The organism is Micromonospora sp. NPDC047762, from assembly GCF_043204655.1.
Lineage (GTDB): Bacteria > Actinomycetota > Actinomycetes > Mycobacteriales > Micromonosporaceae > Micromonospora.
Genome location: NZ_JBIDCQ010000001.1, coordinates 56,490 through 113,543, shown reverse-complemented (window position 1 = coordinate 113,543; position 57,054 = coordinate 56,490). Strand labels below are relative to the sequence as shown.

Below are 57,054 nucleotides of genomic sequence, written 5' to 3'. Positions count from 1 at the left end.
CCGCAGTCCGGCTCGCCGGACAAGGAGCCGGCGAGCGAGGCGCAGGCCGCGCAGAACGCGCTCGGCAACACCGAACGCGCCGAGGTGGCCACCGAGCCGGACCGCTCGGTGAAGCCGGGCCCGGAGCCGAAGCCGAGCCTGGGCCGGTTGTTCCTGGACAACCTCTGGGCGGCGAACACCTTCACGGTGACCCTGTTGTCGCTGGTGCTGGCGATCGTGGTCGGCGCGGTGCTGATGATCATCTCTGATCCCGACGTGCTCGCCACCTACTCGTACATCACCTCCCGCCCGTCCGACGCGATCAACTCCAGCTGGACGCTCGTCAGCGAGGCGTACGCGAACCTGTTCAAGGGCTCGATCTTCGACCCCGAGGCGTTCTCCGGCTGGTTGGACGGCGCCAACGGCTGGCAGGCGGTGCTCGCGCCGATCTCGGAGACGTTGACCTACGCGGCGCCGCTGGTCTTCACCGGCCTGTCGGTGGCACTGGCCTTCCGGGGCGGCCTGTTCAACATCGGCGCCCAGGGCCAGGCCACCATCGGTGTGATCATGGCGGCGCTGGCCGGCTTCCTGCTGCCGCTGCCGCCCGGCCTGCACCTGCTGGTGGCGGTGCTCGCCGGCGCGCTGGGTGGAGCGATCTGGGGCTTCATCCCCGGCATCCTCAAGGCCCGCGCCGGCGCGCACGAGGTGATCAACACGATCATGCTCAACTACGTCGCCACGTACTTCCTCACCTGGTTGATCGTGCAGAACGGCGTGCAGGACCCGAACCGTACCGACGCGATCAGCAAGGCCGTGGACACCTCCGCCCAGCTGCCCCGTCTGCTCGGCGACAACCTGCGGGTGCACGCCGGCATCCTGCTCGCCGTGCTGGCCACCTGGGCCGTCGCCTGGCTGCTCAACCGCTCGACGCTCGGTTTCGAGCTGCGCGCGGTCGGCGCCAACCCGGACGCCGCCCGGACCGCGGGCATCAGCGTCACCCGGACGTACATCCTGATCATGGTCTTCGCCGGAATCCTGGCCGGCCTCGGCGGCTCGAACATGGTGCTCGGCTCGACCGCCAGCGCGTTGACCCCGCTGGTGGTCGCGCAGATCGGGTTCGACGGCATCCTGGTGGCACTGCTCGGGCGGGTGAAGCCCTGGGGGGTGCTGCTGGCCGCGCTGCTGTTCGGCGCGCTTCAGGCCGGTGGTAACCGGATGCAGTCGTACTCCGGGATCTCGCTGGAGCTGGTGACAGTGCTCCAGGCGCTGATCGTCATCTTCATCGCCGCACCGGCCCTGGTGAAGGCGATCTTCCAGCTCCGGGCCGCGCGCGCCGCCCGGTTGCAGACGAGCCTGGCGAAGGGCTGGTAACTCATGTCCACCATGGCTGTCCCCGACATCGCGGTCGCCCCGGTCGACGAGGGCTTCTGGACCCGCAGCCGGAAGGTCGGTCTCACGCTGCTGGCGCTCGGCCTGCTGGCTGCCGTGCTCTTCGGCGCGCTCGCCACCGACCAACAGGCCCGGTTCACCCTCAGCGACGACGCGGCCGGTGCCGCACTGGAGATCAACGGCACGATCGGGGCGATCCTGTTCGGGATCATCACGATCGCCGCCGGCGCGGCGCTGCTCGCCGGGGTGCCGAAGCGGTGGTTCCTTCCCGTGCTCGGCGTCGGGCTGGTCGCCTTCGTGCTGTCGTTCCTCTGCTGGCAGGTCAGCGCCGCGCCGGCCGGGCAGAACTTCATGCCGCTGGTCAACATCATCCGGGGTACGTTCATCCTGGCCCTGCCGCTGATCTTCGGCGCGCTCGCCGGGGTGCTCTGTGAGCGGTCCGGCGTGGTCAACGTGGCCATCGAGGGCCAGCTGCTGATGGGCGCCTTCAGCGGGGCCCTGTTCGGCAGCATCTCCGGCAGCGTGTGGGTGGGCCTGGTCGCCGCAGCCATCGGCGGCGCGTTCATCTCGCTGCTGCTGGCCGTCTTCGCCATCCGCTACCTGGTCGACCAGGTTGTCATGGGCATCGTGCTGAACCTGCTGGCCGTCGGCGTCACCGGCTTCCTCTACGAGCGGCTGATGCAGACCGACGCCGCGAAGTACAACAGCGCGCCCCGCTTCAGCAACTGGGAGATCCCGCTGCTGAAGGACATCCCGGTGCTCGGTCCGGCGTTGTTCCGCGGCAACATCTTCCTCTACGTCGGGCTGCTCCTGGTGCTGGTGATCCACATCGGGCTGTTCCGTACCCGGTGGGGGCTGCGGACCCGTTCGGTCGGCGAGCACCCGATCGCCGCCGACACGCTCGGCGTCAAGGTGCTGCGGGTGCGCTACCGCAACGTGCTGCTGGCCGGTGTGGTCGCCGGCATCGGCGGCGCGTCCTACACCCTGGCGCTCTACTCGTTCACCAAGAACATGATCGGCGGTAAGGGCTTCATCGCCCTGGCTGCGCTGATCTTCGGCCGCTGGAACCCGACCGGCGCGCTGCTCGCCGCGCTGTTCTTCGGATTCGCCGACCAGCTCGCCACGTACCTGGGCGCGATCAGCAGCTCGATCCCCAGCCAGTTCCTGGCCATGCTGCCCTACCTGGCGACGATCCTGGCGGTCGCCGGGCTGGTCGGTCGGGTCCGGGCACCGGCCGCCGACGGCAAGCCCTACATCAAGGGCTGACCTCCGGGGCGGGCCCGTTCCCACGTGATCAAGTCATGAAAAGTAGATGCCGGGACCGTTCCTGGCCTACTTCTCATCACTTGATCACGGCGGGCGGCCGCCCCTGCCCGCTCCTGACCTGGGCAGCTTGGGCAGAATGGCGGCATGACCGACATTGACTGGGCACGGTTGCGCGCTGCCGCCATCGAGGCGATGCGGCACGCGTACGCGCCGTACTCGACGTTCCCGGTTGGCGCGGCCGCACTTGTTGACGACGGCCGGGTGGTGGTCGGCTGCAACGTGGAGAACGCCGCGTACGGGGTGACGCTGTGCGCCGAGTGCGGGGTCGTGTCCAGCCTGCACGCCACCGGTGGCGGCCGTCTCGTCGCGCTCTCCTGCGTCGACGCGACAGGCGAGCCGTTGATGCCGTGTGGCCGCTGCCGGCAGCTGCTCTGGGAGCACGGCGGGCCGGAGTGCCTGATCGAGAGCAGGACCCGGCCACTGCGGATGGCCGAGCTGCTGCCGCACGCCTTCGGCGTGGAGGACCTGGAGGCCGTCACCGGGGAGACGCCGGTGCCGGTGGTCCCGGAGCGGCTCGCCGCCTGGCGCGGGCGCGGCACCGTCTTCGTGCACCCGGACATGTCCGCCGGTCAGCAGGTCTGGACGGCGTACTGGGAGCGGTCGGCAGGCGACGACGCCGGCGCCGAGACCGGGGTGCTGGAGGAGGCGCCGAGCTGGGACGACCCGGCCGAGGCGATCACCTGGGGCCTGGCCCGGACGCCCCGGGTGGTCGTGGTGGACGCCACCGGCACCATCTTCTGGGCGGGCGAGGGTGAGCCGCCGCTGGAGATCCCGGTTCGCTGGGGTTGAGCTCGGGGATTGGGCCGACCGTGCCCGGCTCCGGGCGGTCAGGCTTGATCCCTCCGCCGGGCACGGTCGGCCCAATCCCTCGGTGCTCGCTGTCCGTGGGTCGGGATCTGCACACGACTAAGAAAGATCATTTGATGAGTGCTTTTGCTGCTGTTGACGTTATTCGGGTCAAGCGGGACGGCGGTGTGCTGTCGGACGCGCAGATCGACTGGGTGGTCGACGCGTACACCCGGGGGGTTGTCGCCGACGAGCAGATGTCGGCGCTGGCGATGGCGATCCTGCTCAACGGCATGACCGGGCCGGAGATCGCTCGGTGGACCGCCGCGATGATCGCCAGTGGTGAGCGGTTGGACCTGTCGGCGGTACGCCGGCCGACTGTCGACAAGCACTCCACCGGCGGCGTCGGCGACAAGATCACTCTGCCGCTCACCCCGCTGGTGGCGGCGTGCGGCGCGGCCGTTCCGCAGCTGAGCGGCCGGGGTCTCGGGCACACCGGCGGAACGCTGGACAAGTTGGAGTCCATCCCGGGCTGGCGGGCCACTGTGAGCAACGACGAGTTCATCGCCCAGCTGGACGAGGTCGGTGCGGTGATCTGCGCGGCCGGTGCCGGGCTCGCCCCCGCCGACCGCAAGCTGTACGCGTTGCGGGACGTGACCGGCACCGTGGAGGCGATCCCGCTGATCGCCAGCTCGATCATGAGCAAGAAGATCGCCGAGGGCACCGGGGCGCTGGTCCTCGACGTCAAGGTCGGCTCGGGCGCCTTCATGAAGTCCGTCGACCAGGCCCGCGAGTTGGCGCGCACCATGGTTGAGCTGGGCGGCGCGCACGGGGTGCGGACGGTCGCCCTGCTCACCGACATGTCCACCCCGCTCGGCCTGGCGATCGGCAACGCGGTCGAGGTGACCGAGTCGGTCGAGGTGCTGGCCGGTGGGGGACCGGCGGACGTGGTGGAGCTGACCCTCGCACTGGCCCGGGAGATGCTCGACGCCGCCGGTCTGCCGGAGGCCGATCCGGCCGCGGCGCTGCGCGACGGCCGGGCCATGGACTCCTGGCGGGCGATGATCCGGGCGCAGGGCGGCGATCCGGACGCGCCGATGCCGGCGGCGGCCGAGGTGGAGGTGGTCCGCGCGGAGCGGGACGGGTACGTCGCGGCCATCGACGCGTACGCGATGGGGGTTGCGGCGTGGCGGCTCGGCGCGGGCCGGGCGCGCAAGGAGGACCCGGTCAGCGTGCCGGCGGGTGTTGTCTTGCACAAGCGGCCGGGTGACGAGGTGCGGGCCGGTGACCCGCTCTACGAGCTGCGTGCCGACGACGCGACGCGGATTCCGGCCGCGCTGACCGAGGCCGCGAACGCGGTGCGGATCGCGTCGACGGCCCCGGCGGCGACGTCGTTGATCATCGAACGCGTCGGCTGATCGATCCGGCGTCGCCCTGGCGTGGTGCCGGTCACGTGGGAGCGCTATTGTCGCAGGCCAAGGGGGGACAACCGGCCTTGCGCCGGCGCGAGCAGACAGGAAGATCCGCCGTGAGCGTTGCTGCCCCCGACCCCCGTGAGGTGCGCGAGGCGAGCCTGGACGAGCTGTCCCGGCTCGGCCTGCCGTTGCCGCCGGCCCAGTTTCCCCTCGTCTGGGAGCCGGGTGATCAGATCGACCTGCGCCCGACCGTGGAGATCGAGGCGCGGATCGCGGTGCTGCACCTGATCCTGGCCCGCTGTTTCGGGATGCCCCCGCAGGCCGCGATGAGCTGGCTGCTCGGCTCGCACCTGGTCGACATGGTCACCCCGCCGGAGTGGCAGTTCGTGATGGGCGGCAAGGGCGACCACCGGTCGTTCGTGCTGCACCACGACGCGCTCTTCGCGCTGGCCTGGGTGCTCGGGCTGAGCAAGCAGCTCGACCCGACGCTGGCCGTCGACGAGCGGCTGGTCGAGCGGCTGCCGCACATCGTCGACGGGGAGACCTTTTCGCACTGGCGCTCCCGGATCCTCACGGCGCCACAGCATCCGGCCGACGCGGCAGCCCTGCTCGACCTGCACTACTGCCTGGACTGGGCGTACCTGGAGACCGAGCGCGGCGGCCGGCGGGCGCCGGGCCTGGTCGACGCGAACGCGATCGGGCAGCGGCGTTGGGCGCTGGAGTGGGCGGTGATCCTGCGCGGGCCGTACCACGACGAGCCGCCCGGCTGGGAAGAGGTCGACCTCTCCACCTGAGGTCAGCGAGGTCGCAGGACGTCGAGCCGGACCGCCACCGTGACCCGGACCGGTTCGGGTAGCGCGGCCAGTCGGGTGGTGAGCGCGGCTGCGTCGGTGTGCCAGGCGCTGGGGCCCATGCCGACCACCGTGGCGACCTCTTGCCGGGTCAGTGCCAACCCGGCCCGGTGCACTGCGGAGCTGACCAGCGTGAAGTGCCCGCCCAGGCTGGCAGCCACCCGGTCGGCCTTGTCCGGGTCCACCCGCAGCAAGTTGAGGGTGTCCACCAACTCGGCGAGGTGGTCGGTGTCGGGCGTGACCACCAGCAACGTGCCGGCCGGGTCGAGCACCCGGTGGAACTCCGGGCCGTTGCGCGGGGCGAACACATTCAGCAGCACGGTGGTCGAGGCGTCCGCGAGCGGCAGTCGCTGCCAGGTGTCGGCGAGCGCGGCGGCGGCCCGGGGATGCGCGCGGGCCGCGCGGCGCAGCGCCGGCTTGGACACGTCCAGGGCCAGACCCACGGCGTCCGGCAGCGCCGCCAGCACCGCGCCGAGGTACCGGCCGGTGCCGGCGCCGGCGTCCACCACGAGGGGGTACGCCCCGAAGTCGGGCGCCGGCGGCTCGACGTCGGGCGGCGGCGGCTCGACGTCGGGCGGCGGCGGCTCGACGTCGGGCGGCGGCGGCTCGACGTCGGGCGGCGGCGGCTCGCCCCGTACCTGCGGTGTCGGGTCCTTTGCTCTGCACCCGCCGAGGCGACGGCTCGGCGGGGAGACCGTCGCTTCGGCGGGTGCAGAGCAAAGGGTGGGTGGAGCGGGTGCTGGGTACGGGGCGTCCGTCGCGCCGAGACGGCTGACAGCGTCCGTCGCGGCCGCGGCGAGCGCGGCCGAGATGACGTCGTAGTGCCCGGCGGCCTGGAAGTCCGCGCGGGCCGCCACCATGTCGAAGGTGTCGCCGACGTGCGGGGCGCGACCGGTGAGCAGGTTGACGTAGCCCTGGCGCGCTATGTCGAAGCTGTGCCGGCGTGGGCAGCGCAACGCCCTGGCGGTGCCGGCTGTCGCCTCGGCCAGTGCCTCGCCGCAGACCGGGCAACGCAGCCGGTCGAGGATGCGGGGGTCCACCTCAGGCCTCCCGGTCGTGCCGTGCGGCCGGCGCCCGCCCGCCGAGGTGGTCGACCACCCGGTGAGTGAGCGCGCCGAGCGCGTCGATCTCCGCCGGCGTGAGCAGGTCGATCAGGTGCCGGCGGACGGCGGCCACGTGGCCGGGGGCGGCGGACTCGATGGCCTGCCGCCCGGCGGCAGTGAGGACGACGACCGAGCCTCGGGCGTCGTCGGCGCACTCCTCGCGGGTCACCAGGCCGCGCTGCTGCATCCGGGTCAGGTGGTGGGAGAGCCGGCTGCGCGACCAGAGCATGCGGTCCGCCAGCTCCCGCAGGCGCAGCCGCCCCTGAGGTGTCTCGGAGAGGTCGGAGAGCACGTCGTAGTCGGCCTCAGAGAGGCCGGCGTCCTGGGTCAACTCCCGGGCCAGCTCCAGGTCGAGCAGCCGACGCATTCGGCGGTAGCCGCGCCAGGCGCGGTCCTCCCGTTCGTCCAACCACCGGGGTGCGTCCATCCGTCGAGTCTAACGCTTTCGTTGACATGTCATCGATATGCCCCTAGATTCGATGACATGTCAACGAGTTCTCCCCAGCGGCCTGGCGCGCCGACCGCCGCCGCTGGTGAACGGCTGTGGGAGCTGTTCGGTCAACGGGGGCGCGGAGTGCTGGTCACAGTGCGCCGGGACGGGCGGCCCCAGCTGTCCAACCTCGACTACCTGGCCGAGCCGGGGTTGCTCCGCTGCTCCACCACCGGCGACCGGGCGAAGGTCCGCAACCTGCGCCGCGATCCCCGCGCCAGCTTCCACGTCACCACCCCGGACGGCGGCGCGTACGCGGTCGCGGAGGGGGCCGTGACGCTCAGCGAGCCGGCCATGGCCACCACCGACGAGACGGTCGACGAACTGGTCGAGGTCTACCGCCGGATTCGCGGTGACCACCCGGACTGGGCGGACTACCGGGCCGCCATGGTCGCCGACGGGCGGTTGGTGATCCGCCTCGACGTGCACCGGGTGTACGGCTGGCGGCCGTGACGCCCGGCCGGTCCCGTACCCGTCCTCCAAGGCCGCTGACTAGGGTCTGAGCATGGTCGCAACTATCCGGTACGAGGACATCGTCAAGGTCCCGAAGGCGCTGCTGCACGACCACCTCGACGGTGGGCTGAGGCCGGCGACGATCGTCGACCTGGCCGCCGAGGTGGGCCACGAACTGCCCACCACCGACCCGGAGGCGCTCGGACGCTGGTTCGCGGACGCGGCGGACTCCGGCTCCCTGGAGCGCTACCTCGAAACGTTCGCGCACACCGTGGCCGTCATGCAGACCGCGCCCGCGCTGCGTCGGGTGGCCCGCGAGTGCGCCCTGGACCTGGCCGCCGACGGCGTGGTCTACGCCGAGGTGCGTTTCGCCCCGGAGCAGCACCTGGAACGGGACCTCAGCCTGGACGAGGTGGTCGAGGCGGTGCTGGCCGGGTTCGCCGAGGGCACCGCCCAGGCGGTCGAGGCGGGCCTCACCATCCGGGTGGGCACCCTGCTCACCGCGATGCGGCACGCCGCCCGTTCCCAGGAGATCGCCGAACTGGCCGTGCGGCACCGGGATGCCGGGGTGGTCGGCTTCGACATCGCCGGCGCCGAGGCGGGTTTCCCGCCCACCCGGCACCTGGACGCCTTCGAATACCTGCAACGGGAAAATTTCCACTTCACCATCCACGCCGGCGAGGCGTTCGGTCTGCCGTCGATCTGGCAGGCGATCCAGTGGTGCGGGGCCGACCGGCTCGGCCACGGGGTGCGGATCGTCGACGACATCGCCCCCGACGGCTCACTCGGCCGGCTGGCCGCGTACGTCCGGGACAAGCGGATCCCCCTGGAGCTGTGCCCCTCGTCGAACGTGCAGACCGGCGCGGTGGCCTCGATCGCGGACCACCCGATCGGCCTGCTGCGGGACCTGCGCTTCCGGGCCACCGTCAACACCGACAACCGGTTGATGAGCGGCACCTCGATGTCGCGGGAGATGTCGCTGCTGGTGGAGACGTTCGGCTACGGCTGGAAGGAGTTGCAGTGGTTCACCATCAACGCGATGAAGAGCGCCTTCATCCCGTTCGACGAGCGGCTGCGGATCATCGATGACGTGATCAAGCCGGCGTACGCGAAGTTGCTGCCCTGAGCTCAGCCGTGTGGGTGGCCGGCGAGCAGCCCGGCCACCCGGCGCAGCACCTCCCGGGCCCGGGCCGCCTCCGCGCCGAGGCCCATCTGCCGGCGCAGCACGGCCGGCTCGGCCCGTAGCAGCGTCACCCCGCGCCGAATCAGCACCCGGGGCGCCTTGCGCTGCTCGGACAGGTCACGGGCGAGTCGGCGCAGGAAGGTGGCCCCGCGCGGGCGTCGCAGCGCGTACGCCCCGGCGAGCAGGCCGCGGCGACGGCACTCCTCGACGATCTCGGCGGCGAAGATCCCTTCGGCCACGAAAAGTGGCGATCCGGCGACATCAAATGGCCGGGTGGCCACCCGCCGATCAGCGCCGATCGCATAAACCGGCACATCGGCTCGGCCCTCACGGGCAAGTTGGGCAATGATTTCCACCGCACTGAGGGCGTCCCAGGAGTGCGGCGATTCCCAATCCACCTGGCCGTTTCGTCTCGGCAACGTAGGGTCATCGCCGTCTTTGTAGAAGTCGTCCAAGCAAAGCACCGGCAAGCCGGTTTGCTGCGCTATGTACGACTTTCCGGACCCCGATGGGCCGGCCAGTAGGACAACTCGGTGCGGATGTTCCATTACCTTCAGTTACTCCGGCCAGACAGACTGCTATCAAATCGCATCAACATCTCATCACACCTTCGGTCTGGGACAACCTGGGCTTTCTTCTTGTCGACCGGCGTGATGGAATCTCGGGGGTCCGACCCGCCGGGTCGGTCGCTGGGCGTTGCCCGGGGCAACGCGTTCAAGCTGTAATCGCGAGGGCGGTGACGTGAGCAAACGGCCAAAGACGGCGGGCTCCTTCCTGTCGCGGCTGCGCCGGCCGGCCAGCCGGCTCCGGGACATGCCGATCTGGTCCAAGCTCGGTCTCATCATGATCGTGCCGACCATCGCCACGGTCGTGGTGGGCACCAGTGGTCTCATCGACCACGTGGAGACGCTCAACAATGCCAACCGAGCTGGCGACCTGGCGAATCTGTCGAGCTATTCAGGTGATCTGGTCGACACCCTCCAGGACGAGCGGACCGCCGCCGTGCTGCTGCTGGGTGCGGACGGAACGCAGCCGACGGCGCAGTACCAGGAGGCCTACAACCGGGTGAACTCCCGGGTGGACCAGGCAGCGGCCCCCTACCGGCAGCAGCGGGCCGAGGTCGAGGACCTGCCGGGCAGCCTGGAAGGTCTGCTCGACAGCATCGACCAGAACCTTCAGGACCTGTCGGGCGTCCGCAGCCAGGTGTTCAACGGCAAGCTCGCGCTCACCGAGACCGTGCAGGCGTACGAGGGCCTGATCAGTGACCTGCTCGCCATCCGCGACTCGTCCACGCAGCTCGCCGGTGACAACCAGCTGAGCGACCGGATGCGCGCCGCCGCGGCGGTCGCCCGGGAGAAGGAGTTCCTCGCCGTACGCCGGGTCGTGGTGCACCGCGCGCTGGGTGTGAAGGGCGGTCAGCGCCTGACCCCCGCACTGCGTCGGGACTACGTCGCCAGTGACACCGGCCAGCAGCAGGCCCTGCAGAGCTTCAAGGCCGTCGCCACCCCGGACGACGCCAAGTTCCACGACCAGACGGTCGCGGGCGGCGACCGTCGGCAGGCACAGAACTACACCGGCTGGATCGACGGCAACACCACCGGCAACATGCGCGGTGCGCCGTTCGGCCCGGACCAGTGGGAAGCCGCCATGACGGCCAACGCCAAGCTGATCCGCACCGTCGAGGTGAAGCTCGACAGCGAAGTGGTCGACCAGGCCGACGCGCTCCGCTCGGACGTCCAGCGCCAGGTCTTCCTGGAGACCGGCCTGCTGCTCAGCATGCTGCTGCTGGCCATCCTCTTCGCCTACCTGGTGGCCCGCTCGATGGCCCGCTCACTGCGTGAGCTGCGGCAGGGTGCGCTCTCCGTGGCCCAGTACGGCCTGCCACAGGCGGTGGCCCGTCTGCGCGACCCGCAGGTCGTCGGGCAGCTCTCACCGGTGCAGCTGGCCAACCAGATCGCCGAACCGCTGCCGGTGCGCAGCAAGGACGAGTTCGGCCAGGTGACCGAGGCGTTCAACGCCGTCCACCTGGAAGCCGTCCGCACGGCCGCCGAGCAGGCGGCACTGCGTGCCTCCGTCGCGACCATGTTCGTCAACCTGGCCCGTCGTTCCCAGATCCTGGTCGACCGCCTCATCGGGCACCTCGACCGGCTGGAGCGCGGCGAGGAGGACCCGGACCGGCTGGCCGAGCTGTTCCAGCTCGACCACCTGGCCACCCGGATGCGCCGTAACGACGAGAACCTGCTGGTGCTCGCCGGTGCCGACTCCACCCGTGTGCAGCGTGAGCCGGCCGCTCTCATCGACGTGCTGCGCGCCGCGCAGTCCGAGGTCGAGCACTACACCCGGATCGAGTTCGGTGTCATCGACCGTGACATCGAGGTGGCCGCGCACGCGGTCAACGACCTGGTGCACCTCGTCGCGGAGCTGTTCGACAACGCCACCGCGTTCTCCCCGCCCGACTCGCAGGTGATGGTCGAGGCTCGCCGGGTCGGCGACCGCTCCTCGCTGTACGTCGAGGACCGTGGCATCGGCATCAGCGCCGAGCAGCTGCACGACCTCAACGAGCGGCTCGCGACGCCGCCCCAGGTGGACGTGGCCGTGTCCCGGATGATGGGCCTGGTCGTGGTCGCCCGGCTGGCGTCGCGGCACGGTGTCCGGGTCGAGCTGCGCCCCGGCAGCGATCGCGGCACTGTCGCCGAAGTGAGCCTGCCCACCTCGGTGCTGGTGCCCCGGGCGCTCTCCGGTCGGGTGCAGCAGCCCCCGGCGCTGCCGGCGGCCGGTACTCACCAGTTCGGTGGCCCGCAGTCCGGTGCTCCCCAGTTCGGTGGTCCGCAGTCCGGTGGGCCCGCGCCGGTCTTCGGCGCGCTGCCCGCGCTGGGCAACGGTCCTCGCCCGAGCGAGTCCGGCAACCAGGTCACCCTGGGCGGTCGCCCGTTCGACCCCGCGACGCGCAACGGTGCCGGCACCTCCGCCAACGGCGGCGGGTACCGGTCGATGCCGGCCTGGTCCGACCTGACCGGCGCGGCCGGGACGAACGGCGTCAACGGCGGCGACGGGTTCACCCCCCGGTCGGCCAACGGCCACGGCATCGACCCGCTGCCGCAGCGCCGGGGCGGGGACGAGACCCCGACCACCGACCAGCAGCCGACCATTCCGCGTCAGCTGCCGAGCAGCCCCGAGGCGCATCCGTACTCGGCGCCGCCGGTCTCGGCGCAGCCCTACTCCGGTGCCCCGGTCTCCGCCTCGCCGGCCTCCGGCCAGCCGTACTCCGGGCAGCCCTACTCGGGTGCTCCGTACGGCGGCGCGCCGGTGTCCGCCGCTCCGGCCTCCGGGCAGCCGTACGCCGGTCCGCCGGTGTCCGCGTCGCCGGTCTCGGCCTCGCCGGCGTCCGGTCAGCCGTACGCCAACCAGCCGTACTCGGCGCCGCCGGCCTCCAGCCAGTCGTTCAGCGGCTTCGCGCCCCGGTCCGCCCCGCCCGCGCAGGCACCCAACGCCCCGGCGCCGCCGGCCTGGCCGCCAGTGCCGGGCAGCGACCGGGACACGGCCACCCCGCCGGTGCCCGAGCGGCTCGCCGCCGCGCTGGACATGACGACGGAGCTACCGCGGGTGCCGCGACCCGGCGAGCAGCCGGCCGCAGCCCAGCCTCCGGCTCCTGCGCCGACCCCGGCAGCAGCGTCGGCGCCGGCTCCGGCTCCGCAGACCCGGCCGACGCCGCAGCAGCCGCAGGCGCAGAACCGTCAGCGGTACGCGGATGAGACGATGGAGCTGCCGATCTTCAGGGAGCTCGAGTCGGCCTGGTTCCGTACCCGTCGCCCGGGCTCCGAGGAGACCGCGGCCGGCGCTCAGCCAGCGACGAACGGCGACTCCGCGACCCAGCAGTTCGCCACGGTCGAGGCCACCGGTCGGGCAGTCCACAAGACACCACCCGGGACGACAGGTAACACACCGATGGCAGACACTCCGACGGTCGGAGGAGCGCCGCGGGACAACGGCTCCACAGCGAACGAGGGCACCCGCCCCAGCCTCGCCGAGAGCCTGCCGAACCGCCGGCCCCAATCGCAGAGCAACGGCTGGCAGACCGCCGCTGACGACGGCTGGCGTGCTGCCTCCGCGGCGGCCGGCGCGGCGCCGGTGAGCGAGACCACCACGACCGGTCTGCCGAAGCGCAAGCCGATGGCGCAGCTGGTACCTGGTGCGGTGGAGAAGCCCACCACCTCGGTCCAGCGGCGCTCCCCGGAGGCGGTTCGTGGCCTGCTCTCCGCCTACCACCGGGGCGTGCAGCGAGGGCGTAGCACCTCGGACAACCCGACCAGCCCGGAGGCGACTCCGGGAGGGCAATCCTCGCAGTCTGGCTCAGGCCCGGTGGCCGGGAGCGGGCAGAAGGAGCAAGAAGGATGACAACTACGCAGGATCTTGGTTGGCTGCTGGCCAACTTCGCCGACCGGGTGCCCGGCGTCGCGCATGCGGTCGCCGTATCGGCGGACGGCCTACTCCTCGCGTCGTCACGGGATCTGCCGCGCGACCGGGCAGACCAGCTCGCCGCGATCTCATCGGGTCTGGTCAGCCTGACCCAGGGGGCAGCACGCTGCTTCGAGGGAGGCGCGGTGTTGCAGACCGTCGTGGAGATGGACAATGGCTTCCTGTTCCTGATGTCCATCTCCGACGGCTCGTCCTTCGCCGTGCTGGCAGCCCGCAGCTCCGACGTGGGCCAGGTTGGCTACGAGATGGCGCTGCTGGTCGACCGGGTGGGCGACGCGCTGACCCCGCAGCCGCGTGCGGCTGCGGGCATGCTGGGCTGACGTCTCGCCGATCGTGAGGTCGGCACGACTTCAACAACGACAACGACGGGTTTCACCGGTGGGAGCCGGTAACGGGTGCGAAGGAGGTGAGCGGCGAGATGGCCGATCGTGACGAACCAACCGGAGCGTTGGTCCGTCCATACGCCGTGACCCGTGGTCGCACCCGTCCCCGGCTCGACATCGCGCTGGAGGCGCTCGTCGAGACGACGGTGCGCGGCCGTACCGCTGCCAATGGCAACGGTGGTGGCCGCGAACACCAGTACATCGCCGCGCTGTGTGACGGTCGCGTGCAATCGCTCGCGGAGATCGCGGCGCGGATGCAGCTCCCGCTCGGTGTGGCCCGGGTGCTCATCGCCGACATGGCGACGGACGGCCTGGTCGCGGTCCACGAGCCGACCATTTTGGACGACTCCGACGACGCGGTGGGCACTGAACTGCTGGAGAGGGTGCTGAGTGGACTTCGCAGGCTCTGACATGTCGCACCGCCCGCCGAACCCGAGCGGCCGCGTGACGTCGGCGAAGATCGTTATCGCCGGTGGATTCGGCGTCGGTAAGACGACGCTGGTCGGCTCGGTCTCGGAGATCACGCCGCTGACCACCGAGGCCATCATGACCTCCGCTGGCGTGGGCGTCGACGACACCCGGCAGGTGCCGGGCAAGACGACGACCACGGTGGCCATGGACTTCGGCCGGATCTCGATCGACCGTGACCTGATCCTGTACCTGTTCGGTACGCCGGGTCAGACCCGTTTCTGGTTCATGTGGGACGAACTGGTGCGGGGTGCGATCGGTGCGGTCGTGCTGGTGGACACTCGCCGGCTGGCCGACTGCTTCGCGGCGATCGACTTCTTCGAGCACCGACGCCTGCCGTACCTGGTGGCGATCAACTGCTTCGACGGGATGCAGTACCACGACCCGCAGGACGTCCGGGACGCCTTGGCGATCTCGAGCGACGTGCCGGTGGTGGCCTGCGACGCCCGTAACCGGGAGTCGACGAAGCACGTGCTGATCTCGCTGGTCGAGTACGTGCTGACCATGCGCCGTACGCGCGCCGTCGCCCCGGCCTGATCCGGGACGCTGCACGCCCCGGTGGTGGCTCCGGCCGCCATCGGGCGCTGCCAGCCGCCCGGGTGAGTGCCCCCGCGCTGGCTCGTCGCACGGACGAGCCAGCGTGCCGCTGAGCCGCCTCCTGACGATCCTGGAAGCCGTCAGCCCCGTTCCGGGGCACCGGCCACCCACCGTCCTCACGAGGCGGCTTCTGCGTGCCCGGGGAGATCGCCCCGCGCAGACGTAAGCGCCCCCAGCCAGCCGGCTGGGGGCGCTTACGCGTGTGCGAAGGGGTCAGGACTGGTAGCCCGCCGAGCGGTACTCGTACTCCCGGTCGTCGTCGCGGTCCCCGTGGTCGCGGCTGAAGTCCCAACCGCCGGCCGCCTCGCGACCGGGTCGACCACCCACTGCGAAACCGCCGATCTCCTGGCCGCGACGCCAGCCCCGGAAGTAGCCGGTGGTGTTCTCCGCGAGGCTTGCCGCATCACGCACTATGCGCAATGGGCGCTCCTCGCGCAGCGGCGAACCCGGCACCAGGTTGGCCTGCGGCACGCGCTTCGGCAGCCCGGCGTTGGTCTCGGCGCCCACCGCCGGACGGGCGGCCTGCTCCGCGGCCTGCCAGCCGGTGTCGGCGGTGGTCGACCAGTCCAGGTCGGACTCCTCGGCCTGCCCGACGAACCAGGCCGACTTGGCCTGCGCGAAGATCAGAAGATCGCCGTCGCCCTCGTCGGCGACCGGCGGCGGCCGGTGCTCCATGGGCGGTGGCCGGTGCTCGACCGGTGGCGACGGCCGGTGCTCGGCGGCGCGCTCGGTGCGGGCGGCCGCCCGGCCGTTGCGAGCGGCCTGCTCGCGGTCGACCAGGCGCAGCGGCGGCGTCTCCAGGTGCTGGTCCGCGGGAGGGTTGAGCCCTTCGCGCAGCGCACGGTCGGCCAGCGGCGGCGGCTCCACCAGCCGCAGCATCGGCGGCTCCGGCGGCAGGTCGTCCGCCAACCACGGCGGGGTGACCCGACCGTCGGCCCGACCCGGATCGGTCGGGGCTTCGACACCGCGGCTGCCGCCGTACGAGTAGGCCACCGGGTTGTTCGGTGAGCTGTCGGACGGGTCCTCCGGGTTGTTGACCAGCGGCCAGTTCGCACGGGAGCCGGGCGGTGCGGCCTCCTGCCCCGGTCGAGGGGTCGGCACCGGAATGCTGAGATCGGTGGCGCTGAACCCGCCGGTGGGTGGCTCGTCGACCGGGCGTTGCAGGTGGCTCGGCCGGGGCTCACCGTTGGTCTTGGGGCGGGGCGGAATGACCGTCCGCTGCCGCTCGGCCCGCGCGTTGTTGATGGCGGCAGTGGTCAGCGTCGGCCGGAACGGCTCACCGGCCTCGGCCGGCGGCACCATGCCCCGCTGCGTCGGCGCGATCGGGGTGATCCCGGGCGGCGGAGGCGGCGGCGCGGAGACGGGCCGGTTGGTCGGGCCGTCGATCCGGCTCGGAAGCGGCTCGCTGCGACTGGGCAGCGTGGACGGCGGCGGACCAGCCATCGCCGCCGGAGTCATCGGCGCGGGTGCGACCGGCGGCGGCGTGACCGGCGCGGGTGCGACCGGCGGCGGCCCGAGCGGGCGGGGCGACGCCAACGGCGCGTTACCGGGGATCGGTTCTGGACGGCTGCGCCGCCCGACAGCGGGTGCCGGGTCGGCGGCGGGCGGGGTGGGCCGGACCGACCGCAACCCGGCGTTGGTGCCGGCGAGGCCCGTCAACCCGGCGTTGGTGCCGGCCAGGCCCGTCAACTCGCCGACGGACTCGCCGCGGCGGGCCGCAGCCCGGCGGCCGGGGGCCTGGACCGGCGTGCTGACCCGCGAGCTGAGCGCGCTTACCAGCGCCTCACACCCGGCGTCGCAGGCGCGTACGGAGGCGACGGCCTGGCGGACCGTCTCGGCCACCGCGGACGTGAGCGCCCGATTGACCGCGGCCCGTCGGGGTGTCTCGGAGATGGCGACCCGAAGGGCGGTGACCGCCTCGTTGATCTCCTCGGCATCGGCGACCCCGTCCGCGGCGAGGTGCGCGGCGATGGCATCCGCAGCGACCGACACCTCGCGGCCCCGGGCCACGGTGCCGCCGAGCATGCCCGGCTCGGGCAGCGCGTCCAGCACTGCCAGAGAGACCGGCTCGGCCGGGTCCGGGTAGGCGCGCAGGGCCGCCGGGTAGAGCTCACGCAGAACCTCGCGCAGCGCCACGGCGGCGGAGTGCCGGCCACTGGCCAGCGCGGCGTGCGCGGAGAGCACCTGCTTGTATCCGGCGAGGTCCCGGGGCGCCGGCAGGGTGACGGCGGAGAGCGCCCCAGCCTGCAACGCGCGGGCGAGGCCGACCGCCCGCCGTTCGGCCGGAGGCGACTGCATCTCCTCAAGAGAGTCGTCGTCGGCGAAGCGCTCGGCGAAGTCGTCCACCGAGTCGTCGTCAGCGATCGCCAGGGGTCGCCCCGCCGCGCTCAGCAGCGACGTGACCGTGTGGTCGTCGCTGTCGGCGGCGATGGCCGCACCGCTCGGCCCGCCCGACCGCTCCACGAGCAGCGCGACGAGCTGGGCGTAGCCAGCGGCGTCATCGCTGATCTCGCAGACATGCAGCAGACGGCCTGCGTCGTCGACCACAGCGGACGTCAGCGTCGAACCGGCGGAGGCCGGTCGGTCAGCCGGATCCGCCGAGGCCAGACCGCAGTAAACGCGCACGAGCGCCACGGCGTCGTCCTCCTCCCGGGACAGGTCTTTCCTCTGCCAGCAACTGATGCTCCCCGGTACGGGTCAGTCGCGCCAGTCCACCACCGCAGAGATCTTGCCGACAATGGTGCGCCAACCCAAACTTGCGGTCTGCGCCCCGATCTTCTTCAGCCGTCGCCGAGCCATGAACGCGCCGATCCCGCCGTTGGCGGTGCCACGCAGAGCCTCGTCCAGGTCGTCGAGGCTGGAGCCGGCCGAGAGCATGTCGAGTACCGCAGGCAGCCGCAATGCGTACGAGAGGTCACGCGCGGCCTCGCCCGCCTCGATCAGCAGGGTCGAATCCCACGTGTCGTGCCCGCCGCGCAGGTTCTCCACGACCAGGTCGAGCTCGTAGGTGTCCTCGTCCAGCGGAGCGATATCTGCCGGCTCCACCCGTTCGGACAATTCATTCCAGCTGTCCAGTTGGGACAGATCGTTGGGCGCACCGGATCGGATGAAACTGACAAGCGACTCGGGGGTCTTGAACAGCAGCAGCTTGCCCCGGTTGCTGAGGAAGACCGGCACCTCCTCGTCGTCCGCCTCGTCCGCGACTGCCTCGTCCGACTCGTCGCCGGTCCCGGTGTCGGTGGCGGCGCCGTCCCGGCGGCGCGTCGACTCGTCGTCCTCGTCGGCGAACTCCTGAGCCAGCTCCTCGTCGAGGATGACGACGGTCTCGTCGTCCTCGTCCTCCTCCTCGATCGCCTGGCGGCGGGCGAGGAACGGGTCGTCCTGGTCGCGCTCGGTCACGTCGGTCGGAGTCAGCGAGCTGGCCGGTCGGTACGCCCGGAGCGTGAAGCCGGTACCGGCGGGCAGGGCGATCTCCACTGGGTCGATGCGCAGCTCGTCCCAGAGTGAACGGTCGATCGACGCCGACGGGCGGTCGGTCTCGACCTCGTCTGGCTCGGCCGCGCCGGTGGTGTCGTCGAGCTCGGGCTCGTCGGCGTCGGGCCGTTGGGGCGACTGGCGGGCCACGCTGACCTCCGTGTGCTTCGGGTTGCCCACCCACCGGGGTCTCTGACCGGCGAGTGACTCTGGGCACATACCCTAGTCGGCGGCCCTGGGTGACCGGTGCCCGCACCCCGGTGGCCGGTTGGCGCACGGGTCCGACCTGCTGGTCGTGGTCGCTGGCGAAGTGACGGTTCGACAAGTAGCGTAGCTACGCATGAAGGCCCAGGCGCTGCACGGCCATCTCGACGCTCTGCTGCTTGCCGTGCTCGAACAGGGCGCGCTGCACGGCTACGCGATCATCGAGGCGCTGCGCGCCCGCAGTGACGGCAGTCTGGATCTGCCCACCGGCACCATCTATCCGGCGCTCCGTCGCCTGGAGCGCGCCGGTCACGTGGCGAGCACCTGGAGCACTGTCAGCGGCCGGGAACGACGGACGTACCAGCTCACCGACTCCGGCCGGCGGGCGCTGGCCGGGGAGCGGGCCGGTTGGCGCGAGTTCCAACTGACCGTCGGCCGGTTCCTTGATTCCGGCAGCCCGCCCACCCCGGCCTGACGCGCCCACGGCTGACGCGCGCCCACTCCGGGCTGGCCCGTTCGCGCCGGCCGGTGATCAGCGGGTGGTGGCCAGCAGCCAGCCCCGCGCCGCGCGGGTGAGCGAGAAGTAGGCGCCTCCCACCAACACGGCTCCGATGATCATCGGGGGCCAGTGCAGCGCCGCCTCCCAGAGGTTCAACGACCAGGTGAAGAGGGCACCGCCGGCCACCATGCCGAGGATCAGGACGCCGGTCAGGCCGGTGCCCACGGCACGCTGGGCCAGAGCCAGGCCCGGCCGGGGTGCCCGTGCGCTCGCCCGGACCACCAGCAGGCCGGCCACCGAGAGCAGCAGCGTGCTCATCCAGATCCAGTCGACCGAGTTGGAGAGCAACAGGTAGCCGGCGGGTGGGCGGGGGCCGTCGCTCCAGCTCGCCCCGCGCCAGGTCAGATCGCCGGCGGCCACCCCCACCCCGGCGACCGCCAGCATCCGCAGGGAGAGTCCACGCAGGGCGCCCACCGCCAGCTCGGCCTGCCAGGACGGCAGCACCTGCGCCGGTGAGCCGAACTCGGCCACCGCCCTGCGCTGCGCCTCGGTGGGTGGCACCCCGCTCTCGCGGTACGCCTCCACGGCGTCCAGCAACCCGTGCCGGGCCTCGGTCAGCAGGTCGGACTTGAGTCGCGCCGGCCCCCGCAACCGGGCGGCCAGCTCCCGCAGGTGCTCGTCGACCATCACGTCCTCACCGCGCCACATGGCACCACCCTGCCACGGACCCCGGCCGGTCGACGTCCGGGAGAACCCTGGTCCGCCCCGGAGCCGGGTCAGGGGGCGAGCGCCAGGTAACCCCGTTCGGCCGCGGCCTGGAGCAGCCACTGGTCCCGGTACCAGCCCGGGGCCGCCACCAACTCGGCGTGCCGACCGCGCTGGATCACCCGACCGCCGTCCAGGACCACTATCTCGTCCAGCTCGGCCAGCCCGCTGAGCCGGTGGCTGATCAGCAGCACCGAGTGCCCGGCGGGGGTGGCGGCGAGGGCGGACGCGAGCACCGCGTCCGCGGCGGCCGGGTCCAGACCTTCGGTGGGCTCGTCGAGCACCAGCACCGGTGGCGCGGCGAGCAGTGCCCGGGCGAGCGCCAACCGCTGCCGCTGCCCACCGGAGAGCTGCCCGCCCTCCTCGCCGACCAGCGTGTCCCAGCCCGTTGGCTGGGCACGGATCCAGTCCAGCAGGCCGGCGGCGGCGGTGGCCCCGGTCAGCTCCTCCTCGCCCGCTGCGGGCCGCCCGAGCAGCAGGTTCTCCCGCACCGTGGCATGAAAGACGTACGCCTCGGCCAGCAGCCCGCCGACAGCGCGCGGCAGCGCCTCCTCGGCGTACGCCGAGAGGTCCTGACCGTTCAGGGTGACCCGGCCGGACGCGGGCCGGACGGTGCCGGTCAGCACGGCGGCCAGTGTGCTCTTGCCGGCGCCGCTCGGGCCGACGACCGCGATCCGGCGTCCCGCCGGCAGGTCCAGGCTGACCCCGTCCAGGGCGGGTGCCGCGCCGGCCCGGTACCGCACTGTCACGTCGACGAAGCGCAGGTCGTGCGGCCCGGTCAGGTCCGTTGGACCGGTCGCCGTCGCCGTCGCCGTCGCCGTCGCCGTCGGAGCGGTCGGCGGATCGGTGTCGAGCAGGTCCGCCACCCGGGTCAGGCCGGGCCGCAGTTGGGTCCACTGCCGGGCCGCCGCTACCAACGCCAGCGTCACCTCGACGGCGGCCAGGGTGCCGACGGCCAGGACGCCCACCAGCACCCCCCGCACGTCGGCGGCGAGCGCGACCAGCACCACCGCCGCGGCGGTCACGCCGGCGGCCAGTACGCCGGCCGCGTCCACGGCGAACCCGGTGGCGGCCAGCCGACGTTCCAGCCGGGCCAGCCGGTGGGCGCGCTGCTCGGCGGCGCGCAGCGTGATGTCGGTCGCCCCGAACGCGGCCAGGTCGGCGGCACCGTGGGTGAGGTCGATCGCGTCGGTGGCCAGCGCGCCCCGCAGGGGGGCCACCTCGGCCGCGCTGCGGCGGGTGACCGCGGTGGCCAACGCGGGCAGCGCCACCCCGGCGACCAGCAGCCCGACGGCGAGCGCCCCGGCGGCCGGTGGTGAGATCAGCGCCGCCACGGCGACCGCCGTCACACCGACCACTGCCGCCGCCGAGGCGGGCACCAGCACCCGCAGCAGCAGGTCCTGGACGGCCTCCACGTCGGAGACCAGGCGGCTCAGCACGTCCCCCGAGCGGTGCGCCGTGCCACGGCGGGCCGCCAGGGTGGCGAAGACCCGGGCCCGGACGTCGGTGATCATGCGGAGCACCGCGTCGTGCCCGGCGAGTCGTTCGGTGTAGCGGAACACGCCACGGCTGATCGCCAGCGCCCGGACCGCGACGATCGCCACTGTGAGGCGGTCCAGCGGAGGCTGACCGGCGGCGCTCATCAGCAGCCAGGTGGCGGTGGCCATCAGGGCCAGGCCGGCGAACTCGGTGGCGGCCGCCAGCAGCCCGGCGCCGACCAGGCGGCCCAGGTACGGCCGGGCCAGTCGCAGCACCGCCCGCTCGGCGGCGGCCCGCCCGGCCGGTGCCGACCCCTTCTGCCCGGTCATCGGGCGGCCTTCCCGGTCGGTTCGGGCGTCAACTCGGTGACCCGACCGTCCTCGATGCGCAGGATCCGGTCGGCGTCGGCCAGCAACGCCGGTCGGTGTGCGACGAGCAGCGCCGTCCGCCCGGCGACCAGGCGACGGGTGGCGTCGAGCACCACCGCCTCGGCCGCCGTGTCGAGTCGGGCGGTGGGTTCGTCGAGCAGCACCACCGGGGCGGAGCGCAGGAACGCCCGGGCCAGTGCCACCCGCTGCCGCTGCCCACTGGACAGCCCGTGGCCGCGCTCACCGAGCAGGGTGTCCAGGCCGTCGGGCAGCCCGGCCACCACGTCGTCCAGGGCGGCGTCGTGCACCGCGGCGGTGAGTACGTCGGCCGGGGTGTCCGGTGCGCCGAGGCGGATGTTGTCGGCCAGCGAGGCGGCGAAGAGGTGCGCCCGCTGCGGCACCCAGGCGAGCTGCCGGCGCCAGGCGTCCGGGTCGGCGGTGGCGAGGTCGACCCCGTCCACCGTGATCCGGCCGCTGGTCGGCGTCACGAAACCCAGCAGCAGGCCGAGCAGTGTGCTCTTGCCGGCGCCACTGGGCCCGATGATGGCGATCCGCTCGCCGGGTCGGATGGTCACTGTCACGTCGCGCAGCGCTGTGGTCCGCTCGTACGCCACCGTCACCCCCTCGAACCGGATCTCGGCCCGCGCGTCGGGGACGGAGGCGCCCTCGGCGGCCCGGGGCGCGGTGGGTGCGGCGGAGACGGTCAACGCCTCGTCCAGCGCGGCCAGCCCTTCCATGCTGGCGTGGAAGCGACTGCCGGCGGCCCGCAACGGCAGGTACGCCTCCGGGGTCAGGAGCAGCACCAGCAGCGCGGTCTGCAGGGCCAGCCCGCCACCGAGCAACCGGATGCCGACCGGTACCGCGACCAGCGCCACCGAGAGGGTGGCGACCAGTTCGAGGACCAGCGCGGAGAGGAACGCGATCCGCAGTGTCTTCATGGTGGCGACGCGGTGCCCGTCGGCCATCCGGCGTACCACGTCGGTCTGTGCCCGGGCCCGCCCGAACGCGCGCAGCGTGGGCAGCCCGGCGACCATGTCCAGGAAGTGCCCGCCGAGCAGCGCGAGCCGCCGCCACTGCCGCTCGGTGGCGGCCTGCGCCTGCCAGCCGAGCAGTGCGCCGAAGACCGGGATCAGCGGCAGGGTCAGCGCGATGATCACCGCCGAACTCCAGTCGGCGAAGACGACCCGCGCCAGCACCGCGAGGGGCACCGTCACGCTGAGCACCAGTTGCGGCAGGTACCCGGTGAAGTACGCGTCCAGCGCGTCCAACCCACGCCCGGCCAGGGTGGCGATCTCACCGGCCCGCTGCCCGGCCACCCACCCGGGCCCGTGCCGGCCCACCGCGCCGAGCAGGTCGGCCCGCAGCGTGGCCTTGACCGTGGCGGCGACCCGCGCCGAGACAGTGCCCTGCGCCCACACCAGGGCCGAGCGGGCGGCGACCGCGACCACGAAGCCGGCCAGCGCCGGTCGATCCAGCCGACCGTCGATCGCGGTGGCCAGCAGCGACGCGAGCGCGGTGGCCTGCGCCACGATCAACCCGGCGGCCAGCACCCCCAGGAGCGCGAGCACGGCAAGATCGCCCCGGGCCGCAGGGACCCGGCGCAGCAGACGCGGGTCGAACGGACGGCGGCTCACCAGTACACCGGTGCCCTACCGTCGGTCCGTCCTCGGAAAACCCACCAGCACATCGCCTGGAAGCCTAGTAGGGCCGGAAGTAGCGGCAGCGCCACCCAGCCCAGCAGCCGCAGGGTCGGCGCGCTGGCGGCCGCGTCGGCCACCCGCAGCGAGGCGTCCGGGTCGGTCGTGGACACCAGCACGTAGGGCCAGAGAGCTGCTCCGACCAGCAGAACCGGCAGCGCCAGGGCCGCGCCGGTGGCGACCAGAGCCCACCCCGGCCGCCGCCGGGCCAGCGCCGCGCGGGCCGCCAGCAGCGCCGCCACGAGCAGCACGGGCAGGAGTACGGCCACCGCCGGCCGCTGCACGGCGTCGCGTACCCGGGCGGAGAGCAGGCCCACGACGGTGGCCAGGGCGACCGCGGTGAGCGCCACCGGCACCAGCCGGCGGGCCGTGCGACCGACCACGGCGGCGGCCTCGGCCGACAGTCGCAGTGTGAGGAAGGTCGCTCCGTGCACCGCGACCAGGGTGACCATGGCCAGGCCGGCGGCGGCCGCGAACGGGGTGACCAGGTGTGTCACCCCGGCGACGTGCCCGTCGGCCTTCAGGGGTACGCCCTGCAACAGCGCGGCGAGCAGCACACCCCAGCCCAGCGCGGCGAGGGCGCTGCCGATCACCACGACGCGGTCCCAGCGGGCGCGGACCCGCTCGTCACCGGGCCGGCTGCGCAACTGCACCCCGACGGTGACCAGGATGACGCCGACCAGGGCACCGGCGACTGCCGGATAGCAGCCGGCGAGCAGTTCGCCCTCCAGGAGGGGGAACGCGCCGAAGAGAATGCCCATGGCGGCCACCAGCCAGACCTCGTTGCCGAGGAAGAACGGGCCGAGCGCGGTGAGCGCCTCCCGGCGCTCGCCCGGACCGACGCCCCGGGCGAGCAGCAGCCCGACGCCGTAGTCGTAGCCGGCGAGCACCAGGTAACTGGCGAAGAAGAAGCCGAGAAGGGTGTACCAGGCGAGGTCCACTGTCTACTCCTCTACAGGAGGGCGGGTTCGGGGTGGGCCGGCTCGCTGGGCGGTACCGGTGGGCGGCCGAGCGCCGGGTCGGCCGCGCCGCGTCTGGCGTGCCGGGCGAGCAGCACCCAGTTGGTGACGGCGAGGGTGCCCAGCAGCAGGCTGAACCCGATCAGCGAGGCGAGCATCAGCGGGGCGCTGACCGGGGAGACGGCCTGCTCGGTGGGGAGCAGCCCGTACGCCACCCAGGGTTGACGGCCGACCTCCCGGGAGATCCAGCCGAGAATCACCGCGATGAACGGCAGTGGCAGGGCGAGCAGGATCAGCCAGAGCGGGAAGCGCAGTCGGATGACCCAGTCCCGGAAGAGCAGGGGCAGCAGGAGCCAGACGCAGCCGAGGGTGAAGCCGATCAGGATCATGAAGCCCAACCCGACGCTGGCCAGCACCGGCGGGGTGTAGTCGCCGGGGCCGAACCGCGTTGTCCACTCGGCGATCAGCGCCTGGCTCTCCGGGCTGTCGCCGCCGAACTTGGTCGGCTGCACCGAGCCCACCGGGCCGAACTGGGCGAAACCGAAGCCCTGCACCATCGTGATGGCCAGTGCCGCGGTGACCAGGCCGATCCGCAGCGAGGTGCGGAAGAGCGCGAAGTCCGGGGTACGCCGGATCAGGTGCCAGGCGCTGACCGCCGCCATCAGCATCCCGCCGACCAGCAGCGCCGCCGAGACCACGTGCCCGAAGGCCATGCCGAGGCTGGGATTGCTGAGCAGCGCGCCGAAGTCGGTGAGGTGGGCGATCCCGTCGCGGACCTCGTAGCCGACCGGGTTCTGGAGCCACGAGTTGGCCACCATGATCCAGAACGCCGAGGCGTACGCGGTGATCGCCACGCCCCAGAGCAGCGCGAGGTGGACGCCCTTGCCGAGCCGGTGCCAGCCGAAGATCCACATTCCGAGGAAGGTGGACTCCAGGAAGAACGCCACCAGCGTCTCGATGGCCAGGGGCGCGCCGAACACGTTGCCGACGTAGCGCGACAGGCCGCTCCAGTTCAACCCGAACTGGAACTCCATCACGATCCCGGTGGCGATGCCGAGCACATAGTTGATCACGTAGAGCTGGCCCCAGTAGCGGGTCAGCCGCTCCCACTTGGGGTTGCCGGTGAGCACCCAGGCGGTCTGCATGCCGACGAGCAGGGTGACCAGCCCGAGTGTGACCACCACGAACAGGAAGTGGATCGAGGTAGTGGTGGCGAACTGCAGGCGGGCGAGGAGCAGGGTGTCCATGACCAGCCCTCCATAGCGTTGGCTCCCTTGTCGTAGCCACCCTACACGTAGCAAGCCTACTGGTAAGTCCTACTACAACACGTCGTAGGAAACACTACTACGTAGCGTAGTAATAAAACTCGCGCTCAACCCCGACCTCGTGCCGCAGAGCCCCGGGTCCGTCACCGCCCCACCCCGTCGATCATGGAGTTGTGGTGGGTGACAAAGTCCCCGTTACTGAACAAACCAGGCACCACAACTCCATGATCGACTCGACCGGGCCGCGATCTTGCACTTTCTGTCCCCGCATAGGGCGCATTCAACGCTTATCGACGACCGAAACTGCAAGATCGGCGGAGCGGGGCGGGGCGGGGCGGGCGCGCGCGGGCGCGGGGTGGGGTGGGGTGGGGCGGTCAGGGACGGCAGCCTGGATCTGGTGATCGGGTCGGCGGTGTGGGGCAGCGGGTCGCCGCCGGGGTGCCCGGTGGGCGTCAGCTCAGGAGGAGGGTGACCGGGAGGGCGACCAGCGTGGTGGCGACCGCGAGGGCGGTGGCGCCGAGCACCCGGGGCGGCCGGTCGCTGACCAGCAGGCGCTGGACCCGTACGTCGAGATCCCGGTCGCCCATGCCGAGCGCGCCGGCCGGGGTGATCCGGTGCCCCGCGGCGGCGAACCGGCGCAGCGCACCCGCCAGCGGTGCCTCGGCGTGCAGCTCGCGGGCCTTGTCGTCGGCGCGCATCTCGACCAGCAGGGCGACCCGCTCGTGCGCGTCGCGCACCCAGCCGAACCACGGCAGCGCCCGGCACAGCGCCGTGAACGGCAGCAGCACCAGGTCGTGCCGCTCATGGGCGTGCGCACGCTCGTGGCTGAGAACCGCGGCCAACTCGGCCCGGTCCAACAGGCTCAGGGTGCCGGCGCTGATCACCACCTGCGGCTTCACGCCCGGCAGGCAGTACGCGGCCGCGCTCGGATGATCCAACACCAGCGCGCCTGGCGCGGCCGGGTCGTTCCGGGCGACCAGGGAGAGCAGGTCCCGGTGGCGACGCTGGGCGCGTACGGTGCCGTGGATGCTGCGAACGGTCGTCGTGACCAGCACCGCCCCGATGCCGAAGCCCACGCCGACGCCGGCCAGGTGGAACGTGCCCACCCCGATCGGCAGGGCGCCGTGGGCGAGGTCGTTGGCCAGGGCGAGCAGTGCGCTACCGGTCGACCGGTCGTACGCGCTCAACCCGAGCGCCATGGGCAGGCCCATCGCCGAGAGGCCCAACGCCAGCCCGACGGCCTGCCAGCAGACGATCGCCACCCGCGGGCTGCGCCACGTCCAGGTGGAACGGGCCAACACCTGGGCGGTCAGATAGCAGGCCAGCATCGTGGCGGCGAAGTGCACGGCGTAGGCCATGGCGCGCGCCCTACCGCTCCGCTGTCTCGCCGGCGGCTCGTCGGCCCGCCGGCCCGTCCACCCGGTCGGTCAGGGAGTCGGCCCTGCCCGCGTCGCCGCCGGTGGAGCCCGGCCCGGTCAGGCCGGCTTCATTGCCCAGGGCTGCTCGCAGCACCTCGGCCTCGGTGCCGGTCACCGAGCGGGCGAAGCGCACCAGCGCGGCGTCCCGGCTGCCACCCAGGTCGAGGGCGTCGAGCATGAGTTGAGCGATGTGCGCCTCGCGGCTGGCCGCCGGACGATACCGCCAGGCCCGACCCTCCCGCTCCCGTTGCACCATGCCCTTGCCGGCGAGCCGGTCCAGCACCGTCATCACAGTGGTGTACGCCAGCTCACGGCCATCGAGCGCGTCGGCCACCTCGCGCACGGTCACCCCGTCCGACGTGCCGGGAACCACGTCCCACAGCACGTCCATCACCGCACGCTCAAGATCGCCCAACCGAGTCACAAACCAATCCTACCCCCGGTAGTAGACCCCCACCCGCCCGTCCCCACCCGCCAATCAACCAGCCCACCAGCCCACCAGCCCACCAGCCCACCAGCCCACCAGCCCACCAGCCCACCAACCCACCCACCCACGCCGCCAGTGATCATGGGATGACCGGGCCGAAAGAGATCAAAGCCCCCGCCAACCCCATGATCACCAGGGTGAGATCGGCGGAACAGGACAAGAACACGACAACTTCAGGGATGTTGCTGCCTCCAAGGCGCTGGAGGCAGCAACATCCCTGAAGTTGTCGTGGACCCTGACCAGCCGCCGACAGCGAACCCGGATCAGCACGCCAGCGGACCCGGGCGGACCAAGGCGGGGCGGACCCGGTCGGACCCGGTCGGGCGGTGCGGTGCGGACCCGGCGGACCCGGGCGGTGCGGTGCGGGGTGGACCCGGTCGGGCGGTGCGGTGCGGACCCGGCGGACCCGGGCGGTGCGGTGCGGGGTGGACCTGGGCGGTGCGGTGCCGGGCGGTGCGGCCCCGGGCGGGGCGGGGCGGGCGAGGTCAGCCGACGCCCCCGCCGACCGGCAACCCGACCCAAGGCAGAACCCGTGAGCTGACCCACCCCGACAAACCCGGCCCACGTCAGGTTTTCCGGGGGGAGCCCGCCCACGCAGGGATCAAGCCTGACCGCCCGGAGTGGGCGGGCTCCCCCCGGAAAACCGCCCCGGAAAGAAACAGAGGCCGAAGAAAAACGATCACACCCCCTTGGGGTGCCACACCGTCTTCGTCTCCAGCAGCGCGGTGATCGGCGCCACCCCCGGGTCACCGGTCCAGTCGTGGTCGGCCGGGGCCGGCCGGAGCACCCGCTTGAGGTTGTCCGCCGCCTTGACCTCCAGGTCGGTGGCGAGCGCGGCGTCGGTGACCCCGGTCAGGTCGATCGCGTTGACGTCCATGTGCGCGGCCAGCGTCGGCGCGGTCTCGGTGATCGCGCCGGTGAGGATGTTGACCACACCGCCGGGCAGGTCGGAGGTGGCCAGCACCTCGGCCAGCGTCACCGCCGCCAGTGGCTCGCTCGGGGATGCCGCCACCACCACCGTGTTGCCGGTGACGATCGCCGGGGCGATCACGCTGACCAGGCCGAGCAGCGCCGGGCGTTCCGGGGCGACCACCGCGACCACGCCGGTCGGCTCGGGCGCGGAGATGTTGAAGTACGGGCCGGCGACCGGGTTGGCGCCGCCGTACACCTGGGCCAGCTTGTCGGCCCAGCCGGCGTACCAGACCCAGCGGTCGACAGCGGCGTCCACCTCGTCGGCGGGGATGCCCAGGGCGACGAACTGTTCGCGGCGGCCCTCCAGCATCTCGGCGGCCCGGTAGAGGATCTGACCCCGGTTGTACGCGGTCGCGCCGGCCCAGCCCTTGACGGCGGCGCGGGCGGCGACCACCGCGTCCCGGGCGTCCTTGCGGGAGGCCAGTGACACATTCGAGGACTGCACGAGATACGACCGTCCCGACTCGCTGCGCGGGAACTTCCCGCCGATGAAGAGCTTGTACGTCTTGCGTACCGCGACCCGCTCAGACATTGAGGTACCCCTCCAGCCCGTGCCGGCCGCCCTCGCGACCGTAGCCCGACTCCTTGTAACCACCGAACGGCGAGGTGGGGTCGAACTTGTTGAACGTGTTGGCCCAGACCACTCCGGCGCGCAGCCGGTCGGCCATCCACAGGATCCGGGAGCCCTTGTCGGTCCAGATCCCGGCCGACAGCCCGTACGGCGTGTTGTTGGCCTTCTCGACGGCCTCGGCCGGCGTGCGGAAGGTCAGCACCGACAGCACCGGGCCGAAGATCTCCTCGCGGGCGATCCGGTGTGCCTGGGTGACGCCGGTGAAGATGGTCGGCGCGAACCAGAAGCCCCGGTCGGACAGGTCACACGGCGGTGACCAGCGCTCGGCGCCCTCGGCCGAGCCGGCGTCGGACAGCTCGCGAATCCGCTCCAACTGGGCGGCGGAGTTGATCGCGCCGACGTCGGTGTTCTTGTCCAGCGGGTCGCCGACACGCAGCTGGGCCATCCGCCGCTTCAGCGACTCCAGCACCCGGTCGGCCACGTTCTCCTGGACGAGCAGGCGGGAGCCGGCGCAGCAGACGTGCCCCTGGTTGAAGAAGATGCCGTTGACGATGCCCTCGACGGCCTGGTCGATGGGTGCGTCGTCGAAGACGATGTTGGCGGCCTTGCCGCCCAGCTCCAGGGTGAGCTTCTTGCTGGTGCCGGCGACGGAACGGGCGATGGCCCGGCCCACGTCGGTGGAGCCGGTGAAGGCGACCTTGTCCACGCCGCGGTGCTCGACCAGCGCGCGGCCAGTGTCGCCAGCGCCGGTGAGGATGTTGACCACACCGGCCGGCAGCTCGGCCTGCTGGCAGATCTCGGCGAACAGCAGCGCGGTCAGTGGGGTGGTCTCGGCCGGCTTCAGCACCACCGTGTTGCCTGCGGCCAGCGCCGGGGCGATCTTCCAGGCCAGCATGAGCAGCGGGAAGTTCCACGGGATGACCTGCGCGGCCACGCCGATGGGGCGCGGGTTGGCACCGAAACCGGCGTGCGGAAGCTTGTCGGCCCAGCCCGCGTAGTAGAAGAAGTGCGCGGCGACCAGCGGCAGGTCGACGTCGCGGGACTCGCGGATCGGCTTGCCGTTGTCCAGCGACTCCAGGACGGCCAGCTCGCGGGAGCGCTCCTGGATGAGCCGGGCGATCCGGTACAGGTACTTCGCCCGGTCCCGGCCCGGCATCGGGCCCCAGACCTTGTCGTACGCCTTGCGGGCGGCGCGCACCGCGCGTTCCACGTCCTGGGCACCGGCCTCGGCGACCTCGGCCAGCACCTCCTCGGAGGCGGGGTTGATCGACTTGAAGCTGCCACCGTCGGTCGGGTCGACGAACGTGCCGTCGATGAACAGCCCGTACGAGGGTTTGAGGTCCACCACCGAGCGGGACTCGGGGGCGGGGGCGTATTCGAACATCGGCTATCAGTCCAGGGTGAAGTAGTCGGGACCGGAGTAGACGCCGGTCGTCAGCTTGGTGCGCTGCATCAGCAGGTCGTTGAGCAGGCTGGACGCGCCGAAGCGGAACCAGTCCGGGTCGAGCCAGTCCGGGCCGACGGTCTCGTTGACCATCACCAGGTACTTGATCGCGTCTTTGGTGGTCTTGATGCCACCGGCGGGCTTCACGCCCACCTGCCGCCCGGTCGCTTCGCGGAAGTCGCGCACCGCTTCCAGCATCACCAGGCTCACCGGCATCGTCGCCGCGATCGGGACCTTGCCGGTGGAGGTCTTGATGAAGTCGCCGCCGGCCAGCATGGCCAGCCAGGAGGCCCGCCGGACGTTGTCGTAGGTGGCCAGCTCGCCGGTTTCCAGGATCACCTTGAGATGGGCGTCCCCGGAGGCTTCCTTGGTGGCCACGATCTCGTCGTAGACCTCCTTGTACCGCCCGGCCAGGAACGCACCCCGGTTGATCACCATGTCGATCTCGTCGGCGCCGGCCGCGACGGCGGCCCGGGTGTCGGCCAGCTTGATCTCCAACGGCGCCTGACCCGACGGGAACGCGGTCGCCACGCTGGCCAGGTGCACACCAGAGCCGCGCAGCACCTCGGCCACGTGGGGGACCATCGCCGGGTAGACGCAGACCGCGCCGACGTGCGGGCAGGACGGGTCGGCCGGGTCCGGACGCAGGGCCTTCGCGGCGAGCGCGCGCACCTTGCCCGGGGTGTCCGCCCCCTCCAGGGTGGTCAGGTCGACCATCCGGATCGCCAGGTCGATCGCCTGGGCCTTGGCGGTGGTCTTGATGGAGCGGGTGCCGAGCTGTGCCGCCCGCTGCTCCGCGCCGACCTGGTCCACGCCGGGCAGGCCGTGCAGGAAGGTCCGCAGAGCGGTCTCGGATCGTCCCAGCTCGGAGAGCTCCGACCGGGCCGACGTCGTTGTCGCCGTCATGCCGAGAAGTCTACGCACGAGACCGCCGAGTGATCTTGCTCACGACCGCTCGGTGGCGTTCCGACGTGAGCGGCGTCCCTGGTCCGACCGCACCCGCACCGTCGCGCGGTACGGACCGGTAGGTTGAGCGATCGTGGACGTACACGTCATTGACCACCCGCTGGCCCAGTCACGGTTGACCGCCATGCGGGACGCGCGCACCGATTCCTCGACGTTCCGGGCGGCGCTGCACGAACTGACCACCATGCTGGTGTACGAGGCGGCGCGCTCCTTCCCCGTCGAGCGGTACCCGGTGCAGACGCCGGTCACCGGCACCGAGGGCACCCGGCTGGCCAACCCGCCGCTGCTGGTCCCGGTGCTGCGCGCCGGGCTGGGCATGGCGGACGCCGCGCTGGGTCTGCTGCCCGAGTCGTCGATGGGTTTCGTGGGCCTGGCCCGCGACGAGGCGACCTACGAGCCCCGCGCGTACATGGAGTCGCTGCCACGCGACCTGGCCGGGCTGCCGGTGCTGGTGCTCGACCCGATGCTGGCCACCGGCGGTTCGCTGGAGCACTGCTGCCAGCTGCTGGCCGACCGCGGCTGCACTGACATCACAGTGCTCTGTGTGCTCGCCGCCCCGGTCGGCATCGACCGGCTGGAGCGCTCCGGCCTGCCGTTGCGCCTGGTCACGGCCTCGATCGACGAGGGGCTCAACGACCACATGTTCATCGTCCCCGGTCTCGGCGACGCCGGCGACCGCCAGTTCGGTGGCATGCCCCGCTTCTGACGGGAGACCCGGTCGGTGCCGGGTCCGGCGGGGTCCGTGCACGGGGTGCGCGGACCCGCTACCGTCTCCGGCCATGACTGGTGTTGCGCTCGCCGAGGAATTGCTGCTCCTCGCCTACGACGACACGACCGGCAAGGCGACGATGCCACGGATCAGCCTGGACCTGGGCATGGCCGCCGCGGTGCTGGTCGAGCTGGCCCTGACCGGCCGAATCGCGTACGCCGACGGGTCCCTGACGGTGATCGACCCGACGCCCACCGGCGAGCCGTTCAGCGACGACGTCCTCGGCCGGATCGCCGCCGACACCCCGCACAGCCCGGCGTCCTGGGTGCAGCGTCTGCGGCACGGCCTGCGCGACCGGATCCTCGCCGACCTGTGCCGGCAGGGTGTCGTCCGGGACGTCGACGAGACCGAGCTGGGCTTCATCCACGTGCACCGCTACCCGGTCGTGGACACCTCCGTCGAGGCGGAGACCCGGCAGCGGCTGGCCGAGGCGCTGACCGGCGCGGCAGCCCCGGACGAGCGGACCGCCGCGCTGGCCACCCTGGTGGTGGTGCTCCGGATGGAGTCCGCGCTCGGGGTGAGCGGCGAGGCCGCCGCCGACGCCCGCCGCCGGCTGACGGAGATCGCCACCGGCGCCGGGTTCTCCGGCGAGGTGAGCACCGACGACTCGGTGGTCCGCCCGTCGGTCGGCCTGGTCGTCGCCGCCCTGGCCAAGGCCGTCGACCAGGCCCTCGGCAAGCGCGCCTGATCAGGGCCGTCGACCAGGCCCTCGGCAAGCGCGCCTGATCGTCGAAGCCAGCACGCCCCTGCCGTCCTTTGCTCTGCACCCGCGGATGCACCATGCGCCATGCGGTGGCCGGCGCTTGGCGTCCGCCGCATGTCGGCTCCCCGATGGCACGTGGCGCATCCGCGGGTGCAGAGCAAAGGGAACGTGCCGGGTGGATAGGTCCTTCGCGGCGTCAGATGCCGAGAGCGGCGCCGACCTCGGCCCGCAGCCCGACGACCGCCTGCGCCGCCCGGCTGCGGGCCGCCGGGACGTCACCATCCGTGACCGGCTCCACCACTTCGAGGTACGCCTTGAGCTTCGGCTCGGTCCCGGACGGGCGGATCACCACCCGGGCCGCCGCGGTCCGCAGGATCACCACGTCCGACTCGGGCAGCAGGTCCCGGACGCTGTCCACCGGCTGCCCGAGCAGGGTGGCCGGGGTGACCGCCCGGATCCGGGCCATCGCGTCGGCGATGACCCGCAGGTCGTCCACCCGGGCGGAAAGCTGGTCCGTGTGGTGTACGCCGAACTCGGCAGCCAGCTCGTCCAGCCGGTCGGTCAGCGTGCGACCCTGCGTCTTCAGGCCGGCGGCCAACTCGGCCACTGTCAGCGCGGCGGTGATGCCGTCCTTGTCCCGGACGTGTTCCGGTGCGACGCAGTAGCCGAGCGCCTCCTCGTAGCCGAAGACCAACGGCGCGCTTCCTCCGCCGGCCCGCACGATCCACTTGAAGCCGGTCAGCGTCTCGTCGTAGGGCAGGCCCCGGGCTGCGCACATCGCCCGCAGCAGTGACGACGACACGATGGTGGTGGCGTAGAGCCCGGTCACCCCCCGGCGCATCAGGTGATCGGCGAGCAGGACGCCCACCTCGTCGCCCCGCAGCATCCGCCAGCCGTCGCGGTCCCGGACGACCACCGCGCAACGGTCGGCGTCCGGGTCGTTGGCGATGGCGAGGTCCGCGCCGGTGGAGTCGGCCAGGGCGATCAGCCGGTCCACCGCACCCGGCTCCTCCGGGTTGGGGAACGACACGGTGGGGAACGCCGGGTCCGGCTCGGCCTGGTCGGGCACCACCCCGGGGGTCGGGAAACCAGCGCTGGCGAAGGCGGCGGTGAGCACCGCCGCGCCCACCCCGTGCAGCGGGGTGTACGCCACAGTCAGGTCCCGTGGCCCGTCCGGGTCGATCACCGCGGTGGCCCGTTCGACGTACGAGGCGACCAGGTCGTCGCCGAGCACCTGACCGGGCTCGCCCAACGGCACCTGGGCCAGCGGCCCGACCGATCGGATGGCGGCCTCGATACCGGCGTCGGCGGGTGGCACGATCTGCGCGCCGGCGCCCAACTCGCCGCCCAGCTCCGCGCCGAGGTAGACCTTGTAACCGTTGTCCTGCGGCGGGTTGTGGCTGGCCGTGACCATCACGCCGGCGACACCGCCGAGGTGCCGCACGGCGTACGCCAGCACCGGGGTGGGCAGCGGGCGGGGCAGCAACAGCGCCGGGCGGCCAGCGCCGGTCGCCACCTGGGCCGTGCGCTCGGCGAACTGCCGGGAGCCGTGCCGGGCGTCGTACCCGATCACCAGCGGACCGGTGCCACCCTGGGCCGCGAGCCAGGTGACCAGGCCGGCAGCGGCCTGGGTGACAACGGCGAGGTTCATCCCGTTCGGGCCGGCGCGCAGCGGGCCGCGCAGGCCCGCCGTGCCGAAGGTCAGCGGGCCGGCGAACCGGTCGGCCAGCTCCGGGCCGCTCGCCGGGAGACCGTCGAGCACCGCCGTCAGCTCGTCCCGGCTGGCCGGGTCGGGGTCGTCGGCCAGCCAACGCCGGGCTTGCTCGCGAATGTCGTCGATGTCAGTGCTGTCCGCCGCCATGCCCCTTGATAGCACGGCGACGGATCATCCCTGTGGGTTCCCTCCGGCTCAGCCGTTCCCGGTGAGCTGGAACGTCCGTGCCATCTCGTCGAAGATCGCCTTGCTCTCCGCGAACTTGGCGTCCGTGGCGGTGAGGTAGAACGAATACGCCTTGCCGTCCTGCGCGACGCCCCGCCAGACACCGTGCCGCATCGCGTCACCCGCGCCGCAGGTGTACTCGAATTCGGCTGCCGGCTTGCTGGCCAGCTCGGTCTCGGTGGAGGAGATCTGGTTGTACGGCTTGACGCAGGAGGTGCTCCGGGTCTTGAGGCCGTTCTCGGCCGTCTCGGCCCACCGGACGGAGCTGCTGGTCCACTTCTCGGTGATGATCCGGACCTTGCGGCCGCTGTCGGCCGGGTCGATGTAGTCGGTGTACGAGCCGCCGGTGGCCTTCTTCCAGCCCTTCGGCACCATGACCTGGATTCCGCGGGCCGTGTGCTCCTGCATCTCGACGGTGGGAGCCGCCGGGGCGGACGTGGTGGGCTGCGCGGCCGGGGTGCCCGGCGGGGCGTCGTCGCCGCCGGAGAGCGCCACCGCGGTGAGCAGCAGCACGACGACCAGGCCGCCGGCCGCGGCGAGCTGCACCTTGCGCGGCCAGCCCTTGACCGTGGTGACGAGCTGACCACCGGTGGCCCGGGCCTTGTCCAGCGCGCTGCCGCCCGAAGCGGCGGGCGTGGTCGCCCAGGGTTGGCCGGTGCCCGGCACCGACCACTGGTTGCCGCCGCCGTAGGTGCCGCCGACGCGCTGGGTGGCCTCCGGTGCTGCGCCGCCGTACCCGACCTGCTGGGTGGCATCGGCCGGGCTGCCGTAGCTGACCCGCTGGGTGGCGTCGGGGTGCCCGCCGGCGTCCACCCGCTGGGTGGCGTCCGCGTTGCCGCCGTAGGTGCGCCCGGCCGCCGGTCGGCCCGTCGTCGGCATCGCGCCGGTCGGCGTGTGCAGCGGGCCGGCCAACGCGTCGGCGCTGGTCTCGTCGAGGCCCCCGCTGGTGCCGGCCGGGCGAGCTGCCGCCTGCGGGCGCTCGCCCCGGCGCAGCGAGGCCAGCCGGTCGGTCAGGGACTCGCCCGGGGCCAGCATCGCCTTGCCGCCGATCTGGCTGTCCGGCTTCGGCTCCGGCTGGGGCGGCGGGAGGACGGGGATGGGGCGATGCTGCACCGGCACCACGGCGTACGGGTCGGTGACCGAGTGCACAGCCGTCGCGGTGCTGCCCAGCGGGCCGGCGAGCAGCTCGCGCAGCATGGCCCGGGAGGTGTGCACGTCGAGTCGGCGTGCCGGGTCCTTCTCGAGCAGACCCATCAGCACCCGGGTCAGCGGGCCGCTGCGCTGCGGTGGGGCGGGCGGGTCCTCCACCACGGCGTGCATGGTCTCGATCGGGTCGCCCTTGTCGAACGGGGGGCGCCCCTCGACAGCTGTGTAGAGCGTCACACCCAGCGAGAAGAGGTCACTCGGCGGCCCGAACTCCTGGCCCATGGCCCGCTCGGGCGAGATGAAGTGCGGTGAGCCGAGCACCATGCCCGGGGTGGTGAGCTGCACGTCGGTGGGCATCCGGGCGACCCCGAAGTCGGTCAGCACGCAGCGCCCGTCGGTGCAGATCAGCACGTTGGCGGGTTTGACGTCGCGGTGCAGGACGCCGATCGCGTGCGCGACCTCCAACGCGCCGAGCAGCGCGATGCCGATCTTGGCGACGGCCCGGGGCGCGACCGGCCCGTCCTCGATCACCATGTCGGCGAGGCTGCGGGCGTCCAGCAGCTCCATCACGATCCACGGCCGGCCCGCCTCGGTGACCACGTCGTACACCTGCACCACGGCGGGGTGCTGGATGGCGGCGGCGGCGCGGGCCTCGCGCAGGGTGCGTTCGTACATCGCGTCGCGGTCGCTGGGGGCCAGCCCCGGGGGCAGGACGACCTCCTTCACCGCCACGTCACGGCGCAGCAGGGTGTCTGTGGCGCGCCACACCGTGCCCATGCCGCCGTTGCCCACCGAGGACCGCAGCGAGTACCGGTCACCAATGGTGGTGCCGGGCGCCGCTCGTCCGTTGGCGGGACTGACTGGTCCGCCGCTCCACGTCGGGATCTGAGTCACAGAAAAGCCACCGGGGGAAATCGAGGGGGGCTGGGACACAACCCCCCTATCTTGCTGGTTCCGACGCCGGATGCGAAAGCCGACGCGGCGGACGTTTGTCGAAGTCGACAGAACGTGCCCTGTCGTTCACCTGGTGTCGACCGGTCGGGACGCACTGTGCGGTATCCCTCACCCGGCGACGTGGCCAGGCGTCCTACCATCCGGGGATGAACCAACGGCGGTCAAGTGAGTCCGGTTTTCCGATCAACGGCGTCTACACGGAGGCCGACCTTCCGGAGGAACTGGACTCCCGGCTCGGCAGCCCGGGCGAGTTTCCGTACACCCGGGGTGTCTACCCCACCATGTACACCTCCCGCCCGTGGACGATGCGCCAGTACGCCGGCTTCGGCACCGCCACCGAGTCCAACGCGCGGTACCACCAGTTGTTGCGGGCCGGCACGATGGGCCTCTCGGTCGCGTTCGACCTGCCGACCCAGATGGGCTACGACTCGGACGAGCCGATCGCGCACGGCGAGGTCGGCAAGGTGGGTGTCGCGATCGACTCCATCGAGGACATGCGGCTGCTCTTCGCCGACATTCCACTGGACAAGGTGTCCACCTCGATGACCATCAACGCGCCCGGTTCGGTGCTGCTGCTGCTCTACCAACTCGTCGCCGAGGAGAACGGGGTGCCGGGCACGGCGCTCAACGGCACCATCCAGAACGACATCCTCAAGGAGTACATCGCCCGGGGGACGTACATCTTCCCGCCGAAGCCGTCGCTGCGCCTGGTGGCCGACACGTTCGCGTACTGCCGCAGCGAGGTGCCGAAGTGGAACACCATCTCCATCTCGGGCTACCACATGGCGGAGGCCGGCGCGACGCCCGCGCAGGAGATCGCGTTCACGCTGGCCAACGGGGTGGAGTACGTGCGGGCGGCGCTGGCCGCCGGGCTCGCCGTCGACGACTTCGCGCCCCGGCTGTCGTTCTTCTTCGTGGCCCGCACCACGCTGCTGGAGGAGGTGGCGAAGTTCCGCGCCGCCCGGCGGATCTGGGCTCGGCTGATGCGTGACGACTTCGGCGCCAAGGATCCGAAGTCGATGATGCTGCGGTTCCACACCCAGACCGCGGGCGTGCAGCTCACCGCCCAGCAGCCGGAGGTGAACCTGGTTCGGGTGGCGGTGCAGGGTCTGGGCGCCGTGCTCGGTGGCACCCAGTCGCTGCACACCAACAGCTTCGACGAGGCGATCGCGCTGCCCACCGAGAAGGCGGCCCGGCTCGCGCTGCGTACCCAGCAGGTGCTGGCCTATGAGACGGACCTGACTTCCACCGTCGACCCGTTCGCCGGGTCGTACGTGGTGGAGGCGATGACCGCCGAGATCGAGGCCGCCGCCGTCGAGTTGATGGAGCGGGTGGCCGACCACGGCTCGGCGGTGGACGCGATCGAGGCCGGGTTCCAGAAGCGGGAGATCGAGCAGTCCGCGTACCGGATCGCCCAGGAGATCGACTCGGGGGAGCGGGTGGTGGTCGGGCTCAACCGGTTCACGGTGGACGAGGAGGAGCCGTACGAGCCGTTGCGGGTCGACCCGACGATCGAGGCGGCCCAGGCCGACCGGTTGGCCCGGTTGCGCTCCGAGCGGGACGCCGACGCGGTGGCACGGGCGCTCGCCGATCTTCGGGCCGCCGCCGAGGGTACGGAGAACGTGTTGTACCCGATGAAGGAGGCACTGCGGGCCCGGGCGACAGTGGGTGAGGTCTGCGGGACGTTGCGTGAGGTGTGGGGGTTGTACCGCCCCACCGACCGATTCTGAGCGTCCAGCCGTGACTGCGGCATCGGGGCGCGCCGCGACTGCGGCATCGGGGCGCGCCGCGACTGCGGCATCGGGGCGCGGTGTGTCCGGCGCTCTCAGCGGGTATCCGGTCGGTTGAGCCGGGACGCACACCCTGTGCGCCCACGGCGGGTGGGTGCGTGTGAGCGTCCTTATCCGGCTCGTTGCGCTGTGTGGTCGGCTAATTGTCGGAGTGTCAGTTCATCACCCCGACTAATGCGACAATTTGGCAACGGGTCTCCGACTGTCGACTGGGATTCGGAACCGCAGCGATCGGTTACGCGTTGTAGGAGGTGAGGGGCTGATGACGGCATTCGACCGTGATCTACCTGCTGTCCCTCACCTTGACGAGCGGCCCCAGCAGGGCATACGTGACTCTGCGCGGTCCGATCATTACCGTAACGAGGTTGCGCAGCGTCACCGTCGGAGGTCTAGGCTGTCTGCTGTCCCCGATGATCCATCCATTTCTAGTGATCGAGAATTCGACGTGACGAGTGCGTTGACGCTGCCCACGAGTGGCCAGCTGGCGTCGTCCTGGCCGGAGACGCCACCGGGATCCGAGCCCCTGCCCCGCGAGCTGGACCACCTTCTCGCGCTCCGGGTACCGGGGCTGATCGCTACGCGCCGTCACCTCCACTCGCACCCTGAGCTTTCCGGCAACGAGTTCGAGACGGCCGCGCTGATCGCCCGGGAGTTGTCGCTGGCCGGGCTGAGCCCGCGCCTGCTGCCCAAGGGCAACGGCGTGATCTGCGACGTCAACGGCAGGCCGGACGGCCCGGTCGTGGCGCTGCGCGCCGACATCGACGCGCTGCCGCTGGACGACCCCAAGGACGTCCCGTACCGGTCGACCGTGGAGGGCGTCTGCCACGCCTGCGGGCACGACGTGCACACCTCGGTCCTGCTCGGCGTCGGCATGCTGCTGGCCCAACTCGCCGACCTCGGTGAGCTGGACGGTCGGGTCCGGCTCATCTTCCAGCCGGCCGAGGAGATCCTGCCCTGCGGTTCGCTGGAGGTCATCGAGGCCGGCGGCCTGGACGACGTGGTGCAGATCTTCGCGCTGCACTGCGACCCGAACCTGCCGGTGGGCCAGGTCGGCCTGCGGGTCGGCCCGATCACCGCGGCCGCCGACAACGTGACCGTCCGACTCTCCGGCCCGGGCGGGCACACCGCCCGCCCGCACCTGACCGTCGACATGGTCGACGCGCTCGGTCGGCTGATCACCGAGGTGCCGGCCCTGGTCAGTCGCCGGGTGCCGGCCAACAGCGGCCTGCTGCTGGTCTTCGGCCACGCCTCGGCCGGCACCCGCTACAACGTCATCCCGTCCGAGGCGAGCGCGTCCGGCACCCTCCGGGTGATGGATCGCGACACCTGGGAGAAGGCCCCCAAGATCGTCGCTCAGGTGGTGCGCGACGTGATCGCGCCGACCGGTGCCACTGTCGACCTGGAATACCTGCGCGGCCGGCCGCCGGTGTGCAACGACGCCCGCGCCATCCAGGTGCTGACCGCCGCCACCGCCGCCGCCCTCGGTTCGGACGGGATCGCCGAGACACCGCAGAGCATGGGCGGCGAGGACTTCTCCTGGTACCTGGAGTACGTCCCCGGTGCCCTCGCCCGGCTCGGCGTGGGTCGCGCCGGCCCCAACGTCGACCTGCACCGGGCGAGCTTCGACGTGGACGAGCGGTCCATCGCGGTCGGCGTCCGCGTCATGGTGCAGACCGCGTTGCGGGCACTGGCGGCGGCGCGCTGACCGGCGCGACCGGAGCCGAGGGCTTGCGCCGTCGGCGCAGCACCACCAGCAGCGCCACCAGCGGTACGCCCAGCGCCACCAGCCACGGCAGCAGTGCGCCCAGCACCGTGAGCAGGACGGTCATCGAGACGACGAACGCCTTCCAGCCGCCCCTGAGTCCGACCAGGAAGCCGGTCTCGGCCTTCTCCTCGGTGTCCTTCGCCGCCGGCCCGGCCAGCGACACGGTGATCGTGGAGAGGGCGGTCAGGTCGGCCAGGCGTCGCTTCTTGGCTTCCAGCGAGGCCAGGTCGGCCTCCCGTCGACCCAACTCGTTCTCCAGCGACACCAGGTCGGTGATCGAGGTGGCCCGGGACAGCAACCGGCGGGCGCTCTCCACCCGGGCCCGCTGACTGGTGATCCGGGCCTCCAGGTCGACAGTCTCCTCGGTGACGTCCTGAGTGTTGATCTCCCGGCTCTGCTGCCGACCGAGCTTCGCGATCTCCTCCACCACGCCGGTGAACTTCGCCGCCGGCACCCGCAACTCCAACTCCGCCACCGCGTCGGCGTCGGCGCTGTGCCGCTGGTCGCCGCCGACAAAGCCGCCGGCCCGACCGGCCGCGGCGGTGGCCTCGCGGGCGGCAGAGTCCACATCGTCCACCTGCACCCGCATCTTTCCGGTGTAGATGATCGCCCGCTGGTCGACCCGTAGGTCGGGTGCGCCCGCGCCGGCCCCCTCCGGTGCGCCCGCGGCGGCGTCCCGGTTCACCTCACCGCCGTTGGCGGCTGGCGCCTCGGCCGCCGTGCCCGCGCTGTCCTGCGCCCCGCTGTCGCCGGCACCGCACCCCGTCAGCGCCAGGGCCGCCGCCAGTGTCGTCGCCGCCAGCAGCGCACTGCGGTGTCGTCCCGCCTGTCCGTCCATCCCCGCTCCCATCGTCGTCAACCGGTGTGGCGATAGCTCGGACGCGACGCGCACACCGGCTGGTTCCGGCAGACTGCGCTGAGGACGTCACGATTCGATAATCGAGGAGTCACGATGCGGCTCACCAAGTACGCCCATTCCTGCCTTCGGGTGGAACACGACGGGGGAGTGCTCGTCGTCGATCCCGGGGTGTTCAGCGACCCAGCGGCGGCGCTGGACGGTGCGGACGCGGTGCTGATCACCCACGAACACCCCGACCACCTCGATCTGGCAGCGGTGCGCCTCCAACTCGACCGACAGCCGTTCCCGATCCACGGGCCCGCCTCGCTCGGCGAGGCCCTGGGCGACGCGGCCGACGTGCTGCGCCCGGTCAGCGTCGGTGAGTCGTTCACCGCCGCCGGGGTCGCCGTGCGCGCGTACGGGGGGCGGCACGCCGTGATCCACCCCGATATCCCGGTGGTCGACAACCTCGGCTACCTGATCAACGACGTGGTCTACCACCCGGGCGACTCCCTGGTCGTGCCCGACGAGACCCCCGTCGACACGCTCTTCGCGCCGATCCACGCCCCCTGGTCGAAGTTTTCCGAGGTGGTCGACTTCATCCGCGCGGTCGCGCCACGGCGCGCGTACGCCCTGCACGACGCGTTGCTCAACGACAAGGGGCTGGGCGTGCTCGACAGGCAGTACACAGCGCTGTCCGGCACCGAGTACCAGCGACTGGAGCCCGGTAGCCGGGTGGACGTCTGACCCGATGCCCGGCCTCTCCGCGGAGCTGGTGCAGCAGCTCTACCGCACCCCACCGGACCGGTTCGTGGCCGCCCGGGACCTCGCTGTGGCCGAGGCCCGCCGGGCCGGCGACGCGGCCACCGCCCGGCAACTGGCCCGGCTGCGTCGCCCGACGGTGGCCGCCTGGTTGGTGAACCTGCTCGCCATCGGACGCCCGGAGCTGGTCGCCGATCTGGTGCAGCTCGCCGACGCCCTGCGAGTCGCCCAGCGGGAGTTGCGGGGGCCCCGACTGCGGGAGCTGTCAGCGCAACGCCGGGCGGTGGTCGGCGCCCTGGTCGCCGAGGTTCGCAAGCTCGCCGCGGCCGAGCCGGACGCGCCACCGGCGAGCCGGCTGCCCCTGGCCGAGGTGGAGGCGACGCTGAACGCGGCGTTCTCCGACGTCGAGGTCGCCGAGCAGGTGCGGGCGGGCCGCCTGCTGCGGGCGGCCAGCTACGCCGGCTTCGGCGAGGTGCCCCGGCCGCAACTGCGACTGGTCACCGACGATGACGAGGAGCGCGAGGAGGAACGCCCGGCCCGCCGACCCGGCCCCCAACGGGGCCGTCCCGAGGCGGCACCGCGTACGGACCGGGCGGCCGAGCGTGCCGAGCAGGCCGAACGGGCCGCACAGCGAGCGGCCCGAGCCGAGCGGGCCCGGCAGCGCCGCGCCCTGGACCGGGAGTTGGCGAAGGCCCAGGCCGACCAGGAGCGGGCGGAGACCGAGCTGACCGAGGCGACCGGGCAGGAGCGCGACGGTGTGGCCGTACTCGATCGCCTTGAGGCCGAGTTGGCCGAGCTGGAGCGGCGGCGCGCGGTCGCCGAGCAGGATCTCAGCCGGGCCAAGCTCGCCCGGCGTGCCGCCGAGCGGGCGGTCACCGTGGCCCGGCGGCGTGCCGGTGAGGTCGAGGCGGCGGTCGAGGCACTGGCGGCCGAAGAGGGGGATGCGGACGCGGGCAATGGCGCGGCAGACTGAGCATCGATGGACGACGACGAGTGTGCGCGCCCTACACGGCGAGTGGCCCCGGGTCGGGGCGTGGTCGTGGTCGCCGGGCCGGGTTGCCCGAGCGGGGCGGCGCGGTGACTCCGGAGCAGGTCGCGGCCGCCAGTAAGCCTGTCGTGCTCGACCTGGGCGACGCTTTCAGTCGAGACCCGACCACGTTGCGCCGGGCCCGACTGCTCGGCATCTCCGGCTGGGCCTTCTACATCAGCGGCCGGGCCGGCGCGCTCGGCGGTGTCCGGGCCGAGACGGCCGCCGCCTCCCTCGGGTTCATCGCCCCGGACGCGGTCGCCGATGGTTGGGACGCCGCCGCCCGGGTCGTTCCGCCGTTCGAGGTGGCCGCCGCGAGCCTCGCCGAGTGCTGCCGGTGGGGGGCGCAGCAGCTCGGCCCGCTGCCCGGCACCGAGCGCCTGTCGGCGCTCGTCGAGCGGGCGGTGGTGGCGGCGGAGGCCAGTGGGATGCCGCTCTTCGCCGCGTGGCGGGCCATGCCGCTTCCGGATCTCTCACCCGGGGCTCGCAGCGCCGCCGGGCTGCGGCTGCTCCGGGAACACTTCACCGGCGCCTACCTGCTGGCGGTACGCGCGGCCGGGATGACCCCGCTGGAGGCCGTGCTGTCCGGGCCGGAGGGCGAGGCCGGGGCGGTGGCCTGTGGCTGGCCGCCGCCGTACCCGCCGATCGGGCCGTTGGTGCGCCGCCGGCTCTGGGCGGAGGCGGTGACCAACCGACTGGCCGCGCCGGCGTTCACGGCCCTCGGGCCCGCCGACGGCGCGGAGTTGGTGGAGTTGCTGCACCGTACCCGGGTCGACCTCGGCTGAGCCCCCCGTCGGCCGGAAAAATGGGCGGCGTCGGAGCGGATCGGCTGCCAGGATGTCCTGCCGTGACCCTTCCCGCTGGTTGGACGACGCGCCGACCCACCCTCGACGACGTGCCGGCGATCCTCGCGGTGGTGCACGCCGCCGACACCTTCGCCATCGGTCATCCCGACTTCGACGCCGAGGACGTCGCGGCGTCGCTGACCGCCCCCCACTTCGACCCGATCCGGGACTCCTGGCTGGCCATCGACCCCGACGACACCGTTGTCGGCTGGGCGACGGTGGACAACCCGACCGGGGTGGGCCGGGAGTTCGTGGAGGTCTACGTCGATCCGGTACGGGCCGCCGCCGTCCGCGCGCCGTTGCTGCTGCGCCAACTGGACCGCGTCGCCGAGCGCGCCGCCGAGCGGGGGCTGCCGTCACTCACCGTCCGCTGCGCGGTCTTCGCGCCGGAACGTGACTGGGAACACGCCCTGCGCGGGCTCGGGTTCGCCCTCGTCAAGCGGTACGTCCGGATGAGCCGGCCGCTGGACGACCTGCCCGACGAGCCGACCGGGCCGTCGGCGGTGACGGTGCGGCCGGTCCGCCCGGACGACGAGACCGATCTGGTGGAGTTCCACCGGATCTACGAGGACGCCTTCGGCGACACCCCGGACCACGAGCCGCTGTCGTACGAGCGGTGGCGGGCCCGGATCGGCGACCTGACCGCCTGGGACGAGTGGTTCGTCGCCGAGGTGGACGGGGTGCCGGTCGGCGCGTTGCAGTCCTCGGACCAGGCGCTCGACCAGCAGTCGGGCTGGGTGAAGAGTCTGTCGGTGCGGTCCGCGTACCGTCGCCGGGGTGTGGGTGCGGCGTTGCTGCGCCGCGCCTTCGCCCGCTACGCCGAGAAGGGGCGGCGTGCGGTCGGCCTGGGCGTCGACCTCACCAACCCGACCGCCCCGCTGTCGCTGTACCGGTCGGTGGGCCTGCGGGAGACCCGGTGGACCGACATGTACGAACTTTCCGTGCCGGCGGCCGGTGTGTGATTGACGACCCCGGTCCGGCCCGACCGGCGCTCCGCTCGACGGCGGTAGCACACTGGGGGCGTGCGATACGCGCTGCTACGCCGAGGCGGTGCCGGTGGGGCGGGCCCGCAGCTCGGTGACGTAGTCGTCCGGGGCGCCCGCCTTCTCGGCGGCGTTCGCGATCTCCGACAGGTACCAGGAGGTCGGCAGGCCACCCTCGTACCCGTTGAAGACGTAGATCCAGGCGGTCACGTCGCCGTCGAGGGTGGAGACCCGGACGTGCAGCTTGCGGTACGTGCCGGCGGTCACCCCCTCGAGTTCGTCGAGTTGGCCCGCGTCGTAGGGGTGGATGTCGTAGAGCGCCACGAAGACCCGGTCGCCGGGAGATTCGACGAGGGTGCTCACCGCGCCCTCCCAGCCGATCATGTCCGCCCCGGCGAAGGTCAGCCGCCAGCCCTCCAGCCAGCCGGTGCCGACCATCGGCGAATGCGGACAGTAGGCGCGCATCCGGGCGGGATCGAGATTTGAGCCGTAGGCGGCGTGATGACGCACGGCGATGACGATAGCCCGGCCGACGGGTGGGGGAGAATACGACAGTGCGTGTCGAATGCGCTCGGGAGAAGAAAGTCACTGTGAGCATGGACGAAGGGCGAACGCTGTGAGCCGGATCGTGATCATCGGCGGAGGGCCGGCCGGGTACGAGGCGGCACTGGTCGCCGCCCAGCTGGACGCCGATGTCACAGTGGTGGAGGCCGACGGTGCGGGTGGTGCCTGCGTGCTCTCCGACTGCGTACCGTCGAAGACCTTCATCGCCAGCTCGGGGGTGGTCACCGGCTACCGCGACACCGAGGAGTTCGGGGTGCACTCGGACGGCCTGGAGGCGGTCACCGTCGACGCGCGCGCGGTGCACGGGCGGGTCAAGCGGCTGGCCCTGGCGCAGTCCGCGGACATCCACGCCAAGCTGCTGAAGGCGGGAGTCACCTTCGTGGCCGGCACCGCCCGGCTCGGCGAGGACTCTCTCGGGCACACCCACCGGGTCGTCGTCACCCCCGCCGACGGCGGCGAGGAATACTCGATCGACGCGTCCACCGTGCTGGTGGCCACCGGCTCGACGCCCCGTCAGCTGCCCACCGCCGTACCGGACGGTGAGCGCATCCTGACCTGGCGACAGGTGTACGACCTGCCGGAGCTGCCCGAGCACCTGATCGTGGTCGGGTCCGGCGTGACCGGCGCGGAGTTCGCCAGCGCGTACCTGGCGATGGGGGTCGAGGTGACCCTGGTCTCCAGCCGGGACCGGGTGATGCCGCACGAGGACGCCGACGCCGCCTCCGCCATCGAGCGGGTGTTCCGCAACCGGGGTATGGAGATCCTCAACAACTCCCGGGCCGACGCGGTCCGGCGTACCGCCGACGGCGTCGAGGTGGAGCTCTCCGACGGCCGCAAGGTGACCGGCTCACACGCGCTGATCACCGTCGGTTCGATCCCGAACACCGCCAACCTGGGTCTGACCGAGTACGGGGTGGAGCTGGGCCGGGGCGGTTACCTGACCGTCGACCGGGCTTCCCGGACCAACGTGCCCGGCATCTACGCCGCCGGCGACTGCACGGGCGTGCTGCTGCTGGCCAGTGTCGCCGCCATGCAGGGCCGGATCGCCATGTGGCACGCGCTCGGTGAGGCGGTCCGCCCGCTGCGGCTGCGTACCGTCGCGGCGAACGTCTTCACCGACCCGGAGCTGGCCACCGTGGGTGTCTCGCAGGACGAGGTCGACGCGGGCAAGGTGCCGGCCCGGCAGGTGATGCTGCCGTTGTCCGGAAACGCCCGGGCCAAGATGGACGACCTCTCCGACGGTTTCGTGAAGCTGTTCTGCCGTCCCGCCAGCGGTCAGGTGATCGGCGGTGTGGTGGTCGCGCCGAAGGCCAGCGAGCTGATCCTGCCCATCACGATGGCTGTGGAGAACAACCTCACTGTCAACGAGCTGGCCCAGACCATCACCATCTACCCGAGCCTGTCCGGCTCCATCACCGAGGCGGCCCGTCAGCTCATGCTGCACGAGCTGGAGTAACCCGATCGACGCGTGCGGGCCGGGTCAGGCTCGTCGCCACCGTCACCAGGACCGCCACCTCGGCGATGATCAGGAGGCGTTCGGCCAGGCCGATGAGCATCCGGTCGCCGGGGTAGGCGGACCAGATCATCGCCGCCGCCAGGGCCAGGCTCAACAGGACCAGGGCGCGTAGCGTCCGGGCGGCGGGCGTCAGGTCGGGTCGGCGGGCGAGCAACCAACCGGCCACCGGCAACGCCAGGAAGGCGATCACCGACGCGTACCGGTGCAGGTAGGCGGCGGTGGTCATGGCGGTGCCCGGCTCGTTCGTCGGCACCACGGCGGCCAGCAGCAGCCCACCCACCCACGCGCCGAGCAGCAGCTCTGCCGTTCGACCGGAGCGCGGTCGGGGTGGGCTGGCGCGGCGCAGTCCGTACAGCAACGCCACGGTGGCGAGCGCGAGCACCACCATGGCGATGTCGATGACGCCGCCGCGGTCGGAGACAGCGAAGTCGCTGATGGTCAACGCCCACGGGTTGAGGTCGTCGTTGACTTCGAGGTGGCCGATCACTGTGAGCAGCGCCGCCAGGGCGATCCCGCCCAGGGCCAGCAGGCCGGTACTCCGGGTAACAGGCATGCCTCAGCCTGTCGCCGCACACACCCCAGCCGAATCCGGGACAGCCACCGAAATAGTCCCCCGGGACCACCCCTAGAGGCCTTCCGGCAGGTGGCCGTCACGTGCTTATGCGCATCCGTGAACTTCCGATGGTCGCGACGACCTGCGCCAGGTCAGGCGACGTTCAGCTGGATGTTCCCAATGCGGGCGACGACGTCGAGATGACCACCCAGGCCGGTGACGTAGGCGCGGAGTGATTCCAGGCTGGTGTGCTCGCCATTCTCGATCTGGCTGATCCTCGCCTGCGTCAGCCCTGCCGCCTCGGCCAGTTGCACCTGAGTCATACCCAGGTGCTTGCGGATCTCCGCCAGCTGCGCCCCACTGACCGCTGCCAGCATCTGCTCACGGTGTTGAGCGCGCCGGGAGGTCCTGTCCGGATCTGCCCAGGATGGATCGAGCGCGCGGGCCTTCGCCTTGACGACCTGCCAGTCAGCTCCATCGGTCATCTCTGTGTTTCCCTCAGCCTGGAGAAGTGCTCCTGAAACCGGTCGTCCGCCAACGGGACCGCCGTCTTGTACCAAGTCTGCCACTGGCCCGACTTGTCGCCAGCGACCAGAAAAACAGCTTCTCGAACGGGATCAAAAGCGAAGATCATGCGGACCTCCGTGGAGCCAGTCGACCCAGGTCGCAGCTCCTTCATATGGTGGAAGATGCTGCCTTTGAGGCGGTCAACCAGGGGACGCCCGAGCGCCGGCCCGTGTTCGGCGAGGAGGTCGATGGCCTCGCTGATGAGGTCGGCGCTGGCGGGATCCGTCTTGCAGAGGTCGAGGAACCACTCCTCGACCTCAGGATGAAGTTTGACGTCCCACATGCTGCCAATATAAGTGCAGCTTATACCCCGCAGATCCAACGACACTCAGTCGATGGGGACGTCGACCGCGGCGACTGCGGCGGCGGCGCGGGCGTGGCGGGCGCTGACCACTGTCATCGCCCATCCGGCGGCGGCGAAGCCGGCGGCCGCTGCGGTGGCGATGATGGCCAGCCGCCAGGCCGACTCGGTCAGGGCGGTGCCGCCCAGGTGCCCGACCAGCGCGCCGTAGGTGGCCCAGCCCAGCGCGGCGACGGCCTCGTAGATGACGAACAGGCGGTACGGGTAGCGGCTGCGCCCGGCCGAGAAGCAGGCCGCCATCCGCCCGCCGGGTACGAACCGGCAGAGCAGGATGACCAGCGGCCCAGGTTGTCGCAGCCCCTGGGTGACCCGGCTGGCCACCCGGCGGGCGCGGCTCCGCTCGGCGTGCTGGGGTGGCCGCCGATCCGGTGCGCTGCGCCCCAACAGGTAGCAGGCCAGGTCGCCGGCGAATACGCCGAGCGCGCCGACGGCGATGGTGACCGGCAGGCTGAGCCCGCCGTAGACGGTGAGCGCACCACTGGTGATCATGACGATCTGGGTGGGGATCACCGGCACGAAGGCGTCCGCGATCAGCAGCGCGAGCAGCACGAGGTACGCCCACGTCGGCGACGCGACGTCAGTCAGAAGTTCGGGCACGCCTGCCACCTCGCCGAATGCGGCCGATTGGGTGTCTTGAGCCTGACGTCGTGTCCGGCGTCACGGTGGACGGCCCCGGCCCGTCGTGACCGTCGACACGACTGGGCCACCCAGCTACAACGAGGCCGATCGGTGCCGGGTGACGGTTTCGGGGGCTGTTCCACCCGTTCGAGGCGGGCGGCAGAACGCCGTTCGTCGGCGTACCGTTGTCGGCGCGGCCACGCCCGTCGGGTCCCCCGTTCCTGACGATTCGGCCGCCAGGGCCGCCGGCGGGTCCCGCGCCGGCGGCCCACCCCTCCGCCGCGAAATCCGGGTGCATCCCCGGTGGTCGCGCGGGTACGGTCGCCACATGCGCAGCGCGGTAGTGATGACCACGACGCCGGGTGTCCCCGGCGCGCCGCTCTAACGTAACCACAGTCGACCAGGCCCCGGGGCGATCCGCCCCGAGGGCAGCGCGCCGAACGGAGCTCAGGTCGCCTCCGGGTCGTACCCGATCCAGGAGCCCGACATGATCGACCACCGTAGGCTCGGCCGTGAGCTGGACCTCTTCGTCTCCGACCCGCTGGCCGGCGCCGGCCTGCCGATCTGGCTGCCGGCCGGTGCCGCCGCCCGGCATGCCGTCGAGGAGTACGTCCGGGAGTTGGAGCGCCGCTCCGGCCACCAGCACGTCTACTCGCCGCCGCTGGGCAAGCGGGAACTCTTCGAACTCTCCGGCCATCTCGGCTACTTCGCCGACGACATGTTCCCGCCGATGCGGCTGAGCGCGGACGACGAGTTCGTGCTCCGGCCGGCGCTCTGCCCGCACCACGCGCTGGTCTTCCGGGCGCGGGGCCGTTCCTACCGGGAGTTGCCGTTGCGGATCGCGGAGCTGGGCGGGATGTACCGCTCGGAGCGCTCCGGTGTGCTCGGCGGGCTGTCCCGGGTACGCGCCATCTCGCTCAACGACGCGCACACCTTCTGTGCCCCCGAGCAGGTCGGCGCGGAGGTCGTCGAGATCCTCGGGCTGATCGGTGCCGCGCACGCCGCGCTCGGTGTCCGGCCAGCCGGGTTCCGGCTGTCGCTGCGCGGGCCGGGCGAGAAGTACGTCGGCGACGACGCCCAGTGGGTTCGCGCCGAGGAGTTGCTTCGGGAGGCGCTGGCCGGGATGGAGTACGTCGAGGCACCGGGGGAGGCTGCCTTCTACGGTCCGAAGATCGACATCCAGATCGTCGACGCCGCCGGCCGGGAGTCGACCATCTCCACCGTTCAACTGGACTTCGACAAGCCGGAACGGTTCGACCTGTCGTACACCGACTCGGACGGCAGCCGGCGTCGCCCGGTGATGGTGCACCGCAGCCTGGTCGGCAGCATGGAGCGGCTGTTCGCGTACCTCATCGAGGTGCACGAGGGGGCCTTTCCCGCCTGGTACGCGCCCGTCCAGTTGGTGCTGCTGCCCGTCGACGACGGCCAGGCCGACGCGGCGGCCGACCTGGCCCGACGGGCTCGCGACGCCGGCCTGCGGGTCGAGGTCGACGCCGCCGGCTCGCTGGGCGCCCGGGTACGGGACGCGGCCCGCCGCCGCGTCCCGTACCTCGGAGTGCTGGGAGCCCGGGAGGTGGCCGACGGCCACCTCGCGCTGCGCCTGCGCGGCGGCCGCGCCCTGGCTCCGATGCCCGCCGACGCGGCTCTCGCCCTGATCGGCGGGCAGGTCGACGCCCGCGCGACCGACCTGCTGCCGTCGGACTGACACGCCCACCGATCGTCTCGCGCGCACGGCCGCCCGACCTCAGACCGATGCCGGTTGGGCGGCCGGTTCCTCGTCGACCACAGCGCCGGTGAACTGGGAGCGGTAGAGCCGGTGGTACGCGCCCTGGGCGGCGAGCAACTGCTCGTGGGTGCCCTGCTCGACGATCCGGCCGTCCTCCATCATCAGGATCAGGTCGGCGTCGCGGATGGTGGACAGCCGGTGCGCGATGACGAAGCTGGTCCGGTCCGAGCGCAGCGCGGCCATCGCCCGTTGCAGCAGCACCTCGGTACGGGTGTCCACCGAGCTGGTGGCCTCGTCGAGGATCAGCAGCGACGGCTCGGCGAGGAACGCCCGTGCGATGGTGATCAGCTGCTTCTCGCCGGCGCTGACGTTGCTGCCCTCCTCGTCGATGACGGTGTCGTAACCGTCGGGCAGGCTGCGTACGAACCGGTCCACGAAGGTGGCCCGGGCGGCGGCGAGGATCTCCTCCTCGGTGGCGTCCGGCCGCCCGTAGGCGATGTTGTCCCGGATGGTCCCGCCGAACAGCCAGGTGTCCTGGAGCACCATGCCGATCCGGCCGCGCAGGTCGTCGCGGCGCATCGTGGTGATGTCCACCCCGTCGAGCGTGATCCGGCCCGCGTCCAGCTCGTAGAACCGCATCACCAGGTTGACCAGGGTGGTCTTGCCGGCGCCGGTCGGGCCGACGATGGCCACCGTGTGTCCGGGCTCGGCGACCAGCGAAAGGTCGTCGATCAGCGGCTTGTCCGGCTCGTAGCGGAACGAGACGTGCTCGAACTCGACCCGACCGTGCGGGTCGGTGACCCGGGCCGGCGCGACCGGGTCGGGGGTCTGCTCGTCAGCGTCGAGCACCGCGAAGACCCGCTCGGCCGACGCCACCCCGGACTGGAGCAGGTTGGCCATCGAGGCGAGCTGGGTGAGCGGCTGGGTGAACTGGCGGGAGTACTGGATGAACGCCTGCACGTCGCCGAGGCTCATCGTGCCGGAGGCGACCCGCAGCCCACCGACCACGGCGATCGCCACGTAGCTCAGGTTTCCGATGAACATCATCGACGGCATGATGATCCCGGAGATGAACTGCGCCCCGAAGCTGGCCCGGAACAACTCCTCGTTCTTCGCGTGGAACGCGGCCTCGACCTCACGCTGCCGGCCGAAGACCTTCACCAGCTCATGGCCGGTGTACGCCTCCTCGATCTGGCCGTTCAACTCGCCGGTGTGCGTCCACTGGGCGATGAACTGCTTCTGCGAGCGCTTGGCGATGCGCTGGGTCACCAGCACCGACAACGGCACCGCGACCAGGGCCACCAGGGCCAGCACCGGCGAGATCCAGAACATCACGGCCAGCACGCCGACGACGGTCAGCAGCGAGGTGAGCAGCTGGCTGAGGGTCTGCTGGAGGCTGGTGGAGATGTTGTCGATGTCGTTCGTGACCCGGCTGAGCAGCTCACCGCGTGGCTGCCTGTCGAAGTAGGGCAGCGGCAGCCGGTTGAGCTTCTCTTCCACCTCGGCGCGCAGCCGCAGCACCGTGCGCTGGACCACCCCGTTGAGCAGCCAACCCTGCCACCAGGACAGCAGGCTCGCCGCCAGGTAGAGCCCGAGCGCCAGCAGCAGCACCCGACTCAGTGCGTGGAAGTCGATGCCCACCCCGGGCACCACGTCCATCCTGGCCAGCATGTCGGCGAAGCTGTTGTTGCCGCTGGCCCGGGCCGCCGCGACGGCCTGATCAGCGGTGGTGCCGGCGGGCAGTTGCCGGCCGATCACCCCAGTGAAGATCAGGTCGGTGGCGTGGCCGAGGATCTTCGGTCCGGCCACGCTGAACCCGACGCTCACCAGGGCCAACGTGATGATCGCGGCCAGGTGCAGTCGGTGCGAGCGCAGCCGGCCGAGCAACCGCCGGGCCGACGGGCCGAAGTTCATCGACTTCTCGGCGGGCATTCCGGCGCTCATCCATCCCGGACCGCCGCCCTGGCGGCCGGGTGGCAGCCGCTTCGGCGTCGCCGCGCCACTGCCGGTCTCCGGCGCGGTCTCCCCGCCGGTTTGCCGCGTGGTCTCATCCGGCGTCCGTCCGTCGTCGGCCGGCTTCTGACTGGGTACGGCCGCGGTGCGCGGCTCGTCGCGCTCGCTCATGCCGCCACCTCCGTGGTCTGCTGCGAGGCCACGATCTCTGCGTACGTCGGGCAGGTGTCCAACAACTCCGCATGTCGTCCCACTCCGACGACCCCTCCGTTCTCCAGGACGATGATCTGATCGGCATCGATGATCGTGGAGACCCGTTGGGCGACGATCACCACCGCTGCCTGCGCGGTGACCGGCCGCAGGGCCGCACGCAGCCGCGCGTCGGTGCCCAGGTCGAGCGCGGAGAACGAGTCGTCGAAGAGGTAGATCTCCGGTTGCCGGACCAGGGCGCGGGCGATGGCCAGGCGCTGCCGCTGCCCACCGGAGACGGTGGTGCCGCCCTGCGCGATCGGGGCATCCAACCCGCCGGGCATCTGGGCCACGAAGTCCCGGGCCTGGGCGATCTCCAGCGCCGACCACAGCTCCTCGTCCGTGGCGTCCGGGTTGCCGTAGCGCAGGTTGCTGGCGACCGTTCCGGTGAACAGGTACGGCCGCTGCGGCACCAGGCCGATGCGTCGCCACAGCTCGTCCGGCGCCAACTCCCGCACGTCCACCCCGTCGACCAGCACCGCGCCGTCGGTGACGTCGACCAGGCGGGGGATCAGGGACAGCAGCGTCGTCTTGCCCGCGCCGGTGCTGCCGATGATCGCTGTGGTGGTGCCCGGGGTCGCCCGGAAGGAGATGTCGCGCAGCACCGGCTCCACCGCGCCCGGGTACTGGAAGCGCACCCCGCGCAGCTCCAGCTCGGCTCGGCTGGGCAGCTCGGTGACCGGCACGGTGGCCGGGACCACCGAGGAGTCGGTGTCCAGCACCTCGACGATCCGCTCGGCGCAGACCGCTGCCCTCGGCACCATCATCAGCATGAAGGTGGCCATCATGACCGCCATCAGGATCTGCATCAGGTACTGGAGGAACGCGGTGAGCGCGCCGATCTGGATCGCGCCGGCGTCCACCCGCTGCGCGCCGAACCAGAGCACGGCCACGCTGGAGACGTTCAGCACCAGCATGACCACCGGGAAGATCAACGCCAGCAACCGGCCGGTACGCAGCGCGGTCGCGGTCAGGTCGGCGTTGGCGACGGCGAAGCGGTCCGTCTCGTACGGCTCTCGGACGAACGCACGGACCACCCGGATGCCGGTGATCTGCTCCCGCAGCACCCGGTTGACGGTGTCGATGCGGGTCTGCATCAGCCGGAAGCCCGGCACCATCCGACGGATGATCGCGCCGAGGGTGATGGCCAGCACCGGGACGCTGACCAGCATCAGCCAGGAGAGCCCGACGTCCTCACGCAACGCCATGAACACGCCGCCGACGCTCATGATCGGTGCGGCGACGAGCATCGTGCAGCTCATCAGCACGAGCATCTGCACCTGCTGCACGTCGTTGGTGTTGCGGGTGATCAGCGACGGTGCCCCGAACCGGGCCACCTCGCGGGCGGAGAAGCGGTTGACGTGCCCGAACAGTTCGGCGCGTACGTCACGGCCGAAGCCCATCGCGACCCGGGCGCCCAGGTAGACAGCCGCGATGGAGCAGACGATCTGGATCAGGCTGACCAGCAGCATCCAGCCGCCGGTGCGCACGATGTAGTCGGTGTCGCCCCGGGCCACACCCTGGTCGATGATGTCCGCGTTGAGGCTGGGCAGGTAGAGCGAGGCCATGGTGCCCACGAACTGGAGCAGCACGACCGCCAGCAACGGTCTCTGATAGGTGCGCAGTTGGCCGCGCAGGAGTCGGATCAGCACGCCGGGTCCTTCGTTTCGGTAGGGCGTCCGGTCATCCGCGGGTCGTCTCCGCTGCCGATGACCTCAAGCAGGAACTCCCGGATCACCTGGGCCTTCGCCGGGTCGGTGTCGACCGAGGTGAGGGGCCGTCCGGAGTGCATGAGCGCGTCGAGCGCGGCCACCCGTTCCCGCCCGGCGGGGGTGATGGCGAGTCGGATGCTGCGTCGGTCGTTGTCGTCGCGCTGCCGCTCGACCAGACCGTCGCGCTCGAGCGTGTCGACGATGCCGGTCAGGGTCGCCGGGCGGACGAACCCCTTCTCGGCGACCGCCCGGTGCGGCAACTCGCCGTGTCGGGCGAGCGTCATCAGGGTGATCATGCCGGCCTGGGTGAGGCCGTGCTCCTCGGCGAGGTAGCGGTTCCACCGCTGCCCGACCAGGTGCCCGGCCACCACCAGCAGCCGGCCGAGCGGCACGTCCTGGAGGGTCACGAGTTCCACGACAAGCAGGTTAGCCCCCTGATAGTCAGGGGCCAAACGAAATTGCCGCAGCGGTGGCCACGAACACGATCTGCAGGGCGGTTCGCTGTGCGAGCGGGGTGACCGGGCGGCCGGCGAGGGTCAACTCGCGGCGGGCGGCCGAGATGTTGGCCGGGAACATCGCGAGCATGAGCAGGCCGAGCCCGGCCGCCGCGACCCGGGCGGTAGCCGGCACCAGGAGGCCGACCGCGCCGACCAGCTCCAGCACGCCGGTGGCGGTGACCAGCAGGTCCGGCCGGGGCAGGCGGGGCGGAACCATCGCGATCAGGTCGCTGCGACGCTGGCCGACGAAGTGCGCGACGGCGGTGAGTGTGAACATCACGGCCAGCCCGACGCGCAGCGCGGGGTGCCAGCCGTCCAGTGCGGAGATGCCGACCAGGCCGGCGATTCGGGCCAGCGCGGCGCCGGCGACCAAGGCGATCAGGGGTGCCATCGGAATCCTCCTCAGGGGAAACTTGTCAGTGACAAGATTGCGCGTCAGATGCTCATCTTGTCAATGGCAAGATAGGCTTGGCGCATGAGCGGAACCCGCGCCTACCACCACGGCGATCTGCGCCGCGCCCTGCTCGCCGCGGCGCTGGAGGTCGTCGGGGAGGTCGGACCCGCCGCGCTGAGCCTGCGCGACCTGGCCCGCCGGGCCGGTGTCTCGCACGCCGCGCCCGCACACCACTTCGGCGACAAGGCGGGCCTGCTCACCGCGCTCGCCGCCCAGGGCTTCGACCTGCTCGCCGAGACGTTGACCGCGGCGGATGACGACCTGCTGGAGGCGGGCGTCGCGTACGTCGACTTCGCGGTCACGCACCGGGCGTACTTCGAGGTGATGTTCCGCCCGGAGCTCTACCGGGCCGACGACGCCCAGCTGACCGCGGCGCGGAGCCGGGCCGGCGCCGCGCTCCGCTCCGGAGTGGCCGCGCTGTCAAACGGTGGCGCGCCTTCCGACACCGACCGGGACTCGCTCGCGGCCTGGTCGATCGCGCACGGCTTCGCCACCCTCTGGCTGGCCGGCGCGCTGCCCGACCGCGTGGGCGACAACCCCCGCGAGGCAGCCCGCGCCGTGCTGCGCCGCCCCTCAACCTGACGCCGAGGCCCACCCGGCCAACCCCGCCCACACCCTCCCTTGCCGTTGATCATGAAGTTATTGCCACGACACGCCGATGTGGAGGGCAATAACTTCATGATCAACAAGGGTGGACAGTGGGGTGGGTTACCAGCTGGTGGGGAGGGGCATTCCTTCGGTGAAGCCGGCGGCGCTCTGCACGCCGACGATCGCCCGCTCGTGGAACTGGGTCAGGTTCCGTGCGCCGGCGTAGGTGAAGGCGCTGCGTACCCCCGCGATGATCTCGTCGATCAGGTCCTCGACACCGGGGCGGGTCGGGTCCAGGTGCATCCGGGCCGAGGAGATGCCCTCCTCGAACACCGCCTTGCGGGCCCGGTCGTACGGGCTGTCGTCGGCAGTCCGGGCGCTGACCGCCCGAGCCGAGGCCATTCCGAAGCTCTCCTTGTACCGCCGGCCGTCCGCGTCGGTGTAAAGGTCACCGGGGGACTCGTAGGTGCCGGCGAACCAGGAACCGATCATCACGTTCGACGCGCCGGCGGCGAGCGCGAGCGCCACGTCCCGGGGGTGCCGCACCCCGCCGTCGGCCCACACGTGCCGGCCCAGTTGGCGGGCCGCGGCAGCGCAGTCGAGCACGGCGGAGAACTGCGGTCGACCCACGCCGGTCATCATCCGGGTGGTGCACATCGCCCCCGGGCCGACGCCGACCTTGATGATGTCCGCCCCCGCCTCCACCAG

General features: G+C 71.9%; 51 protein-coding genes (2 of these 51 running past the window's edge). 23 read left to right on the top strand and 28 right to left on the bottom strand.

All coding sequences use genetic code 11. The annotated features are described in order from the left end of the window. From ACGF3C_RS00515 to ACGF3C_RS00495, 5 genes are all read left to right on the top strand, one after another. A protein-coding gene (locus ACGF3C_RS00515) for an ABC transporter permease (RefSeq protein WP_355010188.1) crosses the window boundary here: on the top strand, positions 1-1,350 show its 3' portion. The gene continues 15 nt to the left of window position 1, outside the view; 1,350 of the gene's 1,365 nt are visible here — the last part of the coding sequence; the start codon falls outside the window, past its left edge; the stop codon is at positions 1,348-1,350. A gap of 3 nt (positions 1,351-1,353) precedes the next feature. Continuing rightward, the gene (locus ACGF3C_RS00510) at positions 1,354-2,634 is read left to right on the top strand and encodes an ABC transporter permease (RefSeq protein ID WP_393217492.1); all 1,281 of its coding nucleotides are present in this window, start codon (positions 1,354-1,356) and stop codon (positions 2,632-2,634) included. 144 nt (positions 2,635-2,778) lie between these two features. Continuing rightward, positions 2,779-3,483 (top strand): cytidine deaminase, encoded by a 705-nt coding sequence (locus ACGF3C_RS00505; RefSeq protein WP_357235828.1) that lies wholly within the window; start codon positions 2,779-2,781, stop codon positions 3,481-3,483. Between the two features lie 134 nt (positions 3,484-3,617). Continuing rightward, on the top strand, positions 3,618-4,898 hold the full coding sequence (locus ACGF3C_RS00500) for a thymidine phosphorylase (protein ID WP_357228097.1): 1,281 nt from the start codon (positions 3,618-3,620) through the stop codon (positions 4,896-4,898). A gap of 110 nt (positions 4,899-5,008) precedes the next feature. Then, positions 5,009-5,689 carry a DUF4272 domain-containing protein gene (locus ACGF3C_RS00495; protein ID WP_355009505.1) on the top strand — a complete coding sequence of 227 codons (681 nt, stop codon included), beginning with the start codon at positions 5,009-5,011 and terminating at the stop codon, positions 5,687-5,689. 2 nt (positions 5,690-5,691) lie between these two features. Here the strand turns inward: ACGF3C_RS00495 and ACGF3C_RS00490 are convergent, their stop codons facing one another. After that, a complete protein-coding gene (locus tag ACGF3C_RS00490; protein WP_393217488.1) occupies positions 5,692-6,786 on the bottom strand; it encodes a putative RNA methyltransferase in 1,095 nt (364 codons plus the stop codon). Between the two features lies 1 nt (position 6,787). Beyond that, positions 6,788-7,276: a MarR family winged helix-turn-helix transcriptional regulator gene (locus ACGF3C_RS00485; protein WP_393217486.1), complete on the bottom strand. Its 489-nt coding sequence runs from the start codon at positions 7,274-7,276 to the stop codon at positions 6,788-6,790. 57 nt (positions 7,277-7,333) lie between these two features. Here ACGF3C_RS00485 and ACGF3C_RS00480 point away from each other — a divergent pair, with 57 nt between their 5' ends. Further along, on the top strand, positions 7,334-7,792 hold the full coding sequence (locus ACGF3C_RS00480) for a PPOX class F420-dependent oxidoreductase (RefSeq protein ID WP_357228087.1): 459 nt from the start codon (positions 7,334-7,336) through the stop codon (positions 7,790-7,792). A 52-nt stretch (positions 7,793-7,844) separates the two neighbouring features. Then, the gene (locus tag ACGF3C_RS00475; RefSeq protein WP_393217483.1) at positions 7,845-8,918 is read left to right on the top strand and encodes an adenosine deaminase; all 1,074 of its coding nucleotides are present in this window, start codon (positions 7,845-7,847) and stop codon (positions 8,916-8,918) included. 2 nt (positions 8,919-8,920) lie between these two features. Here ACGF3C_RS00475 and ACGF3C_RS00470 read toward each other — a convergent pair whose 3' ends face one another. Further along, positions 8,921-9,214: a hypothetical protein gene (locus ACGF3C_RS00470; RefSeq protein WP_238690831.1), complete on the bottom strand. Its 294-nt coding sequence runs from the start codon at positions 9,212-9,214 to the stop codon at positions 8,921-8,923. 502 nt (positions 9,215-9,716) lie between these two features. On the opposite strand from ACGF3C_RS00470, the gene ACGF3C_RS00465 reads away from it, so the two are divergent. From ACGF3C_RS00465 to ACGF3C_RS00450, 4 genes are all read left to right on the top strand, one after another. Then, positions 9,717-13,370, top strand: a complete 3,654-nt coding sequence (locus ACGF3C_RS00465; RefSeq protein WP_393217481.1) for a nitrate- and nitrite sensing domain-containing protein — start codon at positions 9,717-9,719, stop codon at positions 13,368-13,370. Continuing rightward, on the top strand, positions 13,367-13,771 hold the full coding sequence (locus ACGF3C_RS00460) for a roadblock/LC7 domain-containing protein (RefSeq protein ID WP_030329023.1): 405 nt from the start codon (positions 13,367-13,369) through the stop codon (positions 13,769-13,771). Before ACGF3C_RS00465 ends, ACGF3C_RS00460 begins: the two co-directional genes overlap by 4 nt. 98 nt (positions 13,772-13,869) lie before the next feature. Beyond that, entirely contained in the window at positions 13,870-14,244 is a 375-nt protein-coding gene (locus tag ACGF3C_RS00455; protein ID WP_124820399.1) for a DUF742 domain-containing protein, read from the top strand. Position 14,245: 1 nt separating this feature from the next. After that, on the top strand, positions 14,246-14,839 hold the full coding sequence (locus ACGF3C_RS00450) for an ATP/GTP-binding protein (RefSeq protein ID WP_007455465.1): 594 nt from the start codon (positions 14,246-14,248) through the stop codon (positions 14,837-14,839). A gap of 273 nt (positions 14,840-15,112) precedes the next feature. On the opposite strand, the gene ACGF3C_RS00445 is transcribed toward ACGF3C_RS00450, so the two are convergent. Both ACGF3C_RS00445 and ACGF3C_RS00440 read right to left on the bottom strand, forming a co-directional pair. Further along, entirely contained in the window at positions 15,113-17,557 is a 2,445-nt protein-coding gene (locus tag ACGF3C_RS00445; protein WP_393219010.1) for a transposase, read from the bottom strand. A gap of 39 nt (positions 17,558-17,596) precedes the next feature. Further along, complete coding sequence (locus ACGF3C_RS00440) at positions 17,597-18,553, bottom strand: DNA primase (protein WP_393217478.1); 957 nt, start codon at positions 18,551-18,553, stop codon at positions 17,597-17,599. 160 nt (positions 18,554-18,713) lie between these two features. Here ACGF3C_RS00440 and ACGF3C_RS00435 point away from each other — a divergent pair, with 160 nt between their 5' ends. Then, the gene (locus tag ACGF3C_RS00435; RefSeq protein WP_357206520.1) at positions 18,714-19,052 is read left to right on the top strand and encodes a helix-turn-helix transcriptional regulator; all 339 of its coding nucleotides are present in this window, start codon (positions 18,714-18,716) and stop codon (positions 19,050-19,052) included. A gap of 57 nt (positions 19,053-19,109) precedes the next feature. Here ACGF3C_RS00435 and ACGF3C_RS00430 read toward each other — a convergent pair whose 3' ends face one another. The 10 genes from ACGF3C_RS00430 to deoC all read right to left on the bottom strand — a co-directional run bounded on the left by ACGF3C_RS00430 (position 19,110) and on the right by deoC (position 31,407). Then, a complete protein-coding gene (locus ACGF3C_RS00430) occupies positions 19,110-19,784 on the bottom strand; it encodes a permease prefix domain 1-containing protein (RefSeq protein ID WP_393217475.1) in 675 nt (224 codons plus the stop codon). Between the two features lie 68 nt (positions 19,785-19,852). Next, entirely contained in the window at positions 19,853-21,649 is a 1,797-nt protein-coding gene (cydC, locus tag ACGF3C_RS00425; protein ID WP_393217473.1) for a thiol reductant ABC exporter subunit CydC, read from the bottom strand. Further along, a complete protein-coding gene (gene cydD / locus ACGF3C_RS00420; RefSeq protein WP_393217471.1) occupies positions 21,646-23,322 on the bottom strand; it encodes a thiol reductant ABC exporter subunit CydD in 1,677 nt (558 codons plus the stop codon). Before cydD ends, cydC begins: the two co-directional genes overlap by 4 nt. Beyond that, positions 23,319-24,326: a cytochrome d ubiquinol oxidase subunit II gene (locus tag ACGF3C_RS00415; RefSeq protein WP_393217469.1), complete on the bottom strand. Its 1,008-nt coding sequence runs from the start codon at positions 24,324-24,326 to the stop codon at positions 23,319-23,321. Before ACGF3C_RS00415 ends, cydD begins: the two co-directional genes overlap by 4 nt. Positions 24,327-24,337: 11 nt before the next feature. Then, positions 24,338-25,591, bottom strand: a complete 1,254-nt coding sequence (locus tag ACGF3C_RS00410) for a cytochrome ubiquinol oxidase subunit I (protein ID WP_393217467.1) — start codon at positions 25,589-25,591, stop codon at positions 24,338-24,340. A 470-nt stretch (positions 25,592-26,061) separates the two neighbouring features. Further along, a complete protein-coding gene (locus ACGF3C_RS00405) occupies positions 26,062-26,967 on the bottom strand; it encodes a M56 family metallopeptidase (RefSeq protein WP_393217465.1) in 906 nt (301 codons plus the stop codon). A 10-nt stretch (positions 26,968-26,977) separates the two neighbouring features. Then, positions 26,978-27,451, bottom strand: coding sequence for a BlaI/MecI/CopY family transcriptional regulator (locus ACGF3C_RS00400; protein ID WP_357229222.1), 474 nt, complete (start codon positions 27,449-27,451; stop codon positions 26,978-26,980). A 742-nt stretch (positions 27,452-28,193) separates the two neighbouring features. Next, the gene (locus ACGF3C_RS00395) at positions 28,194-29,018 is read right to left on the bottom strand and encodes an aldehyde dehydrogenase family protein (protein WP_393217463.1); all 825 of its coding nucleotides are present in this window, start codon (positions 29,016-29,018) and stop codon (positions 28,194-28,196) included. Further along, positions 29,011-30,441, bottom strand: a complete 1,431-nt coding sequence (locus ACGF3C_RS00390; RefSeq protein WP_393217461.1) for an aldehyde dehydrogenase family protein — start codon at positions 30,439-30,441, stop codon at positions 29,011-29,013. Before ACGF3C_RS00390 ends, ACGF3C_RS00395 begins: the two co-directional genes overlap by 8 nt. A 6-nt stretch (positions 30,442-30,447) precedes the next feature. Then, the gene (gene deoC, locus ACGF3C_RS00385; protein WP_387350992.1) at positions 30,448-31,407 is read right to left on the bottom strand and encodes a deoxyribose-phosphate aldolase; all 960 of its coding nucleotides are present in this window, start codon (positions 31,405-31,407) and stop codon (positions 30,448-30,450) included. A 133-nt stretch (positions 31,408-31,540) separates the two neighbouring features. Here deoC and upp point away from each other — a divergent pair, with 133 nt between their 5' ends. Then, on the top strand, positions 31,541-32,173 hold the full coding sequence (gene upp / locus ACGF3C_RS00380; RefSeq protein WP_355009488.1) for a uracil phosphoribosyltransferase: 633 nt from the start codon (positions 31,541-31,543) through the stop codon (positions 32,171-32,173). 73 nt (positions 32,174-32,246) lie between these two features. Then, a complete protein-coding gene (locus tag ACGF3C_RS00375) occupies positions 32,247-32,924 on the top strand; it encodes a GPP34 family phosphoprotein (RefSeq protein WP_393217458.1) in 678 nt (225 codons plus the stop codon). A 211-nt stretch (positions 32,925-33,135) separates the two neighbouring features. Here the strand turns inward: ACGF3C_RS00375 and ACGF3C_RS00370 are convergent, their stop codons facing one another. Then, positions 33,136-34,800 carry a phospho-sugar mutase gene (locus ACGF3C_RS00370; RefSeq protein ID WP_393217456.1) on the bottom strand — a complete coding sequence of 555 codons (1,665 nt, stop codon included), beginning with the start codon at positions 34,798-34,800 and terminating at the stop codon, positions 33,136-33,138. 48 nt (positions 34,801-34,848) lie between these two features. Further along, positions 34,849-36,918: a protein kinase gene (locus ACGF3C_RS00365; RefSeq protein WP_393217454.1), complete on the bottom strand. Its 2,070-nt coding sequence runs from the start codon at positions 36,916-36,918 to the stop codon at positions 34,849-34,851. 206 nt (positions 36,919-37,124) lie between these two features. Here ACGF3C_RS00365 and ACGF3C_RS00360 point away from each other — a divergent pair, with 206 nt between their 5' ends. Then, positions 37,125-38,708 carry a methylmalonyl-CoA mutase family protein gene (locus ACGF3C_RS00360; RefSeq protein ID WP_355009484.1) on the top strand — a complete coding sequence of 528 codons (1,584 nt, stop codon included), beginning with the start codon at positions 37,125-37,127 and terminating at the stop codon, positions 38,706-38,708. 505 nt (positions 38,709-39,213) lie between these two features. Continuing rightward, the gene (locus ACGF3C_RS00355) at positions 39,214-40,473 is read left to right on the top strand and encodes an amidohydrolase (RefSeq protein ID WP_393217452.1); all 1,260 of its coding nucleotides are present in this window, start codon (positions 39,214-39,216) and stop codon (positions 40,471-40,473) included. Here ACGF3C_RS00355 and ACGF3C_RS00350 read toward each other — a convergent pair. Then, on the bottom strand, positions 40,430-41,392 hold the full coding sequence (locus ACGF3C_RS00350) for a DUF4349 domain-containing protein (RefSeq protein WP_357225593.1): 963 nt from the start codon (positions 41,390-41,392) through the stop codon (positions 40,430-40,432). The genes ACGF3C_RS00355 and ACGF3C_RS00350 overlap by 44 nt on opposite strands. Positions 41,393-41,485: 93 nt before the next feature. Between ACGF3C_RS00350 and ACGF3C_RS00345 the strand changes: the two genes are divergently transcribed. The 4 genes from ACGF3C_RS00345 (at position 41,486) to ACGF3C_RS00330 (ending at position 44,967) form a co-directional block, all read left to right on the top strand. Then, positions 41,486-42,118 (top strand): MBL fold metallo-hydrolase, encoded by a 633-nt coding sequence (locus tag ACGF3C_RS00345; protein WP_357225589.1) that lies wholly within the window; start codon positions 41,486-41,488, stop codon positions 42,116-42,118. 4 nt (positions 42,119-42,122) lie between these two features. Continuing rightward, the gene (locus tag ACGF3C_RS00340) at positions 42,123-43,106 is read left to right on the top strand and encodes a hypothetical protein (protein WP_357225585.1); all 984 of its coding nucleotides are present in this window, start codon (positions 42,123-42,125) and stop codon (positions 43,104-43,106) included. A gap of 104 nt (positions 43,107-43,210) precedes the next feature. After that, positions 43,211-43,945, top strand: a complete 735-nt coding sequence (locus ACGF3C_RS00335; RefSeq protein ID WP_357225581.1) for a hypothetical protein — start codon at positions 43,211-43,213, stop codon at positions 43,943-43,945. A 62-nt stretch (positions 43,946-44,007) separates the two neighbouring features. Beyond that, complete coding sequence (locus ACGF3C_RS00330; protein ID WP_393217449.1) at positions 44,008-44,967, top strand: GNAT family N-acetyltransferase; 960 nt, start codon at positions 44,008-44,010, stop codon at positions 44,965-44,967. Between the two features lie 75 nt (positions 44,968-45,042). On the opposite strand, the gene ACGF3C_RS00325 is transcribed toward ACGF3C_RS00330, so the two are convergent. Continuing rightward, on the bottom strand, positions 45,043-45,498 hold the full coding sequence (locus ACGF3C_RS00325) for a gamma-glutamylcyclotransferase (RefSeq protein WP_355009477.1): 456 nt from the start codon (positions 45,496-45,498) through the stop codon (positions 45,043-45,045). A 106-nt stretch (positions 45,499-45,604) separates the two neighbouring features. Between ACGF3C_RS00325 and ACGF3C_RS00320 the strand changes: the two genes are divergently transcribed. Then, positions 45,605-47,008 (top strand): NAD(P)H-quinone dehydrogenase, encoded by a 1,404-nt coding sequence (locus ACGF3C_RS00320; RefSeq protein ID WP_112588199.1) that lies wholly within the window; start codon positions 45,605-45,607, stop codon positions 47,006-47,008. On the opposite strand, the gene ACGF3C_RS00315 is transcribed toward ACGF3C_RS00320, so the two are convergent. The 4 genes from ACGF3C_RS00315 to ACGF3C_RS00300 all read right to left on the bottom strand — a co-directional run bounded on the left by ACGF3C_RS00315 (position 46,986) and on the right by ACGF3C_RS00300 (position 49,146). Then, complete coding sequence (locus ACGF3C_RS00315) at positions 46,986-47,621, bottom strand: DUF998 domain-containing protein (RefSeq protein ID WP_393217446.1); 636 nt, start codon at positions 47,619-47,621, stop codon at positions 46,986-46,988. The genes ACGF3C_RS00320 and ACGF3C_RS00315 overlap by 23 nt on opposite strands. 152 nt (positions 47,622-47,773) lie before the next feature. Next, on the bottom strand, positions 47,774-48,106 hold the full coding sequence (locus tag ACGF3C_RS00310) for a helix-turn-helix domain-containing protein (protein ID WP_393217444.1): 333 nt from the start codon (positions 48,104-48,106) through the stop codon (positions 47,774-47,776). Further along, positions 48,103-48,471 carry a type II toxin-antitoxin system RelE/ParE family toxin gene (locus tag ACGF3C_RS00305; RefSeq protein WP_393217442.1) on the bottom strand — a complete coding sequence of 123 codons (369 nt, stop codon included), beginning with the start codon at positions 48,469-48,471 and terminating at the stop codon, positions 48,103-48,105. Before ACGF3C_RS00305 ends, ACGF3C_RS00310 begins: the two co-directional genes overlap by 4 nt. A 45-nt stretch (positions 48,472-48,516) precedes the next feature. Then, a complete protein-coding gene (locus tag ACGF3C_RS00300; protein WP_393217440.1) occupies positions 48,517-49,146 on the bottom strand; it encodes a DedA family protein in 630 nt (209 codons plus the stop codon). 508 nt (positions 49,147-49,654) lie between these two features. Here ACGF3C_RS00300 and thrS point away from each other — a divergent pair. Continuing rightward, entirely contained in the window at positions 49,655-50,872 is a 1,218-nt protein-coding gene (gene thrS, locus ACGF3C_RS00295) for a threonine--tRNA ligase (RefSeq protein WP_393217438.1), read from the top strand. 39 nt (positions 50,873-50,911) lie between these two features. Here the strand turns inward: thrS and ACGF3C_RS00290 are convergent, their stop codons facing one another. Genes ACGF3C_RS00290 through ACGF3C_RS00275 form a run of 4 tightly spaced genes read right to left on the bottom strand, consistent with a single transcriptional unit; the run spans position 50,912 to position 55,695 of the window. Further along, positions 50,912-53,017: an ABC transporter ATP-binding protein gene (locus ACGF3C_RS00290; protein ID WP_393217436.1), complete on the bottom strand. Its 2,106-nt coding sequence runs from the start codon at positions 53,015-53,017 to the stop codon at positions 50,912-50,914. Then, positions 53,014-54,747, bottom strand: a complete 1,734-nt coding sequence (locus tag ACGF3C_RS00285) for an ABC transporter ATP-binding protein (RefSeq protein ID WP_355009472.1) — start codon at positions 54,745-54,747, stop codon at positions 53,014-53,016. Before ACGF3C_RS00285 ends, ACGF3C_RS00290 begins: the two co-directional genes overlap by 4 nt. After that, positions 54,741-55,223, bottom strand: a complete 483-nt coding sequence (locus ACGF3C_RS00280; protein ID WP_357234958.1) for a MarR family transcriptional regulator — start codon at positions 55,221-55,223, stop codon at positions 54,741-54,743. Before ACGF3C_RS00280 ends, ACGF3C_RS00285 begins: the two co-directional genes overlap by 7 nt. A gap of 25 nt (positions 55,224-55,248) precedes the next feature. Continuing rightward, positions 55,249-55,695: a DoxX family membrane protein gene (locus tag ACGF3C_RS00275; protein WP_393217433.1), complete on the bottom strand. Its 447-nt coding sequence runs from the start codon at positions 55,693-55,695 to the stop codon at positions 55,249-55,251. Positions 55,696-55,779: 84 nt separating this feature from the next. Here ACGF3C_RS00275 and ACGF3C_RS00270 point away from each other — a divergent pair, with 84 nt between their 5' ends. Beyond that, on the top strand, positions 55,780-56,340 hold the full coding sequence (locus ACGF3C_RS00270) for a TetR/AcrR family transcriptional regulator (RefSeq protein ID WP_393217430.1): 561 nt from the start codon (positions 55,780-55,782) through the stop codon (positions 56,338-56,340). A 126-nt stretch (positions 56,341-56,466) separates the two neighbouring features. Here ACGF3C_RS00270 and ACGF3C_RS00265 read toward each other — a convergent pair whose 3' ends face one another. Beyond that, positions 56,467-57,054, bottom strand: partial view of a GuaB1 family IMP dehydrogenase-related protein gene (locus ACGF3C_RS00265; protein ID WP_393217428.1) — the end only. 852 nt of this gene lie beyond the right edge of the window; 588 of the gene's 1,440 nt are visible here — the last part of the coding sequence; its start codon lies off the right edge, out of view; the stop codon is at positions 56,467-56,469.

What these genes read in the sequence shown, in the direction of transcription:
- ACGF3C_RS00510 (WP_393217492.1), top strand. Translation starts at nt 1,354, where the DNA reads ATGTCCACCATGGCTGTCCCCGACATCGCGGTCGCCCCGGTCGACGAG.
- ACGF3C_RS00505 (WP_357235828.1), top strand. Translation starts at nt 2,779, where the DNA reads ATGACCGACATTGACTGGGCACGGTTGCGCGCTGCCGCCATCGAGGCG.
- ACGF3C_RS00500 (WP_357228097.1), top strand. Translation starts at nt 3,618, where the DNA reads ATGAGTGCTTTTGCTGCTGTTGACGTTATTCGGGTCAAGCGGGACGGC.
- ACGF3C_RS00485 (WP_393217486.1), bottom strand. Translation starts at nt 7,276, where the DNA reads ATGGACGCACCCCGGTGGTTGGACGAACGGGAGGACCGCGCCTGGCGC.
- ACGF3C_RS00480 (WP_357228087.1), top strand. Translation starts at nt 7,334, where the DNA reads ATGTCAACGAGTTCTCCCCAGCGGCCTGGCGCGCCGACCGCCGCCGCT.
- ACGF3C_RS00475 (WP_393217483.1), top strand. Translation starts at nt 7,845, where the DNA reads ATGGTCGCAACTATCCGGTACGAGGACATCGTCAAGGTCCCGAAGGCG.
- ACGF3C_RS00460 (WP_030329023.1), top strand. Translation starts at nt 13,367, where the DNA reads ATGACAACTACGCAGGATCTTGGTTGGCTGCTGGCCAACTTCGCCGAC.
- ACGF3C_RS00455 (WP_124820399.1), top strand. Translation starts at nt 13,870, where the DNA reads ATGGCCGATCGTGACGAACCAACCGGAGCGTTGGTCCGTCCATACGCC.
- ACGF3C_RS00450 (WP_007455465.1), top strand. Translation starts at nt 14,246, where the DNA reads ATGTCGCACCGCCCGCCGAACCCGAGCGGCCGCGTGACGTCGGCGAAG.
- ACGF3C_RS00435 (WP_357206520.1), top strand. Translation starts at nt 18,714, where the DNA reads ATGAAGGCCCAGGCGCTGCACGGCCATCTCGACGCTCTGCTGCTTGCC.
- ACGF3C_RS00430 (WP_393217475.1), bottom strand. Translation starts at nt 19,784, where the DNA reads ATGTGGCGCGGTGAGGACGTGATGGTCGACGAGCACCTGCGGGAGCTG.
- cydC (WP_393217473.1), bottom strand. Translation starts at nt 21,649, where the DNA reads ATGACCGGGCAGAAGGGGTCGGCACCGGCCGGGCGGGCCGCCGCCGAG.
- ACGF3C_RS00410 (WP_393217467.1), bottom strand. Translation starts at nt 25,591, where the DNA reads ATGGACACCCTGCTCCTCGCCCGCCTGCAGTTCGCCACCACTACCTCG.
- ACGF3C_RS00405 (WP_393217465.1), bottom strand. Translation starts at nt 26,967, where the DNA reads ATGGCCTACGCCGTGCACTTCGCCGCCACGATGCTGGCCTGCTATCTG.
- ACGF3C_RS00395 (WP_393217463.1), bottom strand. Translation starts at nt 29,018, where the DNA reads ATGTCTGAGCGGGTCGCGGTACGCAAGACGTACAAGCTCTTCATCGGC.
- ACGF3C_RS00390 (WP_393217461.1), bottom strand. Translation starts at nt 30,441, where the DNA reads ATGTTCGAATACGCCCCCGCCCCCGAGTCCCGCTCGGTGGTGGACCTC.
- deoC (WP_387350992.1), bottom strand. Translation starts at nt 31,407, where the DNA reads ATGACGGCGACAACGACGTCGGCCCGGTCGGAGCTCTCCGAGCTGGGA.
- ACGF3C_RS00375 (WP_393217458.1), top strand. Translation starts at nt 32,247, where the DNA reads ATGACTGGTGTTGCGCTCGCCGAGGAATTGCTGCTCCTCGCCTACGAC.
- ACGF3C_RS00370 (WP_393217456.1), bottom strand. Translation starts at nt 34,800, where the DNA reads ATGGCGGCGGACAGCACTGACATCGACGACATTCGCGAGCAAGCCCGG.
- ACGF3C_RS00360 (WP_355009484.1), top strand. Translation starts at nt 37,125, where the DNA reads ATGAACCAACGGCGGTCAAGTGAGTCCGGTTTTCCGATCAACGGCGTC.
- ACGF3C_RS00345 (WP_357225589.1), top strand. Translation starts at nt 41,486, where the DNA reads ATGCGGCTCACCAAGTACGCCCATTCCTGCCTTCGGGTGGAACACGAC.
- ACGF3C_RS00340 (WP_357225585.1), top strand. Translation starts at nt 42,123, where the DNA reads ATGCCCGGCCTCTCCGCGGAGCTGGTGCAGCAGCTCTACCGCACCCCA.
- ACGF3C_RS00315 (WP_393217446.1), bottom strand. Translation starts at nt 47,621, where the DNA reads ATGCCTGTTACCCGGAGTACCGGCCTGCTGGCCCTGGGCGGGATCGCC.
- ACGF3C_RS00310 (WP_393217444.1), bottom strand. Translation starts at nt 48,106, where the DNA reads ATGACCGATGGAGCTGACTGGCAGGTCGTCAAGGCGAAGGCCCGCGCG.
- ACGF3C_RS00305 (WP_393217442.1), bottom strand. Translation starts at nt 48,471, where the DNA reads ATGTGGGACGTCAAACTTCATCCTGAGGTCGAGGAGTGGTTCCTCGAC.
- thrS (WP_393217438.1), top strand. Translation starts at nt 49,655, where the DNA reads ATGATCGACCACCGTAGGCTCGGCCGTGAGCTGGACCTCTTCGTCTCC.
- ACGF3C_RS00290 (WP_393217436.1), bottom strand. Translation starts at nt 53,017, where the DNA reads ATGAGCGAGCGCGACGAGCCGCGCACCGCGGCCGTACCCAGTCAGAAG.
- ACGF3C_RS00275 (WP_393217433.1), bottom strand. Translation starts at nt 55,695, where the DNA reads ATGGCACCCCTGATCGCCTTGGTCGCCGGCGCCGCGCTGGCCCGAATC.
- ACGF3C_RS00270 (WP_393217430.1), top strand. Translation starts at nt 55,780, where the DNA reads ATGAGCGGAACCCGCGCCTACCACCACGGCGATCTGCGCCGCGCCCTG.